The organism is Proteus sp. fly-1008 (genome assembly GCF_040140305.1).
Lineage (GTDB): Bacteria > Pseudomonadota > Gammaproteobacteria > Enterobacterales > Enterobacteriaceae > Proteus > Proteus vulgaris_B.
The window spans coordinates 6578-57893 of sequence record NZ_JBEEWH010000002.1 but is presented as its reverse complement, the minus strand read 5'-3'; the positions used below and the strand labels follow the sequence as shown (position 1 = coordinate 57893).

Below are 51316 nucleotides of genomic sequence, written 5' to 3'. Positions count from 1 at the left end.
TACAGATACACAAGTAGATACAGATACACAAGTAGATACAGATATACCAGAATATACAGACATACTTAATGATTTTGAGACGGAAGAAATAATAGAAATACCTAAAAAAGCACCTAAAAAAGACTTGGGTGATAAATATATTAATGTTGATTATTTTGATGTTGGAGATTATAAACCAATATTAGAAAGTAAAGCAGAAAATGTAAATGAGATAGATAAGGATGATAATTCAGATATTGATAATTATAAACTAATATCAGAAAGTAAAATAGATAATAAAAGTGAAATAGATGAAGATGATAGTTTGGATTTTCAATGGGATTATGAAGGTTTTAATATAAATCATGTTCATGAGGAAAAATTAGAATTGGATATTTTAATGGGGAAAATAGACAGTCTTAATTCAGAGTTAAAGTCAAATGAAAAATTCAATAAAATAATAAATAAATTAGACTCAATTATTCTCGATATAGATAAAAGTTCTACTGAAGGAGAAACTACTTTGAATTTAGATGAGAAGGTAAAATATTCAAAAGATAATTATCGATTGTTTTTTGATAAGGAGGGAAATACTAATGAAATAAGTGAAGAAAATAAAAATAACAAAAAACTATAAGTCTTTCCTTAAATAATATTTTTTATCACTAACCGGATAATTTTCTAACGTACCAAATATTTCAAATCCCTGCTTTTGATAAAAAGGCAGGGCTTGAAAGCTAAAGGTATCAACTTCAGCATATTTGGCACCTTTTTCTTTTGCCGTGTTTTCCATTGTTTGCAGTAATTCTGTACCTATGTTTTTTTTACGATAGGCTTTATCTACCCACAAATAACGAATACGTAGCCAATTTCCTAAAATATCACCAGTGATCCCACCTATTTTTTTACCATTCTCTTCCTTAAAAACAGCAAGTGGCGTGTATTGATCCATATGAATATAGTTGAGGTTATGTGTTAACAAACCTTCATAAATTTCATTGATCTCATTTGATGAGGGATTTGTGGTTATTTTTAGCGACATAATGGGCTCTATGTATTAAAAAAAATAATAATTACTTTATCACTATTTGGTTATTAAATATTTATACAAATGCTAGGATGGAAACAATAATTAAAAAAACTGAGTAACACAACATGTCGTTTTTAAAAACTCTACCAGGTATTCTATTTTGTGCATTAATAGGTGGTGTTCTTACCCTTTCTGGTTTGCCCATGGCGCTGATGTTTGGGCCGATCCTTGTTGTCATTATTGCTTATCGCTTTAAATGGGAGCTTGCGGTTCCTAAACATACATTAACGTTTATTCAACTGACTTTAGGTACATCGGTTGGCTTAATGTTTAACCAAGTTCATTTAGGCAGTGCTGATAATTTAATTATTCTTTTACTCACTCTTGTTGTTTGTTTAGCTATTCAGTTTTTTGTGAGTTATTTTTGGTTCCATCGCCATATTGGTTGGACGAAAGAAGAGTCAATGTTAGGTGCTGTGCCTGGTGCTATGGCCGCTATTTTGGCATTGACTGATCATACTAAAACACCACCCCAAAAAATTGTTATTTCTCATACTATTCGTTTAATGGTATTGATTATTCTGGCAGGTTTTATTGTGGGATCTGATAAAGCCAATATGCCTGAGTTTGCTATACCCGAAATGACACTGGTTTCATTGTTGTGGTTATTATTGATTGTAGCTTTAGGGTTAGGTACTGGGCTTTTATTACAGAAAATCCGATTCCCTGCACCCTTTATGTTGACTTCATTAGGTAGTGCAATATTTATTCAATCTTTTATCAGTGAACCTATTGCCTTTCCAATGTTACTTAATGAATTGAGTATGGTTTTAATTGGCATGAATATCGGGGCTCATTTTGTTGTTTTCCCATTTTCCTCACTAATTAAAAATGCTTTTTCTTCTGTTCAAGTAGTTATTATTAATGTGATTTTAACGGTAATAGTAGCATATGGAGCCGCTTATTTAACGGGTGTTCCTTGGGAAACATTAGTATTAGCATGGGCACCGGGAAGTATGGAAGCCATGACTTTTGCCGCTATCACAATGAACGTGGATGCCGCTTTTGTGATGTCGAATCATATTTTTAGAATGTTGATTATTCAAAGTATTCCTTCTATGGCTCTGTATTGGAATGAATATAGGCAGAAGAAAAATAATCAGCACAAAAAGGAATAAAGAGCAGGAAAAGAAAGTCAGTTTCTTTGATAACCTCTAATTAGTTGCTTTATATGGTTCTTGTTAATAAGCAAGCTATTCCAAGAGGTTATCTTTTTTTATTTATTTCAATGTTACTCAATAGGTATTAATAATTTAATAGACTTAATGACTTATTCGCGAGTAGCTGACATTTCTTATTATGTGACACTTCAATACCTTTTAAATCATTGTAACTGTCTTCATTTAATTGGCTCATCGGTAATGTTGAATAATTACTGACATCCCATTGTTGCGAGCGAGAAAAGACCATTAAGGCTCTTTCAATTTTAGACTTTGATATTTGCTCATAACCACAATCTTTATTTAAAAAAAGGTAGATTGCAGTTAAATCTGCCAAGTCTTCTGCTTGCGTGTAGGTTAACGCTTTTGCCCCCGAAGAAAAGAGCATAGAAAAAGAAAGCGTTAGCGTGCAGAACAAGGCGAACATTTTTTTCATTAGGTGTGTTGTTCCTTTGTGTGATGATTTAGCAAGTTTTGTTATTTGGCTTAATGTAGTTAAAAGTTTTGCAAAGACCCGCTATTTTGTTGGGTTTTAAATTGACCTTCCAGTAAGGGGAAACTTTAGCATCGGTAATAGTTTACAAGGCTTCTTTACTTATCTTATTTCGATAAAGACAGAATAACTTGTTTTTATTCAAAGGAATATATTATGCAACGTCGTGAATTTTTAAAATTAGGCGCCACATTAAGTGCTGTAACATTATTACCAAGTTGGAGTCGTTTTGCGTTTGCCCAAAGTAACACGCCTTCATTGGCGATTCCACCTCAAATTACCCCAGACGCTCAACAAAAGATTGTTCTTAATATTCAACAAGGTGTTTCTCAATTTATTCCCACGGCAAGCACAACCACATGGGGTTATAACGGCAGTTTATTAGGCCCTGCACTAAAGCTTAAACGTGGCCAACCAGTCACTATTAATATCAATAACCAATTGCCTGAAACTACAACGGTTCATTGGCATGGTCTTGAGATTAGTGGTGAAGAAGATGGTGGCCCACAAGCCATGATTGAACCAGGAAAATCTCGTACAGTGACTTTTACACCTAATCAAGCCGAGTCAACGTGTTGGTTCCATCCTCATACTCATGGTGTTACTGGACGACAAGTTGCTATGGGATTAGGTGGATTGGTCATTATTGAAGATGATGAAACAGCAAACCGTAAATTACCTAATCGTTGGGGTATTGATGACTTGCCCGTGATTTTACAAGACAAACGTTTAGACAGTAATGGGCAGATAGATTATCAACTTGATGTAATGAGTGCCGCAATTGGTTGGTTTGGCGACATGATGTTAACTAACGGCGCTATTCAGCCACAACATATTGTGCCAAAAGGCTGGATCAGATTACGTTTCTTAAATGGTTGTAATGCGCGTAGCTTAAATTTGGCAACCAGTGATGGCAGACCGATGTATGTGATCGCCAGTGATGGTGGATTGTTAGCGGAACCGGTCAAAGTGACGGAATTACCGATTTTAATGGGTGAGCGTTTTGAAGTTTTAGTGGATACGTCTGATGGGCGTGATTTTGATATTGTTACTTTACCTGTACGCCAAATGGGGATGGTTTTAGCGCCATTTGATAATGTACTCCCTGTGTTGCGTTTATTACCATCAGCAGAAAAAGGGCAAGGCTTATTACCTGATCAATTAGCGCTTATGCCAGCATTACCAGCACTCAGCAATATTTCAACGCGGACATTACATTTACGTATGGATATGCGTTTAGATATGCAAGGTATGATGTTATTAACAGAACGTTATGGTGATAAAGCATTAGCGGGTATTCATCATGGAATGAGCCATATGCGCCAAGGTAACGGTAATGGTATGATGGGCGGTGGGATGAATTGCGGTCATGGAAATGGTGATTTAGATATCTATAATGCTAATAGTATCAATGGTATTCCATTCTCAATGACAGAGCCTGCATTTGATGTGAAGCAAGGTGTTTATGAAAAATGGGTTGTATCAGGTCGTGGTGATATGATGCTACATCCATTCCATGTACATGGTACACAGTTCCGTATTTTATCTGAAAACGGTCGAGCACCAGAGAAACATCGCCAAGGTTGGAAGGATATAGTAAAAGTTGAAGGACAATTTAGCGAAATTCTTGTGAAATTTGACCATTTAGCAACAAAAGAGCACCCATTTATGGCGCATTGCCATTTATTAGAGCACGAAGATACAGGTATGATGGCGGGATTTACCGTTAGTAAATAATCTATCACTATAAAAATCATTAATATCAGTAAGATAAGTTGAAAAAAGGCACAGGATTAATATTTTGTGCCTTTATTTTCATTAAATCAGATCATCGCATGATGAGGGAAGTTCTGGTACAATCGTTTGCTTTCCCCGTTAACCCAATCGAAATTAATCATGAAACATATTGTTGATGTCATGATCTCTGAAGAAGAGATCAAACAGCGTATTGCTGAGCTAGGTCGTGAAATCACAGAACATTACCGCCCACGCCAAGATCAACATGATCTTGTCTTAATCGGCTTGTTAAAAGGTTCTTTTATTTTTATGGCAGATTTATGCCGTGAAATTAACGTGAACCATGAAGTCGATTTTATGACTGTATCAAGTTACGGTAATGGTATGACGTCAACACGTGACGTTAAAATCATTAAAGATCTCGATGAAGATATTCGTGGTAAAGATGTTCTGATTGTTGAAGATATCATTGACTCAGGTAATACCTTAAATCGTGTTAAAGAGATTTTAAGCTTACGTGAGCCAGCTTCTATTTCTATCTGTACTTTATTGGATAAGCCATCACGCCGTGAAGTGGATGTACCGGTTGAGTGGATAGGTTATTCTATTGAAGATAAATTTGTTATTGGTTACGGCATTGATTACGCACAGCGTTATCGCCATCTGCCTTATATTGGGCATGTAACGTTATTAGATGAGTAATTTATTTACTTAAATAGAAGTAAAAAAACCCGCTTTAGGCGGGTTTTTTATTGAATTGAATGTGCTTATTAACGAGGGTGACTCAATTTTGCCATCGCTTGGCGATAAGAAAGTTCAAGTTTCTCACGGCTATCTGAGGTGACATCGAGATCGTGTAATTCACCATTATTTAAACCGTAAACCCAACCGTGGATCATCACTTTTTGCCCACGTTTCCATGCGGCTTGCATAATCGTTGAGTGGCCTAGGTTATATACTTGTTCAATAACGTTTAGCTCACAAAGTAGGTTTAATCTATCATGAGGAGCAAGTTCGCCTAACATTGAACTGTGTTTGTACCAAATATCGCGGATATGCAATAACCAGTTATTAATAAGTCCTAATTCAGTTCCTTCAATAGCCGCTTCAATACCACCACAACCATAGTGGCCACATACAATAATATGTTCAACTTGCAATACATCAACAGCATACTGAATAACAGAAAGACAGTTTAAGTCGGTGTGGATCACTAAGTTTGCGACATTACGGTGAACAAATAGGTCGCCGGGTGCAGCATTGATCAATTTTTCTGCTGGAACGCGGCTGTCAGAGCAACCAATCCATAAAAAATGGGGTTTTTGGCCTTTACAGAGATCTTTAAAAAACTGAGGATTTTCTTCAGTAACAGATTCTGACCATTGCTTGTTATTGGCTAACAGCTCTTCAATTTTTCTCATCATGACGTGACTGCCTGTAAATTCGGTTTCTCACCATTTGCGCTGACAGTACGCCAACACGAAATAGCACTGTGTTATTGTTGGATGCGAGAGATCCACTAAGAAAGGGTATTTTTATACCATTACTTTTGAATTAATCAGAAGGCTTTTTTAAAGCCAAGTGACAGATAATTGTCTGTATTTTTTCGCTTTCAAATAAGATAGATCTTTTTATAGCATTTGTTTAATGAATTTATCAATACATTCTTTGATGTAAATCAAATGTGTAAAAAGATAACTGATTGTTAAGACTACTATTATACTATCCAAAAATAGGTTTATTAAAACATATTATAAATAAATCTTATGTTTATGTTTTTTTGCTTTTTGATATGGATAAATACAGGGATGATAAAAATCGATAGTCAGCATTGATTGAGATAATAAATGGCGAGATAATATCAATCAGTAAGATTGAGGAACAAGGGCAATAATTTTATTGCTATCAGCGAGGCTAAATGATTACATCAAGGGATGAATTGATTAATACATTAGGAATATAAGCAAGAAGTAACAGTATATAGCATCTTCATCTCTGATTTTTTCTTACATTAAGTTTTATTCTTATTATCTGTAATAGTTAAAATAAATTTATTTATTCGTTTGTGTCATAAACCCTAAAACGGTTTATTTACGGCCTTATTTTCTCTAGAATATCCTTATTCCATTTTGATCATATTGAACTAAGCTTATTTTCTAATTCGAAGCGTGTGAGCAATACGTAGCGTTAGTAAGGCTTAGTTGAATAGCTATTTTCTGATTTCAGCTCAGTCAATGCTGAATAATGCAGTTGATAAAAGGTAATTCCCACTTATGACGTATGCATTGGAGTTAACGGAGTTAACGAAAACTTATCACAATGGCGTAAAAGCGCTAAAAGGAATTAATCTCACCGTGGAAGCGGGAGATTTTTATGCTTTATTAGGTCCTAATGGCGCAGGAAAATCGACCACCATTGGTATTATCAGCTCTTTAGTTAATAAGAGTAGTGGCAAAGTTAAAGTCTTTGGCTATGACACAGATACCGATATGGTTAATGCAAAGCGCCAGCTAGGGTTAGTGCCACAAGAGTTCAATTTCAACCCATTTGAAACCGTATTACAAATCGTCCTCAATCAAGCCGGTTATTATGGTGTTCCTCGTAAGTTAGCATTAGAACGTGCTGAAACCTATTTAACTCAGTTAGATTTATGGGAAAAACGTGATGATAGAGCCCGTTTTTTATCTGGGGGAATGAAGCGCCGTTTAATGATTGCTCGTGCATTAATGCATCAGCCAAAATTACTGATCCTTGATGAACCAACAGCAGGTGTTGATATTGAATTACGTCGCTCAATGTGGATGTTTTTAAAACAATTAAACGCTGAAGGAACCACCATTATTTTAACGACACACTATTTAGAAGAAGCAGAAATGTTGTGTAGGAATATTGGTATTATTCAACGTGGTGAACTGGTCGAAAACACCAGTATGAAAGGCTTATTAAGTAAACTAGAGTCTGAAACCTTTATTTTAGATTTAGCACCAAAAAGTCCATTGCCTGAATTACAAAATTATCAATATCGTTTAATGGATACTTCAACATTAGAAGTCGATGTTAAAAGAGAACAAGGTTTAAATAGTGTTTTTGCTCAACTTAATACACAAGGTATTCAAGTGTTAAGTATGAGAAATAAAGCCAATCGCCTTGAAGAATTATTTGTTCATTTAGTTAATGAAGAGCATACAGTAGAAGGAGAGAGGGAATGATTCAGCTGTATTGGGTAGCCCTCAAAACAATTTGGATTAAAGAAGTTACCCGTTTTGGCCGTATTTGGATACAAACGTTAATTCCACCTGTAATAACTATGTCTCTCTATTTCGTTATTTTCGGTAACCTAATTGGTAAACGAATTGGCGATATGGGTGGTGTTGATTATATGCAGTTTATTGTTCCTGGCCTGATTATGATGGCAGTAATAACAAACTCTTATGCCAATGTTTCCTCTTCATTTTTTGGTGCCAAGTTTCAGCGTAGTATCGAAGAGTTATTAGTTTCACCAGTGCCAACGCATGTTGTTATTGCGGGCTTTGTGGGTGGTGGTGTGGCTCGTGGTGTTTGTGTCGGTATCTTAGTGACTCTAGTTTCGCTATTTTTTGTACCTTTAGAAATGCATTCTTGGACAATGGTCGTGGTGACATTGTTGATGACTTCCATTGTGTTTTCACTTGCCGGGTTGTTAAATGCAATCTTTGCGAAAACCTTTGATGATATCAGCATTATTCCAACGTTTGTTTTAACGCCATTAACCTATTTAGGTGGTGTATTTTATTCACTTTCACTCTTACCTGAATTTTGGCAAGGTGTGTCAAAATTAAACCCTATTGTGTATATGATTAGTGGTTTTCGTTATGGCTTTTTGGGTATTACCGATGTTTCTTTAACGGTTACCATCAGTGTGTTGTGTCTTTTCATTGCCGTGTTTTATGTTATAGCATGGTACTTGATTGAAAAAGGCAGAGGTTTAAGAAGCTAATCAATAAAACGAAAATAATAGTTATAATGTTTGAAATCGGTATCTTAATTAGAGATACCGATTTTTTTTAACTGTTTTTTCAGCATAAATGTTAATTTTTCTTTAAATTGACGCTTTGCTATTAACAAAATGATTTTTCTTGTTTAGTATACTAAACACTTTGGTAGGGGATAGAAAGGAAATGTAATGACAACGGCAAGCCAAACAGGCAAAGCACCTGAGGCAATCTCTCGTAATAAGCTTTTATGTATCGCTGGTATGGGCTGGACTTTTGATGCAATGGATGTAGGGCTACTTGCTTTTTTGCTCACTGCATTAAAAGAAGATTGGGGATTAACTGCATCACAATTAGGCTGGATTGGTAGCGTAAACTCAATTGGAATGGCTGTCGGTGCTTTTGTATTTGGCATTATTGCAGATAGAAAAGGACGTAAACCCGTTTTTATCTTTACTTTGTTGCTGTTTAGCTTAGGTTGTGGATTAACTGCATTAGCAAGCTCTTTGATGGTGGTGCTTGTTTTACGTTTCTTTATTGGAATGGGATTGGGTGGGGAATTACCTGTTGCTTCAACACTTGTCAGTGAAAGTGTTGAAACTCATGAGCGAGGTCGAATTGTTGTTTTATTAGAGAGTTTTTGGGCTGTCGGTTGGTTAATTGCGGCTTTGATTGCTTATTTTATTATTCCTGATTATGGCTGGCGTATGGCGATGTTATTAAGTGCATTACCGGCTGTATATGCTCTTTATTTACGATCAAAATTACCTGAACCAACCCCATCTCATATCTCACAGAAAAAAACACGCTTATCGATCCGTCAATCAATGGCATTAATTTGGTCACCTCAGTATCGACGTTCAACGCTAATGTTGTGGATCTTATGGTTCTGTGTCGTTTTCTCTTATTATGGTATTTTTTTATGGCTACCAAGTGTGGCTATGTTAAAAGGCTTTAGTTTAATAAAAAGCTTTCAATATGTGCTTATTATGACATTAGCACAATTACCCGGTTATTTTACCGCTGCGTGGTTAATTGAACGTTATGGGCGAAAATTTGTGTTAGTCACTTATTTAGCAGGAACTGCTATTAGTGCCTATTATTTTAGTGTGGCTGATACCACGACAACGCTACTTATTTTTGGCATGTTACTGTCATTCTTTAATTTAGGGGCTTGGGGGGCTTTATATGCTTATACGCCAGAGCAATATCCTGATGGAATACGAGCAACAGGTGCAGGAACAGCAACAGCAATAGGGCGTATTGGTGGAATATTAGGGCCTTTAATGGTGGGATATTTAGTCCAATATCAATTTGAAATAAGCTCCATATTTCTTATTTTCAGTTTTTCAATTGTTATTGGGATATTGGCAGTGATGTTATTGGGTAAAGAGACAAAGAATAAACCGCTTAACTCAATTTAATCACACTTTATGTGACTAAAAATACAGAAATCTCCTTACTTGTAATATGATAGCGATTAAGAATTTTATGAAGAAAGGGGATAAAAGATGTCTCATTATGATGAAGTGGTTAAACAGGTTGATGATGCTATTGCGACAACCAGTATTGAAACCATGAATGAACTTTTAGTGGAATTAGGTAAAGATAAAACGATTGAATTCCCACTACGTTATGAGCAACAAGAGCGTTTACGCACAGCTATTTTTCATCACGGCGAAAAACATCGCTAATCGAATTATGACTAAGAAATAAGTATTTAAAAAGCGTTTTAACCGTTTTAATAAATAGGTGTAAACGCTTTTTTCTTTTTATTACACCGTATCATACGGATCAAAAAGTCTTTTTACCTTCAAGTACCGCAATTCTATTTTCAATGGACGGATGTGTTGAGAAAAATGAGTCTCCTTTATTAAAAATAAAGGCTGCTTTGCGATAAGCACGTCCCGTTGAACCATCTTCAAAACTTTCAGTGTCATGTTGTGCCGAAATTTTCTTTAGCGCATTAATCATTGCTTGATTATCTTGCGTTAAATCGACAGCGGCGGCATCAGCCATATATTCACGAGTACGAGATAAATAAAAATAAAGGACTTGGGTAATAATCGGTAAAACAAGGTTTAATACAATCAAAATAAGGCGAGCCTTGCTTGCTGCATCATTACTTTTTCCACCCCGGTTGCCTGATGCAATATATAAACGGCTACCAAAGATATTCGTAACCGTCAAAATAACGTTGGCTAAGATGCCAACATATAATGTTAGTCGTGAGTCGCCATGAATAATATGCCCTGTTTCATGGGCTAATACTGCTTGCACTTCTTGGCGATTAAGGCGACTTAATAAGCCAGTGGTTACACCAATAAAGGCATTTTTTTCAGACCAACCAGCTGCAAAAGCATTTGCTTCAGGTGTATCAAGAATATAGAGCTTAGGAATATAGCCTAGCGTGGCACTTAAACTAAGTTCTTCCACAATATTGAGCAATTGGCGCTCTTGTGCATTTACTGTTTCATCTGGGCTAATTAATTTAGCATTCATTCCTGTCAGCATGATTTTGTGCCCTTTAAAATGAATAAAAAGAAGCAATAAAATCGAGATAGCTAAAATAATGAGTGAAGCAATGGGAATAGATTGGAAAGTCAGAAATGCCAACATATTATCAGTGAGATCTAGATAAGGATTTGCTCCAATAGCTGTATCCACCAGCAAACCGATCATTAGCATTAATAGTAAATAAGTTGCTATAACAAAACGAGTTCGAATAGCATTTTTTCGTAGAACATTTCTGAAATCCATTGGTGACTCCAAACAGCACCGCTAAGTGCTGTTTTATCAATCAAGAAGGCATAAGTATCTTTTTATCACTTTAAAAATTAATCGAAATTAATGCGGCGAGCTTCTTCTGTTTTAATAGTTCCTTCATCAAGACGCCAGTACTCTTTATCAATAACTAAGCTTGGGAAAATCTTGACAATAAACACAGCAGGAATAGAAGCAATAAAAGCGCGATATTGTTCTAAAGTACGGTTATAGCCGCGTTTTGCAAAAGAGAGTTTATTTTCCGTTGAAACAATCTCTTCTTGTAAATTTGCCATAATGGTATCGGATTTTAATTCAGGGTAATTTTCAACCGCAACATTAATGGCACCACTTGAAACAATTTTTGATAATTCGTCTTCAGCTGCTTTGGCTTCTTTGCCATTGGCACTTTGAGTTTGTGTTCTTAATTCAGTGATTTTAGTAAATACGTCAGATTCATGGCTGAGATATTTTTTTACTGTAGCTAATAAGCTATCAAAGACTTTACCACGACGATCTAATTGTACTGAAATTTCGGTTTCACTTGAGATAACAGCTTCACGCATAGAAATAATACGGTTGTAATAATAAAAAATAAGACCCAATAACGCGATAGTAATAATTAATCCAGTCATGGTGAAGTGCTCTCTTTTCTAATCGTAAACAGGAAATTGTGTTAAATCTTTAATGTTAATTTTGCCTATTATTGATAAAGATAGCTAGATGATTATTTCATCAAAAACAAAAAGAACATGAATAAAGTAAAATTAATGATATTGATTGAGATAAAAAAATACCCCGAATAAATTCGAGGTAAAAATTAAAGGTAATGCTAGGGCAAATAAAAATATCAAGTGAAACATAGGGGATGAATCTGAGTTAAATAATCGTGTTAACGAAACTATTTAACTCAGAGGTAAAACATTTAGAACCAAGGTGCTTGTGCCATTACGTTGCCATAAAACAGCATTCTTCCCGTGATTTCACCACTAAATAACATCAAAATAGTGATGATAGAGAGCGAAGCTTTGTTAAATGACGTGCTGTGAGACAAAGTAATAATGCAGATACCAATAATTAGACTAGCAATGACTTGCCACCATAATAATAAGCTTGCAACATCTGCACCGGGTACTTGTGTTCTCATAACCAAGCCTATGAGAACTAGGAATGCACCAACTAAGGTTCCTATTTTTAATGAGTTACTAATGGTTTTACCTTGTAAACGCAACCAAGGGATCATTGAGCCAAAACCAAGCAATAACGCTGTGCCAATAAAGCTAATTTGTGTTGCTGGTGTATGCCAAAGAGGATGAGCCTGCATTTGGTAGTAGATTTGTGCTGTGATCAAAATAACAGGTAAACCAATAACGCCACAAAACAACCCAAATAGACTATTACGGCGAATAGCATGAGGTTGTACCCAACTGGCTAGCGCCCATAATGAAATTAAGCCATTTAGCATCACAAAGGCAATTGCTTCGCGACTTAACCAAGAATGTGCAATACCTAATACTGAACGATAAGCACCGAGCGGATCACCTAAGTGTCCCATCGACATTGATGAACCCACAACTTCAATCAGCCAAATGAGTGCAATGGTTGTTCGTAATGCTTTGGTGTTTAGCATTGCAACGTTTTGAGTTTGGTTTTGCCATTGATACAGTGAAAGTGCTAATACCGCACCAATACCCCATTGACTCATAACCGTAAACAGGACTAACGGCAGTTGATAATCATGCATGATTAATCCTCCATACCAATAATGACAATATTAGGATTACTGATGGTGTGATCAGGTACACCATAGCGTTTTTCTAATAAAGCCCAATTTGTCGTGTGTTTTTTACGCAGATCTTCAATTTCACCAAACTCAATAGCCCCAGTAGGACAAGATTCAACACAACGGGGTTTTAAGCCTTCATCAAGTCTATCCGCACACATATTGCATTTACTGGTTTTTCCTTCTACTGGATCATAAACCGGAGCGTTATAAGGGCACGCCATGATGCACATTTGGCAACCGATACATTTTTCATGATCTTGCACGACAATACCGTCTTCACGTTTGGTATAAGTGTCAGCAGGGCAAACTTTTAGGCACTGTGGATCGTCACAATGGTTACAAGACATGGTAATAAAAGCTTGTGCATTGGGTTGATCTTCATTGAATTCGCGAACTCGACGCCACAACACACCTGGAGGCGTGACATTTTCAGATTTACAGGCCATCGAGCAAGTTCGGCAACCATAGCAATCTTTGGTATTTATTAGAAAACCATACTGTTTCTTCGCCATGATCAAGCCTCCCGTCTTACGTTAACTAAGGTGCTATTACAGCAATGGCCGTTACCTAAAGGTTCAACGTGGTCATTGGTAACATGGCTACTACTTCCGCCTTGTTGTTCCCACCATCCATTATCTAATGAAATAACGCCTTGCTTAATATGCGTGGTCACAACGGCAATCGCACGGTGCTCTCCTCGATCATTAAATGCAATAGCCCATTCACCATCTTTAATTCCTCTGGCTAAAGCATCATTAGGATGGATAAGAATATTAGGTTGATTACGCTGTACTTCTAAGATCCACTCATTCATACCATGGCTAGAGTGAACACTACGAGCGAGCTTGCGTTGCACCGCCATTAGTGGGTATTTTTTAGCAAGTTCAGGTGAGCCTTTTGTCGATTCTTTTACGGGATAATAGGTGACAATCGGAGAGAAGTTTTTATCCTGCCACTCTTCAATAAAGAAGTGTGCTTTTTTCGTTGAAGTACGGAAAATGCCATCTTTAAAAGGGATCCAGTCGCCTTCAACTGGGCGCACTGGGCCTTTTTCTAACATTTCACGTGTAATGCCGGAGCCTTTAAGGCAAGCATCAATATAGTGTTCAATAGGTTGGTTGAAAACGTCACCAAAGCCAAAACGTTCGGCAAGACGAGCAAAGATCCAATAATCAGGTTTTGCATCTCCTGGTGGCTCAACTGCTTTTTCCATTAATTGTACATATTGACTACGAACACCTGCCATTAAGCTGGTATCTTCAAAAATAGTTGTAACAGGGAGTACAAGATCGGCATAAAGTGCAGTGGATGACATCAAGTTATCAGCAACAACCACAAAAGGTACTTTTTTCAGTGCATTACGTACCATATTAGTGTTAGGAAGTTGTGTCATCACCCCCATGGTCATGATCCACCAAAAATTAATTGGGTGTGGTCTTTCATTGACAATCCAATCACCCACTTTCGCAACAGGAATGGGTTTTATTGGTTTTGCGTTAGGTGCTGGTGGAATAATTGGACTAAATTTTGCCATTTGGCGAGCACCACCGGCATCACAAATTCCAGCACCTTTTTTACCGATATTGCCGGTTAATAATGCAAGATAAAATTGGCTAGCTGCAACATAAGCACCAAATTCGGTACGTTGAGCGCCGGACATATTTTGCACAATCATAGCGGGTTTGGTGGTGGCATAATCACGAGCTAAACGAATAATAGTTTCTTTCGGGATATCCGTTTCTTGACTGGTTTTTTCGACAGTCCAAGGTTGTGCTTGTTGGTAAATTTGCTCAAAGACAGTCACATAATCAGCATTAGTAGGTAGTTCATTATGAGTTAACGCAGGAATAATATTCGGTGTCTCATGGTGAACAAGTTGCTGACTTAAAGTATCAAAAACTAGATAACTATCTTGATCATCATCAGATTGACGTAATAGTTTTTGCTGTGAGTCAACAAGGTAGACGGCACCTGTGTGTGCACGTAAAAAAGGTTTATCAGTGAGATTTTCTTCAATGATAATTTTGATCATACCTAACGCAAGTGCCGTATCAGTACCAGGAACGATAGGGATCCACTCATCTGCTTTAGCGGCTGTTTCATTAAAGCGAGGATCAATAACCACCATTCTGGCGCCATTTCGACGAGCTTGGTTGTAATTTTTGAAATAGGCCTGCATCGTGACTGCGGGGTTATTTCCCCAACAAAGAATATAGCGACTATCCTTTACTGTATCTCGAGTGTCGGCGTAGCGTAGACCCACCATTGGGATCATCGCCGCGGTTACCGCAGAGCAACAAAGAGAGCCTGCTTGTTTTGTTGAACCGCCTAAGTAATCGAAAAAGGCTTTACCCATATCATTTTTAATTGAGTCCATATTGCCGGCATGAGTAGAGATAAACAGTCCCTCATTACCAAACTTATCAATGGTCTCTCTAATATTCTTTTCAATGAGATCTAGCGCTTCATCCCAACTAATGGGTTTGAACTCCGCTTTTCCTTTTTCACCCACACGCAATAAAGGTGTGGTTAAACGATCTTTATGGTATACCCATTTGGTTCGACTCATACCTCGTAAACAGCATTTCACATTAAAGCCTTCAGTGGCTTCAACTTTGATAAGTTGCCCCTTATGTGTAAAAGCTGTTAGGTTACAGTGCAAACATTCCATCGCACAGGTTGAACGAAAGGTTTTATATTCGGATAATTTTATCCGTGGTTTCTGGTTAAATATGGGTTTATTTTCATTAACTAGACTGAACGCGTTAGGAGAAAGAGCTGCCACGCCAATGGCACCCATTCCTTTTAACAGCGTTCTTCTATTTAATTCCCACTTTTGATTTTTAGACATAGACATTCTCACGCACAAGAAAAGTTAACTATATATAAACTCAATTCATATATAGTTAACATTGAGGTAGATCATCTAAAAATAGACAAAGAAAATAATCGACAGAAAATAGCTAAAAAGCCACATTTAAAATAAGGTTTTAGTGAAATAAACTAGTAAAGATGACAAAAAAAGAATAATGGGATATCGTCATAAAATAAAATAAACAACGAATAGGTGTGAAAGAAATAAATGCAGAATTCTCAAGGAGTTAACTCGGTTGATATTGCTATTACCATTCTCGAATTTATTGCATCGAATGGCGGTATTGCCCGATCGTCAGATATTGCAAAAGCCTGTTCGCTTTCAAAAAGTCGCTTACATAAATATTTAGTGTCACTTTGTCGCTCTGAAATGTTGTACCAAGAAAGCGGCGGAAGTCAGTATTGCTTGGGGAGTAAAATTCTTCTTTTAGCGCAGGCAACACCTAAGCCACAATCCATGGTGGATGAAATTAATCAGCTATTATGTGAGTTTAGAGATGAACATAATATGTCTACAGGATTAGTTATTGCGCAAGGCAATCAGCTTTTTTTAACGCGATATAATCGCAGTTTTAAACATGTTGATATTGATTTTTTACCCGATACACCTGTGCCTTATAAAATTAGTGCTGCGGGCTCTATTTTTGCTGTTTTTAGTAATTTAGAGATAGATGCGGGTTTATCAGAAAAACAGAAAAATACTATTCGCCAACAAGGTTTTGCTATTCGTCATGAACCGGCTGAAGGTATTCCTGGTGCACAATCCATTTCATGCCCTGTTTTTAATAAAAAAGGAGAAATGGTGGCAGCAGTATTAACGATGGGCTTTATTGAGTCTGAAAGACAAACTGAATTGGGTAATACACTTAAAGCTAAGATGACGCGCTTTTCACGTTAATTGAGTGGAGTATTGAATTTAGGCATCTTGGCAGGAAAAGCCAAGTGCCTAATATGCAGAGAAGAATTAATCAAATAGCCCTTTTGCAAGGGTATCACCTTGGTGTGGGATGCCGGGTAATACAAAGTAGTATCCGCCACCAAAAGGTTTGATATAGCGCTCTAATGGTTCACCATCTAAGCGTTTTTGGGTATCAATAAAGCCTTTTTTAAGGTTATTTTGAAATGAGATAAAAATCAGTCCCATATCTAATTGACCTGAAGGCGTTAAACCTAATGAATAGCTGTAACTACGTCGGCGTAGTTTGGCGCTATAACGTTCTGGATTTCTTGGCTCTGCTCTTCGCATATGAGAGTCAAACAGCACTCGGTCACCATGAGGATCTTTTTCAAACTGTGGATCGTCCATTTCCTGCTTCATTCCAATTGGCGCACCCGTTGATCGATGACGGCCAAAATTATTCTCTTGATCTTCAAGCGGTGTTCTATCCCAAAATTCCAATGCAAACCGAATAAGACGCACTGCTTGATAGCTTCCGCCTAAACACCATTGTGGCTCTTTTTGTTCTTCTGTGATCCAGACTAGCGAGTCCATCAGGTTATTATCAGATGAAGGCGCGTTCCCTGAGCCATCTTTAAAACCAAAAAGGTTAATCGGCGTTTGATGATTATCAATATCGCGAGCAGGAAGAAAACCATCAATTTTCCACACCGCATAAATTTGACCAGAAAGATATTTTAAAATATCTCTTAACGCATAAATGACACTTTCTTGGCTATTAGCACAAAACTGGAGTAGAACATCGCCACCACACCATTTTGGATCTAATCGATCATTAGGAAAGGGCTTCATGGGCTCTAAGCGTTTGGGTTTTTTAGGCTGAAAACCAAAACGATTATCAAAAAAGCTATCACCTAACGCGACAGTAATGGTTAATTCATCTGGGTGTAATTGAGTGCCCAGAATACCAGACTCAGCAGGAGGAAGATGTGGATTTGCTCTCTGCTCTAGCTCACGAGGTTGCGTTAAAAAAGCAATTCGTTGTGTCAGAGTTGCGAATATTTTTTTTACTTCATCAACAGTAGTGACTGTTAGATTGAGAGCAATAAATGAGGCGTGTTTTTGTTCTGGAGTAATAACGCCTGCTTGGTGTTTACCTAAATAAGCAATCGTACGTTGATAACGGGGCACAGATGAAGCACCTTGTTTTTGTTGTGCATTAGCCCCTATACTGGCGAGTAATAAGCTTCCACCTAACCATTTTAACGTTGTACGTTTATCGAGGTTAACTGGACTTTTTAATAACGGTTTAAAGAGAGTTTTATTTTTCATCACTTGCTTCTTTATAGTGATAGTAAACATCAATATCGAGCGTGCTACGTAAATTCGCCACTTGCTCTGCTAATTGTGTTACTTGAGAGAAAAGCCAGCTTTTTTCTGTTTCAGGAAGCGCATTTAAAGGCTGGAATAAACCTTCATCACGCTGATATTTTAAAAGCAGAGCACCAATATCATTATATTGCTTGATCAGAGATTGATATTCAGTAGGGGGAATATGTTCGGATAAGCTCTCCACTATTAAGCGTGATCCGGATAAATTTGCATAACTATCACCTAGATCGCTATTTGAGTATTGGTTTTCAATCCCTGCTAATTTGTCCGTTAAAATAAACTCCAAGCTATCACCCGCCGATTGGACTAATTTGGGGATTGGGATATCTTCAATGGCTAAACGTTTTTTTAGATCACTAATGCCTCTTAATAGCGCTTTTGCGGACTCTGTAGCTTTTTGCGTATCTTTTAATTTAAAGAGTTGATATTCAATTAAATGAAATCCTGAAAAACGCGATGAGTTTTCTCTTTCAATAAAGAAATCGGCTCGATTATTTAATAAACGTTCGCTTGATCCAAAAAGCGCAATAATAGGGCGAATAACTTCATAGTGATAATGCGCTTGTTGATAGGCATTTTGAGCATTAATAAGCTGATTTTTTTCGCTATTTACTATTAATTTATTGAGTGCTTTTTCAACTTGAGTTAATTGCTCAACAGCCTTTTCTCGGTACATTAAAATATCAGTTTTAAATTTTTCAGGAGTAGGAATATCTCCTTTTGCAACGATGATATTTTCGCTATCTTGAATAATTCCTTGAATGATTTTTTCAGCGTAAATAGGTAGAGAAAACAGCAAAATAAAGAAAAAAACAGTAATATTTCTTCTTTTAAATTTTGTGTTATTTCGCATGCTGAGTACCTCGCTTAAATAACAGTGCAACAATCACCCAGTAGACAATAAACGTCACCACGCTTAAACCAATGGGTTGAGAGCGATAAGCGAAGAATGATACTAAGAAATTACCAAAGACACTCGAGTCATCCAGAATATGGCTAATATCCCAAAGCGGATATATCAAGAAATCAGGTAATTCAAAATCCATTTCAATGAGTAGATTTGCAATTTCTTCTACGGCTTTTAAGAGCAAAGAAACGGCAAGGAATAGCAGTAAAAATCCCGTTACAGTAAAGAAATAACGCCATGAAATAACTTTTGACGTCAGTAAAAATAGCCATAGAGTGAATGCTGCGACAAGTAAGCCAATAAAGACTTCAATAAAGAAAGGCAGTGCTGTTTGTGCATTGAGAGCCATAATATGGCTAGAGAGGAAGACAACAACTTCACTGCCTTCTCTGGCAATTGCAATGGCAATAATCAGTAAAATACCCCATGCACTTTGTTGCTGTGTTTTTTGTGTGAGTTCATTTTCTATGTTGGTTTTTAGTGACTTTCCTTGCCCATTCATCCAATAAACCATTTGAACAATAAGCACACAGGCGAGGATCTCCATTGCGATCATAAATAGAGATTGCCACATATCTTCCAGTGAACTAAATACACCATAAATGCTCAGAGCCAAGATAACAGCAAGAAATAGTCCAAATATAACGCCACTCCACAAGTATTTCATACCTTGTTTTGGCGCTGGAGAGCGCTTTATCCAAGCATAAATAATGCCAATTACCAGTAGTGCTTCAAAACTTTCTCGCCAGACAACAAACAGAACTTGTCCCATATTTACTCTGCCTTTTCAGTTGCAACAATTTCACCTTGAGGGTGAGAAAGGTGAAAATCATCAAAGAAGGTGTAACGACCGGGTTTTAGTGGTGCTATCACAACGACAGAATTTGCGCCAGGAGCTAATACTTTTTCTTTACGTAACTGTGTACTTTCAAATTCAACAGGGCTGGTGCCTGTATTACGGATTTTTATTCTAATGGGGGTTTTGGCAGGTACTTCGAGTACTTGAGGAATAAGCTCGCCGTCTTTCATTTCTAATTCAACAGTAAATTTCTCAGCAGCAAAAACAGAGCTTGTTATCATTAATAGCAGTAATAACGTGTATTTATAGAGATGTTTCATCATCAGCGTTTCACTTAAAAAAAGAGAAAAAGGATAAACTCAATTTTATTGAGCTTATCCGTTATCAAGCTAATTAATAACTACCTTTACGACCTGTGCCGCTATAGGTGAAATCCCATGAAACTTCAAAGGGTTCAAACCAAGGTGCAACACCGGTTTCTTTGTCAATATGGCGACCAAATGTAATATCTTTATTGTATGAAGGTGGGTAAATTTTATAAGTAACATTATATTGGCCATTACCATCGAGTTTCAGATTCTCGCCATAGTGAGGACCATCATTAGCCACCATTGCCATAAAAACGCCTTGCTGTTTTTTCGCTGGCGCATCTGATTTTGTCACGGTGTATTCAATAGTGAGGTAAGGGATCCAGTCACCTTCTGCAAAGCCATTAGGATTGTCTTCTGTAGCATGGATATCGGCTTCTAAATGGATATCGGCTTTATCAGCCGCGAGATGGCTCATTGCATGATGACCTTCTTCGGTATCCATAGTGATAGGTTGAAGGTAAACCCCCTGAATTTCCATACCATTTTTAATAATAGGATGACCTACAGGGTACTCTAGAGCAAAAGCCGAGGTTGAGAGAAACGATAATGCAGTAAGAGAGAGTGCATAGCGATATTTCATGTTTAACCCTTATTTCAAATGATAATCGTTATTATTCTTAATTAGGTTAACACAATTTGTATTAAAGAGAGGAGATAATCTATACGAAAAATATCGCTTAAGTTACGAAAAAAACAGTGAAAAATGTATTAACATTTTATTTTATAAAAGAAAAAAATTTGTTGGTTTAAATATAAAAGATAAATAGAATTGATAACTCAAAGTAATTATACTCATTATGATTATCAAATTAAGAGTGATATATGGAAACCTTATTTATCTTAATAAAAAGATAAAATAGAAGATTTCCATACCAAGAATATTAAATTTGGCTTTGAGCACTCCAAAATTGTTTGGATTGTGTCAGTGCGATAGCAGAAACTTGCTCTTCATTAGGGGGTAAAAAAAACGCTGGTGTCACTTTTAGCTCTTGAGCAATATGAAAGAGCATATCAACATCAATTTTACATAGCCCATTCTCATATCGTGAAAATTGTTGTTGGCTAATACCCACTCGTTCAGCGACAACCTTTGCTGATAAGCGAAGCTGCTGGCGTTGTTTACGAATTTTATGCCCAATAATTTGAGAAATGGGATAAATCTTTGACATTAGTGACCTCATTCTTCCTATCAACCACCAATAATATTCAATAATTCAAATATCAAGTTTCTGTGATGGATCTTCAAAATAAACAAGCACTCCGGCTTGAATGAGTAAAATCCATTCTATAGTGTTATCGGTTAATAGGCGGAATTATTTATACCCGTCAGGCTATAAGATGATAATAATTTTTATTAAACTATTTTGATATCATTCTTTTTTCTAGCAGGAAAATCGAGAAAAATTTGATAAACAGTGCTATATATTGTCAAAATGCCATTTTATCCATTATTTGTGCTCGCATTTATGATTGATAAAGAGTAAATAATGAAACTATAACAAAAAAGATAAAGCCCTCTTTGACTGTGTTTATACTCGAAAATACCTTTTATATATTTTTTATGATGGGTTATTTTTGAGTTTTTTTTTATTTGGCCCAATTTTTCTTCTTAAATAGCTTTAAAGCGACATACCTCTTTTTACTTTATCGAAATTAATAAAATTACATTCACTTCGAATAGTCCATGGCGTTAATATTGTTATCTATAATACTTAGGTAGATTATAAGTATTACAGGTAATTATCTATTTATCGTCAAGGTCGAGATTATGAATGTAAAAGATATCATTCGTCATGAACCATTTGGAACATTGCTAGGTTATGCGCCTGGTGGTGTCGCGATTTACTCTTCAGATTACAGTAGTATCGATAAAGAAGACTATGCTGCTAATGATTCATTCCGTAGTTATATTGGTAATGAATATATGGGGCACAAGTGGCAGTGTGTTGAATTTGCTCGTCGTTTCCTTTATCTGCATTACGGCGCTGTATTTACTGATGTGGGAATGGCTTATGAGATTTTTTCATTGCGTTTTTTACGTAAAACCATTGATGACGATATATTGCCTCTCCAAGCGTTTGCTAATGGCGGTAAGCAGGCACCAGCTGTTGGTGCTTTACTGATTTGGCAAGAAGGTGGTGAGTTTAAAGTGACCGGTCATGTTGCAGTGATCACTGAAGTGCTCGAAGATAAAATCCGTATTGCAGAACAAAATGTTATCCACACTAGATTACCAGCAGGCCAGCAATGGACACGAGAATTACCGCTTAGCGTCAGTGATGACGGCTACTTTATTCAAGATACTTTTGAGAACACAACGCTTTTAGGTTGGATGATCCAAACTGAACCTAATGCTTATAGTCTTCCTGAGCCTAAAATCACACCTGAACTATTAAATATTCATGCCGAAAAACTTGAAAATAAAGGTCAATTCGATGGGAAATGGCTAGATGAAAGCTCGCCATTAGAGAAAGCTTATATCTGTGCGCAACATGGTCATATTATCAATCAAGATAGTTACGAATATTTCACCATTTCAGAAAGTGCAGAGCAGGAGCTTATTCGCGCAAGTAATGAAATGCATTTGATGTATTTGCATGCAACTGAAAAAGTGTTGAAAGATGATAAGTTACTGCGTTTATTCGATATCCCTGAAGTGTTATGGCCTCGCATTCGTTTGTCATGGCAAAACAGACGTCATCAAATGATCACGGGACGATTAGATTTTTGTATGGATGAACGTGGTGTCAAAGTTTATGAATATAATGCAGATTCAGCCTCTTGCCATACAGAAGCTGGCTTAATCATCGAAAAATGGGCACAGAAAGGTGGAATTAAAGAGGGATTTAACCCCGGCGAACGATTACTTGATGCATTAGCCGATGCTTGGAAACATTGTGATGCAAAACCTTTTGTACATATTCTTCAAGATGATGATAGTGAAGAAGATTATCACGCTCTCTTTATGCAACAATCACTGACCCAAGCAGGTTATAACAGTAAAATTCTACGTGGATTAGATGAGCTTCATTGGAATAGTCGCGGCCAATTGATTGATGCAGACAAACGCGTTGTTGAGTGCGTCTGGAAAACATGGGCTTGGGAAACGGCATTAGATCAACTAAGAGAAGAGAGTGAGCAACAAGCACTGATCCCTATTCGTACAGGGCATCCTGAAGGCGAAGTCCGTTTGGTCGATGTACTTTTACGTCCTGAAATTACCGTTTTTGAGCCACTTTGGACACTTATCCCAAGTAATAAAGCCATTTTACCGATTTTATGGCAACTGTTCCCTGACAATCCTTATTTGCTAGATACGGATTTTAAAGTGACTCCTCATCTTGCACAAAGTGGTTATGCAGTTAAACCAATAGCGGGTCGTTGTGGTAGTAACATTGGCTTAGTTGATCATAAAGAAAATGTGTTAGATGAAACCCAAGGTCAATTTGATCACCAAGAAAATATTTATCAGGAATTATGGTGTTTACCGAAAGTCGCAAACCGTTATATTCAAGTTTGCACCTTTACAGTCGGTGGACATTACGGGGGTTGTTGTTTACGTTCTGATCCTACACTAGTTATTAAAAAAGAGAGTGATATAGAACCGTTGATCGTGGTTGAAGATAAACACTTTTTAACTAAATAAGATCATAGACGTTTAGAATTAAGAAATAATAGACCCGCCTAATTGGCGGGTTTATTTTAAAAATAACCAGAATGCTTAGTGAGAAATAGAATGATACAAAAATTTGAAACACTTAGTGAGTTATTAGCATCGCTTTCAACACTTGAATCTAATGAGTGGATTTATACGGAAATTGCAACTTGGAATCGTGATCCTAATCAGGCGATTTTTTATTATATTCCTTGGGATTATCTCCAAGCATTACCTGATGACGAGGTTTATCTTGATGACGAAGATCTGGAAATGCCAAAAGCGGTTGAAGATAAAAATTTACGAGGCTGGATGGTGATTTGTGATTTGGCATTATTTTATCAAGTTCAACAAGCCGAAAAAAAAACCTTACAGTGGGTTATTGAAGAAATTAACTATTATCGTGAATATGATGCTTTTCGGTGTTTGAGTTAGGTGTTTCTTTAGCAATAAAGATCAAATCATTAACTATAATTATTTGATAATTAATGATTTTACTCGTAATTTTTTTGTTTTAATAAAGAATGTTTTCAATGTTAGGCCAATCATCAGCATAATGATCTGTCATTAATAAAAAACATTCAGCCACGGCACGGTTTAAAGATTTATGTTCAACAGTATCATTTTCTATTGAAATGACAGACCACACTTTGTTTTCTTGATGATAAGAGCATGACATTTCACAATCTTCTAATAAGGAAAGTGTATCATCGGCATTTTTGAGTAAATCAAATAGTGCGCCATCGGGATCTAAAGAGCTCCAAACTTTTTCGGTTTCTGTATCAAATTCGATTTCATAACCATAACGGCGATAGATAGCTGTTAGGTTTATTTGAAAATCTGTGTAGTGACTATAACGATGAATAGGTGGCTGATAGGTATCTGGCTCTTGGGCTTTTCGATTATTTTTATAGTCTTGAATTTGTTTTTCTCGAGCTTGTGCTCGTTGATAGCCCTCGCCACCAAATTCTAAGATACGTGCTTTGCGATAAACGTCACTAAAATCTAGTACCGCAGCACCATAATAAAGCCCTTCATCTGTTTTCAAATCCATTAAGTCAACTAAGATATAACGTTTATTTTCAGTGAGTTGTTCTTTATTTAGGATGGATAAACCAGCATATTCTGCAATAGCGACTATCTGTTGTGTTGAAAATGTCATCTCTTTCATTGGGTTTTCCTTAAGAAATTACATGCTTTCCTTGATCTGTTTTTTCAGCCACTGAATGAAAAGCTGTACTTTGGCATTATTCTTTTCGTTTCGAGTGACAAGGTAATAACGCTGAGCACAAAAAAGCTCACTATTATTAAAAGGGATAATTAATTCCTTATTGGCCAGTTGCTTCTGTACTAAACGTTTTCTTCCCATCGCGACGCCAGAGTGATTAACGGCAGCAATCACAGCAAGATCAGAACGGTCAAAACAGATATTACTGCGATTAGGGAAAAGTGAAAGCTCCATATGTTCACTCCAAGCTCTCCATTCATCAAAATCAGAATTGTTACTCCATGCTTGTCTATCATGTAGCAAGGTGCAATTAGAGAGATGATGAATATTATTTATAAGCTCATGTTTTTTAGCGTATTCAGGGCTGCATACCGGAATAATCGATTCTGAAATTAAGTCTTCGCAATAAAGATTTTGTAGTTGTTTATCATCAAAATAGATTGCGAGATCAATACCATAGCCTCGAAAGTTAATGTCATCATTTCCTGTGAGCAGATTTAATTCAATGGAAGGGTAACGCTCAGTAAAATCAGCAATACGAGGAACTAACCAACATTGGGCAATGGAAGGACGTGAATAAACGGTAAGTACACCAGAGATTTCTTGGTTATGGATATCTAAAATTTCTTGGTTAATGTCTTCTAACGTTTTTTTAAGTGCCCAATAAATACGTTCACCTTCTTCTGTTAGTTCAATTCGGCGATGAAAGCGGTTAAATAACTTAATGCCTAATTCTTCTTCTAGTGTATTAATACGATGGCTAATCGCACTGGGAGTTAATGACAGCTCTTCTGCTGCTAAAGCAAATGAAAGGTGACGACCTGTTGCTTCAAAAGTGTGAAGTCTGGCTAATTGATAACTAGATAATCGTTTATTTCTTAAAATCACGCTAGAAGATTCAAACATTCTTTTATTCTCATTTTATTGTTGATAGTAACGTTAGTTAACAATCAAGGTAATGTTAAGATGAAATACCATGCTATCACTCATCAAAATGTGATTATTTGTGGATAAGATCACTTATTTGAGTTAATTGAATTCATCTTAGTGTAAATTTTCATCATTTGTAAGTATCGAATGATTAATATTCAATATGTTTAACAATAAATAAAAGATTTGGGATGGATATATGGATTCAACATTATGGGTACTAGGTACTCTTATAATTAGTATCTTGCTCATTGTTTTTACTATAATAAAACTTAAGTTTCACCCGTTTTTAGCCTTACTGTTGGCCAGCTTCTTTGTAGGTACTGCAATGAAGATGAACCCTTTAGAAATGGTGAATGCGATTGAAAATGGTATTGGCGGTACACTCGGATTTTTAGCAGCAATTATCGGTTTAGGTACTATTCTAGGTAAAATGATGGAAATATCAGGTGCCGCAGAACGCATCGGTATTACATTGCAAAAGTGTCGTTGGTTATCTCCAGACGTTATTATGGTATTAGTTGGCCTTATTTGTGGTATTACACTTTTTGTTGAAGTTGGTGTGGTATTACTTATTCCACTTGCTTTCTCTATTGCGAAAAAAACAAATACATCATTATTAAAATTAGCCATTCCTTTATGTACGGCATTAATGGCCGTTCATTGTATTGTTCCTCCTCATCCAGCCGCGCTGTTTGTCACTAATGAATTAGGCGCAGATATGGGAACCGTGATTGTTGCCGGACTTGCGGTTGGTTTAGCTGCTTCATTAGTCGGTGGCCCGTTATTTTTAAAAGTATTAGGTGAGCGTTTGCCGTTTAAAACCGTACCTGAAGAATTTTCAGATATGGAAGTGCGTGAAGAAAAAGATTTGCCGTCGCTCGGTGCCACTCTCTTTACGGTATTATTGCCAATTGTTCTGATGCTGATAAAGACAGCCGCAGAATTAAATATGACAAAAGATACTTCGCTTTATACTGCATTACAGTTTATTGGTAATCCAATTACTGCAATGTTTATTGCTGCTTTTGTCGCTTATTATGTTTTAGGTATTCGCCGTAATATGGGCATGAATATCTTATTAAAGAAAACAGAAGATAGTTTTAGCTCTATTGCCAATATCTTATTAATCATTGGTGCTGGTGGTGCTTTTAATGGCATTTTAAAAGGCAGTGGTTTAAGTGAATCTTTAGCGTTAATTCTTTCTAACTTGGACATGCATCCTATTTTATTGGCTTGGTTGGTTGCCATTATCCTTCATGCCGCTGTTGGTTCTGCAACGGTTGCAATGATGGGAGCTACTGCAATTGTTGCACCATTAATGCCTTTATACCCAGACATTAGCCCTGAAATTATTACCTTAGCAATTGGTTCAGGTGCTATTGGTTGTACCATCGTCACAGACTCACTGTTTTGGTTAGTGAAACAGTATTGTAATGCAACTTTAAGTGAAACTTTTCGTTTTTACAGTGTCGCGACCTTTATTGCCTCCTTTGTCGCATTAGGCGGTACATTTATGCTTTCTTTTGTCATATAAAAGAGAACGACTATGAGCCATATAGATATAAATAAACTAATAAGTAATTTTCCACTAGTTCGTGACTTAGTGGGCTTAAAAGAAGTGGTTTGGTTTAACCCAAAGGTGACCACCACTGACCAGGGACTTCCATATGTTGGTTTAACGCAAGATGACGTAATTGATGCACAAGCACGGTTACAACGTTTTGCACCTTATTTAGCTAAAGCATTTCCAGAAACGGCGGTTACTCAAGGAATTATCGAATCAGAAGTGGTTGATATTCCTAAGATGAAAATTGCTCTTGAAAAGCGTTATAACACAACCATTTGCGGTCAGTTGCGTTTGAAAAAGGATAGCCATTTACCAATTTCAGGCTCAATTAAAGCACGAGGTGGAATCTATGAAGTATTAACGCACGCTGAGAAATTGGCAATAAACGCGGGGTTACTGAATACAGATGATAATTATGAAAAATTATTCTCTGATGAATTCCGTAAATTCTTTAGCCAATACAGCATCGCGGTTGGTTCAACAGGCAACTTAGGTATGTCTATTGGGATCATGAGTGCGAAATTAGGCTTTAGTGTAAGCGTTCATATGTCTGCTGATGCACGTCAGTGGAAAAAAGACAAATTACGCTCCCATGGCGTTAATGTTGTTGAATATGAACAAGATTACAGTATTGCTGTAGAAGAAGGCCGTAAAGAAGCAGAAAAAGATCCTAACTGTTTCTTTATTGATGATGAAAACTCAAAAACCTTGTTCTTGGGTTATGCCGTTGCCGGATTACGTTTGAAACGTCAATTTGAAGAACAAGGTGTTCGTGTTGATAGTGAACATCCTCTGTTTGTTTATTTGCCTTGTGGTGTTGGTGGTGGTCCTGGTGGTGTTGCGTTTGGGCTAAAACTGGCATTTGGTGATGCAGTGCATTGTTTATTTGCTGAGCCAACACATTCACCTTGTATGTTATTGGGCGTTTATACCCAGTTACATGAAGGTATTTCCGTACAAGAAATTGGCATCGACAATGTGACTGCCGCTGATGGTCTGGCTGTTGGTCGCGCATCAGGCTTCGTGGGGCGTGCAATGGAGCGCTTAATTGATGGCTATTACACTATTGATGATCAAGAGCTTTATGATTTGCTAAGTCTGTTAAATAAAGAAGAAGGCATTAAGTTAGAACCTTCGGCATTAGCAGGAATGGCGGGAGCTGTACACGTCACTCAAGCTAAAGATTATCTGCAAGGTTTATCACTAGATAGTCAAAAAATGCAAAATGCAACGCATTTAGTCTGGGCTACAGGTGGTGGCATGGTTCCTGCGGATGAAATGCAAAAATATCTCGCTCAAGGAAAATAGAGCGTAGATCCGGGGCGATAAGGTTTATCTTTATCGTTCCATATAAAATAAAAGGGAGTAGTGCGAGTATCCAGTAATTATTATATAAAACAATAATATAGTAACAATGGATTAAACCAAGTGTTACATCAAACATTCACACCAGGATGTCACACCAGGGGAAAATGTCGTAGTATTATAATCATAAAAAAAGAGGCACCCATAGGGTGCCTCACTTACATCTATCGCTTTAAATATTAAATTTATTCTAAAATAAACATGCCATAAGGATGAATTTGGAGATAATAGCTGTCACCTACATTTGGTTGAAGCTGTGTGGCATTGACTTGTAATAGTAAAGTCTGATTTTGCCATTCGACGGTTACCTCATACTGAGGCCCCATATAAGCCACATGCACGATTTTACATTGCTGGCAGGCATCGCCTTGTTGAGATAAGGTGATAGCCTCGGGTCTAACTCCAACTCTAACATCTGTTTTAGTGGTATTAAATGTATCTGGCTTTGGTAGGCGATATTGAAAAATATCAACATAATCAGCGCCTAATGTGGCTGGGAATAAGTTTGCATCACCCATAAAGCTGGCCATAAATTCAGAAGCCGGTTGGCGATAAAGAGTTTGTGGTGAGCCTAATTGCATTATCTTACCTTTATTCATCACCAATACCATGTCAGAAACCGCAAAAGCTTCACTTTGGTCATGGGTTACATAAAGAGAAGTGATATTAAACTGTTGTTGTAATTCACGAATTTTCTCTCTCATACTACGACGCAAGTTCGCATCAAGGTTACTGAGTGGTTCATCAAAAAGCAGCACTTTCGGCTTTAAAATTAACGCGCGAGCTAATGCAACTCGTTGTTGTTGACCGCCTGAAATTTGGTCAACAAAACGATCTTCAAAGCCGGCTAAATCCACCAGCTCTAAGGCTTCAGTTACTCGTTGTTTGATTTCTGCTTTCGGACGCCCGAGCATTTTTAAGCCATAACCAATGTTTTCCCCTAATGACATATGAGGGAAAAGGGCATAAGACTGAAACACCATACAGATATCGCGTTGTTGAATTGAGCGTTCAGTGACATCTTCACCATCAATAAAAATCTTACCTTCTGTTGGTTTTTCTAATCCAGCAACTAAACGTAAAACAGTTGTTTTACCACAACCAGAAGGTCCTAATAATGAAACCATTTTACCTTGTGGAATAGACAAGCTGAGATCTTCAATAACTGTGTTAGAACCAAAGCGCTTAATGACATTTTTCAGTTCAACGAAATGTTGTTGTGTCATGGTTTATACTCCGTATTACTGTGCATTTTTGGCTTTAGAGCGTGAAACACGGGCTTCGCCAATCAAATAGTCAAATAAGAAAATAATTGCCAACATAACGACGATTAAAATCGAGCCGTAGGCAATTGCGACGCCGTATTCACCATCTTCAACACGGTTTAAAATATAAGCAGTTGCAACACGTGTATCTGGTGTAACAAGGAAGACGATGGCACTGACAGTGGTAATTGCACGTACAAAGCTATAAATTAGCGCAGACAAAATAGCTGGGCGCAATAGTGGCAATAGCACATAGAAAATCGTTCTCATTGAATTTGCTCTTAAGCTTAAAGAGGCTTCATCAAGTGATTTATCAATTTGCCCTAATCCCGCAATACCTGCACGTATCCCTACTGGCACATTACGCATTGTCATAGAGATAATCACAATCGCCGCAGTGCCCGTTAAATAGAACGGTGAGTCGTTAAACGCAAGAATATAAGAGACACCTGCAACCGTTCCCGGTACAGCGAAACAAAGCATGGTTGTGAACTCAATACTTTTCTTACCTTTAAAGTCTTGGCGCACAACGATATAGGCGATTAGCAATCCAAGAATGGCTGTAATAGGTGCTGCAATACCCGCATATAACAAGGTATCCAATAATGAAGGCCATGCTCCATCACTCATTCCTTGACCAAATAACTTGATAAAGTTATCAAGGGTTAAGGTGTAATCAACACCCCAGTTAACGGTAAAACTACCGTAGAAAATACTGCCATATAACAAGATATTAAAGACAACCCAAATGCCAAGAACAGTTGTTACAAATGCAATCAATGACGATGGTAAAGGTTGAACATCACCACGATAGGATTTCCCTGATACGGTGACGTAAGAGCGTTTACCAATCCACATATACTGCACGCAGAACACTAATAGTGAGAAAACTAAGAGTGACGCACCTAATGTACTGGCTGATTGATAATCTAGTTGAGAGCCGGTGATATAGAAATAAATCTGTGTGGCGATAACGTCAAAGTTACCCCCTAAAACTAATGGGTTACTAAAGTCAGCAAGAGATTGCACAATCACAATTAAAAATGCATTGGCTAATGCGGGCTTAAGTAACGGCATAAAGACGTTAAAGAAGGTTTGATAACGGTTAGCTCTTAAGGTGTAAGATGCTTCTTCTAGGGAAGGGTGTATGGTCTTGATTGCCCCATCTAAGATCATAAAAGACATTGGCGTAAAGGCGAGCACTTGAGCAAGCCAAATACCGGTAAAGCCATATAACCAGTTAGTGTTTTCAAGACCCGCATAAGTGGCAAGAAATTCTGTCACATAACCAGAGCGCCCCATCATAAGTGTGACTCCTAAACCGACAACAAAAGGAGGCGTTACGATAGGTAAGATAGAAAATACGCGACCAATAATGGCAGAGCGTACCGCAATACGAGATGTATAAATTGCTAGAATTAAACCAAAGAAAGTACAACCTATTCCCACAGCAATAGAGAGCATTATGGAGTTGAGCATCACTTGTACAATATGAGCTTGGCTTAAGATAGCAATAAATTCAAATGGAGCGAAATTGCCTGCGCTATCTTTAAACATTGGAATAAAAATAGCGATGCTAGGAAAGATAATAAAGGCGCCAATCAGAGCAACAACGGCTATCAAAGAGCCAATAACAAAGCTATCACCGCCAAGCCATTCCAAGCGTGTTAAGGCGGTTTTCATGATCATTCCCAGAGAAATAAAGAGGATGATCGCAGAATAACCTAAGCCACGTCCTTCGAGGGTTGCACTAACGATTGCAATAAATGCACAAAACAGCGCAAAACCTGCATCAAAATAGTGGCGAGAGCGATTTTCACGCTTAGGGGCAGTTAATGGGCGAAATAACAGTAAACTTGGTAATACAAACCAGAGCCAACTAAGATTGACGCTACTCCAACCGTAAGAGGTGAGTAATTCATCTGCTGTAGAATCTAAAAGACCGTAATCAAGGCTCCATGACGGCAGTAATGCAAAAGCCATCCAAGCAATTAGGATCCATAAAAATATGGGTTCCCGCCTCTTTTTTTCAGGTAAAGCGAGTGTGTGAGACATAAATCCCCCGAGAGTAAATATATTTATTATTATGTGAAAAAGAGAGCGAGAGGTTATCTCGCTCTATTAATGGGCTATTTACCCATTTTTACTTCGGTAACCCACTTATTAATCAGTTCTTTACGTACTTCACTATCGCCATATTTATCCATGTCGTAGTTGATGAGTTTTAAGTCTGATAATTTCAGTGCCATTGGTGAAGATTCAGCCGAGGTATTGGTTAGAATTTGGTAAGATTTACCTTCTTTCCAACTAATTTCTTGCGCTTCTTTTGAGAGTGTCCAATCTACAAATAATTTAGCATTATCCATATTACGGGCATTTTTGATGATACTGACACCACCGATTTCATAGCCTGTACCTTCACAAGGTGAAATCAATTCAAGTGGTGCGCCATTTTCAACTTCTAATGAGTAATCATGTAAGAAACCAATACCAATGGCTGCTTCACCACGGGCTGCATTTCGTGCTGGGGCAATACCTGATTTTGTGTATTGAGAGATATTGGTGTTGATTTTCTTTAGATAATCAAAGGCTTGTTCAGTACCCCATAACTGGTCGAAGGTTGCTAGTGCGGTATAAGCAGTTCCTGAACTTTGTGGATCGGCGATTTGAATTTCACCTTTATATTCAGGTTTGATTAAATCTTTCCAACAAGTTGGAATAGCAATCCCTTTTTCCTTTAAGCGATCTTTATTAACGCCGAAGCCTAAGATACCGACATAAACCGCAGAAGAGTAGTTACCTTTGCGTTTAGCGGGATCACGAAATTGTGGCATGATTTGATCGAGATTAGGTGAAACATAAGGCTCTAGCAGATCCATTTCACCCGCTTGTGAGTGAGGATCCATTGTACCGCCATACCAAACGTCAGCTTGTGGATTACGTTTTTCAGCTTCGATTTTGGCTAAAGTACTCCCCGAACCATTACGAACGAAGGTCGTTTTAACATCATATTTTTCGGCAAAGGCTTTTGTTTCAGCTTCACACATTGCATTTGTCGCACTACAGTAAACCACTAAGCGACCGGCAGCGTGGGTTGATAAGCTAACAGCAGAAAGTGCCAGACCAGTAGCAACAAGTGTAGAGAGGGTTTTCAATTTCATGTTCAGAACCTTTTAAATGTGTCGTCATCGGAAAATGAAAGAGGGCCTACTAAATGCTCTTGTTTGCTGACATCAGCAATCAACAACGGCATTAGCAGTAGTCCCATTAAGGCCGCAGCACTGGTTAATAATGCAAACATCCCAGTCCAACCATAATGCGCCATGACCTGACTTAATGGCCAACCTGCCATTGCTGCCCCTAAGTAGGCATACAATCCCAAGTAGCCAGTTACCGTGCCTGCCGCGTTTTTATGGCAATATTCTGTTGCAGCAAGCCCGATTAACATCTGTGGTCCGAACACGAAAAAACCGATACTAAAAAAACAGGCTGCGAGTAGAGCATAATGATGAATTGGAATTAACCAAAGGGCTGCCACTGCGGTAAAAAGTCCGAGTGAAAACAGTAATATCATTGGTGCTCGTTGGCCTCGGAATAAGAGATCCGAGCCCCAACCTGAACATAACGCCCCTAATAAACCACCCACTTCAAATAAAGAGAGGATGGCATTAGCACTCAATAAGTTGGCGCCATGTGTTTCTGATAACCAGATATTTCCCCAATCGTTTATCGCCATACGTATGAGATAAACCAAAATATAAGAAAATCCTAGCAACCAAATCATTCGGTTAAATAAAATGCTCTCTTTCAAAATAGTTAGCATCGGTTTAGGTGGAGAAGCTTGCTCTTGACGTAGTTCAAAAACATCACGTCGCCATACACCGACGGTAGGCAATCCTTCTTCTACCGGAGTGCCTTTTAACCGCACGCATAGCCATAACCCAATAATAATGCCGATAATACCAGGTACAAGCAGTGCCACTTGCCAACTATAATGCGTCGCTAGCCACGCTGTTAAAATGGGAAGACTCATCCCGCCAAGGTTGATTGAAATATTCCATAATCCCCACCAGAAGCCGCGCTCATTACGTGAATACCAGTGTGTTAACAACCTTGCACAAGGCGGCCAGCCAAAGCCTTGAAAGAAACCATTTAGTGCCCAGACCAAAAGCAGTGCAGGAAATGAAAGACAATAGGCAAAAATAATATTCATAATGCCAGTCATCACTAATCCCACACCCATAAACCAGCGGTATCCCCATCTATCATGGAAAATACCAGAAACAAATTTAGATAAACCGTAAGTGAGATAAAAAAGGCTGGCTATCCAACCGATATCTCCTTTATCTAAATTCAATTCAATCTGCATAACGGGCATCACAAAGTTGACGCTTTTACGTGTGAGATAGAAAGTGGCATAACCAATAATCATCGACAGCATTAAATTTTTGCGCCAAAAGTTATAGGTCTTATTTATTGATGCCGAATTTTTACCTGACATAACATCCTCTTTGATGTTGCAAATGTAAAAAAAATGTCGCGAAAAAGAATGAGATAAGGTTGTAGATGACTAAGACTTATTCTTAGTTTTCACTGTTTTCTTTTGAATTTGTGGGTAAGTTAACAATTATTTTCGTGCCGTGATGATTTATCACTTCCCATTCTCCACCTAAAGCGCGAATGCGTTCTTCAATGCCACGCAATCCAAAACCGCTACTTTGTTGTGTTGATAATGATGTGGGGAGCATACCAATACCATTATCGCTAATGATCAACCGTAGGCAGTTTTTGTTTTGGGTTAATGAAACTTCAATATAGGTTGCGTTGGCATGTTTACTAATATTATTTAATAACTCTTGTACCAAACGGTAGAGAGTAAAAATTATGGTTTCGTTTTCAGGCTCTTTATCTAATGAATAATTAAAATTACAGGTGATGCCATTGTCATTAAAGGCAAATTCGTTGATTAAATGGTGAAGGGCTTTTTCAAGCGACATTTCTTCTAAAACAGGTGGGCGCAATTGTCGTAGAAGTTGACGTGTAGATTGATGAATTTGCAATGCTAGGCGTTCTATTTGTTCGCCCGTTTGTCGCGTTTTATCGTTATTGGCCGTTTTCTTCATTAGCATCGATTGAATTTGGATTGCAGTAATATTTTGTCCAATTTCATCATGTAACTCGCGGGCAATCGCTTTTTTTACATCTTCTTCGGTATGAACCAGTTGCTCCATTAATTCACGTCTGGCTTGAAGTTCTTGCTCTAGACGTAATCGATAATGACGTAAATTATGGGCTAATTGCTGTTGACGGCTTATTGCTATCCCTAAACCAATGCCAATAATAGCTTGCGTGGTTAAGAACATTTCTAATTCACGTAAGTCATTAAATGCGCCGTTTACTTGGCGAGCAAAGGTAATAATTAAGCTTCCTAGTAATGCTGATAATACACCACCTTGCCAGCCATAACGGTAGGCCATAAAGACGTTAGGAATAAAAACGAGAATAACTAATAAACGCTCTATTTCTGGTGTTAAGAAAAACTGTGCGCTTAATCCAATAAGGCAAAATAAAAATCCCCACATTAATAATGATGTTCTTAACGGAGGATCAGGTGTTCCATCAGAGATTAACGTTCGACTTTGTAATTCACGAAGATATTCATAAAGTAAAAAAACAAAAGGTGCGAGTAATATGCCACCGGTGACTGAGGTTAGAAAAACTCCGCTGGTGGTATTAATAAAAAAGCCAAGAATAAAGGCTTGTAACAGACTATTAAAGCCAACAGCGCCAATTAACAAGGTTAAGCGTTGCCAGTAGAGTGGATACCGCCACCAAATACGTTGAACTTCTAAGGCGATAATTAGGCTTAATAATGGAGAAAGATAAATAATAGCATGGGTAATTAACTGCTCTTGTGTTAGCCAGTAATAAAGCCCCCATTCAGCAAATAACATCGGTAGCCAAAAGCGCCGCCAAAGCAAAATAATCAAGGCTAATCGCAGACCTTGAGGTAAGAAAAGGGCTGCTTGTTGCCCATTTTTACTTAAATAGAAACCAATCACCCAAAGTGATAGCCAAAGTAAAGAGTAGGTGAGTAATAAAAAGAGGGATTGAAGAAGAAAACGCAGTCCTCTTTTCATGTTACAGCGATCCTGTGATCAACTGATTTTTTAAGGCGAAATGGACTAAATCGATGGTTGTTTCACAGCCTAATTTGCCAAGTACATTAGCGCGATGAACGTGTACAGTTTTATGGCTAAGATTAAGTTGTACAGCAATTGTTTTGACATTAACGCCTTGAACTAAAAGGTTGAAAATTTCTCTTTCACGGGGCGTTAATGTATGCAGAGCATCTTCTTTCTCAGGGGTATGTCGTAATGCTTTCATGGCATCAGAGCAAAGATAACAGCCACCTTGATGTACGGCGCGTACTGCTTGAACTAATTCTTCGGGGCCACAACGTTTGGTTAAATAACCACGAGCACCTGAATCAAGTGCGCTTTGAACAAAGGCGGGGGTATCATAAATACTTAAAATAATTGTACGAAAATCAGGGCGTTTTTGTTTTAAACGGCTCTGCAGTTGTAAACCACTTTCACCCGGCATAGAGAGATCCATGACAGCAACATCAATATCATCATGCGCTAAATAAGGCCATGCTTCTTGCCCATTAGAATACTCACCCACAATGTGAATATCGGGTTCTAGCATTAACAGCTGTGCAAAGCCAGAACGCACAACAATGTGATCATCCACTAAAGCAACTTTTATCATAATTTTTTATTAGTCAGAGAGTAGTCAGATAATACTTACCTGATTTATAACAAGCTACAGGATGATAAGCGAGCAAAAAGGGAGAAGAAATACGGTTTTGAATCTTATATCTCGTTTTTATCAAGGTGAATCGTGACAAGCAAATAATAACAATAGGTTATTTATTGTTATTATTTCCCATAAGCAGGGAACCTCTGCCTATGGGAAGTGATTAATATTTTATTAATTAGGCAACTTGAACCGGCACGGCTTTGGCTATGCGTTTCATTTCATTGTTGTCTTCAAAATATGCAATATTGGGTTTATGGCTACGCGCATCACTATCAGGAATTTGTACATAAGAGCAAATAATTAAGCGATCACCAACGGCGGCTCGACGTGCAGCTGCACCATTGACTGAAATAATTCGTGAACCTCTTTCCGCACAAATTGCGTAAGTTGAAAAGCGTTCACCATTATCTACGTTATAAATATCAATTGCTTCATTTTCAAGAATACCAGCAGCATCCATGAAATCCTGATCAATCGCGCAAGAGCCTTCATAATGAAGATCGGCTTGTGTCACTTTTACGCGGTGAAGTTTGCCTTGTAACATAGTGCGTAGCATTGTTGTGTTTCCTATTCTTTTATAATCAATACACCAAATTAATTAAACAAGATCAACTTGCTGATTATCAATAAGGCGAGTATTACCTAACCACGCAGCCATTAAAATAACAGCACGACGGCTCTCTTCATTTAATGGAGTGAGTGTATCTGCATCGCAAATAAAGCATTCATCAGCGCGAAAACCTTGGCTTTCTAATGTGCTTTTTGCATTTTGCAGTAATTGGTTTACATCGTGATTGCCTGACTTTAATTGCTCGGCAATAACTTGTATAGCTTGATAAAGCTTAGGGGCTTGCTGTTTTTCATTCTCGGATAACAGGCGATTACGAGAGCTTAATGCAAGCCCTTCTTTATTACGTACGATAGCAACAGGAACGATGCTGATATCCATACATAAATCACTTACCATCTTCTTGATAATTTGCAGTTGTTGGAAATCTTTTTCACCAAACATTGCAATATCGGGTTGAACAAGATTAAACAGTTTACTGACGACAGTAGTTACACCACGAAAATGTCCTGGGCGGCTTGCACCTTCCAATACAGTAGAAAGTACAGGTACATCAACCGTTGTTTGATTTTCCATACCATGTGGATACATCTCTTTTGCTGATGGTGCAAAGATGATATCTACATTTTTATCACGCAATAATTCACAATCTTCTTGTAAAGTACGAGGGTAATTTGCTAAATCGGCTTCTCTATCAAATTGAAGTGGATTAACAAAAATAGACGCAATCACCACATCGGCATGAATACGAGCTTCTTCAATCAGTTTCAAATGACCTTCATGAAGATTGCCCATTGTTGGAACCAATGCAATGCGTTTACCTTCTTGCTTTAATCGCTTGATTTCTCTGCGTAAGATAAGCGTAGTTTCAATAATTAGCACGGCGTGACTCCTTTAAACGATATTTATAAATTGAGATGGTAAATCAGTTAAATGAATGTTGCTCTTGTGGAAACAGGCCTTGTTCTACTTGCTGAACATAAAGGCTAACTGCGCCTTTTAATGAGCCGGCTTCTTGTAAAAAATCTTTTGAGAACTTCGGTGCTTGAGGTGTTAAACCTAATAAATCGTGCATAACCAGAATTTGCCCATCAGTGACATTTCCAGCACCAATACCTATCACAGGTACTGTTAATGCATTGGTGATGGTTTTGGCGAGTGAAACCGGCACACACTCTAATACCGCAAGTTGAGCACCTGCATTCTCAAGAGCGATTGCATCTTGCTTTAATTGCTCTGCTTCATAATCTTTTCTGCCTTGGACTTTATAACCGCCAAATACGTTGACTGATTGTGGCGTTAATCCTAGGTGAATACACACGGGTACTGCGCGCTCTGTTAGCATTTCAACAGTAGGAATAAGCCAATTACCGCCTTCAATTTTCACCATATTTGCCCCTGCTTGCATCAAGGTACCAGCAGTAAGGCAAGCTTGTTCTGGGGTTGCATATGACATAAAGGGCATATCAGCAATTAAAAAAGCGTTCGGCGCACCTGCTCTGACACAGCGGGTGTGATAGGCGATTTGCTCAACAGTAACCGGTAATGTACTGCTATGGCCTTGTAGCGTCATTCCCAATGAATCACCAATAAGCATGGCTTGAATACCTTCTTGTGCGAAAAGGCGGGCAAAACTTGCATCATAAGCGGTGATCGTAGCGAATTTTTTCTTTTCTTGCTTATAGCGATTTAGCGTTGAAAGCGTCGTGGGTTTCATTATAACAAACTCCATCATTGTTGGTTTTTGTGTGCAGATAAAATAAAATACTTCACATAATTATTTGTTTATTAAGTAAATTTTCAAATCACAAATATAAAGCCGCTTTCGATTGTAGCATTTAAGGACTAAAAACGAAGAAAAAGTAGTTAAATGAGTAATAAAAAAGAATGATTAATAAGAAAAGATTATATATGTCAATCAGTTAGTGATAGGAATAAAGCTACAATCATTCAAATGGCGAGAAGGTCATAAAGGTGGGGTTGTAATACAGTGAATGTGTGGTAGTGAGATAGAGGCTGATACCGTGTTTATTTTTTACAGTATCAACCTTTAGCTTTAGTGGAGGACTTACGTGGTATCACCACTTTTCCATGCCATTTTCAGGCACTAACGCTAATCTATCTGCTAATAACTCACCATCAGGAAAGCGAAGATCTGGTGCTAATTCGGCTAATGGATAGAGCATAAATTCACGGACTTTTAGCCCGTAATGAGGCACTGTTAAACGCTCTGTTTGGATCACTTCATCACCAAATAACATGATATCGAGATCCAACGTTCTAGGGCCCCAGCGGTTACCTTCTTTTCTGACGCGACCTTGTGCTAGTTCAATCGCTTGAGTGTTATCAAGCAAGATTTCTGGCGTCAAGGTTGTATCAACGGCGACGGCAACATTAAGAAAATCGGGTTGATCTTGTGGCCCCATAGGGCGAGTACGATACCAGGAAGATTGAGCAATCAGTGTGGTTTGTGGGATCTCACTGATTGCTTTAATTGCTGAATTTACCTGATCCTCAGGTGAATTCAAATTGCTACCTAAAATGATATAAACACGTTTTGTCTGTTTACTCATTATTGTTCTCTTGTCTTGATGCTGTTTTTGCACTTGGATGGCGAGGACGCTTACGTGGGCGAGGGCGTCTACGAACAGGTGCTTGTCCTAATTCTGAGACCATTGAGCGTTGCTGCGTGTTGTTAGAGGCTTGGAAATCAGCCCACCAGCTTGCTAACGCTTGAAGCTCTGGATTGCGTTGTACATTGGCACGTAATTCCAGTAAGTCGAACGCTGCACGGAATTTAGGGTGCTCAAGTAATTTATTCGCACGACGGCCTTGGCGTTTAGGTAAACGTTGCTGTAATTGCCAGATATCACGCATCATGGTTGTAATGCGTTTTGGAATTGCAATTGTACGGCATTGTTCATCTAAAATATCATTCATCGCCATAGCGAAAGAATCATAGTAAGAAAGACCACTTTCTTGGACTAATTTCTCTGCATGTTCGATTAATGGATACCACAACATTGCCGCAAATAAGAATGCCGGATTAACACGCATATCTTTATTAATACGATAGTCTGTATTTTTGAGAACTTGATCCAGCATTCTCTCCATCGGCGTATCATGTTGTTCTGTCATTTTTGATGCTACTAGCGGGAACAGCGGCTCAAGCAACTGATGGCGACACATGAGTTTATATGTTTTATAGCCTTGCCCTGTTTGTAATAATTTCAGTGATTCTTCAAACAGACGAGCTGAAGGAATATTACGTAATAATGGCGCAAGTCTGCTAATTGGCTCTGCGGTTTCAGGTGCAATTTGCATATCAAGCTTACTGGCAAAGCGAATAGCTCTTAACATTCTAACGGGATCTTCGCGGTAACGTGTCTCAGGATCGCCAATCAAACGAATAATGCCAGCTTTAAGATCAGCTAAACCTCCAACGTAATCACGCACAGCAAAATCATCAACACCGTAATAGAGGCTGTTTAATGTAAAGTCACGACGGATGGCATCTTCTTCAATGGAGCCAAAAATATTGTCGCGCAGTAACATACCGCTTTGTGCTTGCTGTGATTGGTTGTTATCTGAAATTTCATGATCTTCATGAGAGCCACGGAAAGTGGCCACTTCAATCACTTCAGGGCCAAACATGATATGTGCAAGACGAAAACGACGACCAACTAAACGACTGTTGCGGAATAATCGACGTACATCTTCAGGGGTTGCATTTGTGGCAATATCAAAATCTTTTGGTTTTTTTCCCAGTAGTAAGTCACGGACACCACCACCGACTAAATAAGCCTGAAAACCAGAGTTATTTAGGCGATAAAGCACTTTTAATGCATTGTCACTGATGTCTTTACGTGAAATTGGGTGTTGATCTCTTGGGATCACAGTCATTGGCAAATCACTCCCGTTCGCCTTTTCTTTATTACTCTTTTTCTTACGGGGACGGTCTGCGGATATAGCAGGACGCCGACGCACAGGTTTCTGTGTTTCTTGTATTGGTCGGTCAGATGCTGTTGTGACTGGCCTTTCACTTGCTACCGGTTGTGTGTCTGATGACGTTGTTTGTCGCCCTAGCAGATTACGGCAGAAATGTGCTACTCGATTAAAAATATGACACCTCGAATAATAAATTCTAATAATTAAAAAAATTAAGCGGCTAATCATAGCCTACTGAACATTTTTTGAGAATGCTTTGTGTGGTTTATTCGTATCCTTGTTGCTGATGATTTTGTTTTAAAATCTCAGAAGGTGACCACTGCGCAATCGCAATCTCTAATAATGATGCTAACGAATAATCCTGCCAGCCAGCGATAATCGGCTGATTAAGAAATTGTAAAGCATCGATAATGACGGGTCTTGGATCAGAATCCGGCAATGCATGTGCGTGATTTTGTTTCGATAATTTATTACCGTCATGATTTATTGCTAAAGGCAAATGAGCATAACGCGGAATAGGTAAATTCAGTTGTTTATGTAAACTGATTTGTCGCAATGTGGGATCAAGTAGATCAGCACCTCTTACCACTTCGGTCACACCTTGATAATTATCATCAATCACCGTCACTAGATTATACGCAAATAAGTTATTTTTTCTGTGAATAATCATATCTTCTAGTACGATAGATGTACTTTTAGAATAATAGGTGCCTTGGATCATGTCTTCAAAATGATAAACAGGGTGCTGCTGGATCAGTCGCCATGCACTGTTTTTATCAAAAGGTGTCTCGCTATTCGCTAACGGAGCGTGGTGGCGACAGTGATTATCATACACACCACCCAAATCATGCAAACGATGACGGCTACACTGGCAGTGATAACAGATACCTTCTCGCCAAAGTGCGGACAGTATTTCATGATAAGCATCATGGCGTTGTGATTGATAAAGAATATCACCATCCCAAAACAATCCATAACGCTCTAATGTGCGAATAATTAAGGATGTCGTATCAGGGGGTTCTCTAGAAGGATCAATATCATCGATGCGAAGAAGCCAACGCCCGTGGTGTGCGCGAGCTTGAAGGTAACTACCAAGTGCAGTAACCAATGAGCCAAAATGAAGTTGACCCGTTGGTGATGGCGCAAAGCGCCCAATATAGTCTGTAATCTCGTGCATCGAAAGATTCAGATAAACGCCTCAACGTATCAGGTTGAGGCGTTGGCTCATCAATTAGCCAGCCATCTGCTTTTCACGGATTTCAGCTAATGTTTTACAGTCGATACATAAATCGGCGGTAGGGCGAGCTTCTAAACGGCGGATGCCGATTTCAACGCCACAAGATTCACAGAAGCCGAAGTCATCATCTTCAACTTTTTTCAGTGTTTTCTCGATTTTCTTAATGAGTTTACGTTCACGATCACGGTTACGCAGCTCAAGACTGAATTCTTCTTCTTGTGCAGCACGGTCAACGGGATCGGGGAAGTTTGCCGCCTCATCTTGCATATGAGTAACGGTGCGGTTGACTTCATCCCTGAGCTGATTGCGCCAAGATTCAAGTATTAGCTTAAAATGCGCTAATTGGGCTTCGTTCATGTACTCTTCGCCCGCTTTTTCCTGATATGGCTCAACGCCAGCAATAGCGAGAATGCTCATGGACGATGTTTTACGCTTTTGCCCTTCTTGCATAATGCTTCTCCTACATACGCATTTCTGAATAATCCCCACCTTCAAAACAGGAAGGGGAAAAAATAGGGCGCTATAAATAGCAGATGCCCGCGAGGATAGCAATTATTCCTTTAATAAGTTTTCTCATGGTGTGAAGGCACGCAAGTAAATGTCCCTTTTTAGTTAAAAAATGCTTAACTAAAGCCATGAAAAACAATTAACCATTTGAAATGAAAGGTAATTGCTGTCCAATTGTTAAATTGTATTCACTAATATTGATGCGATAACACAAAATTTCAACCCCTGCATCATGTGCTTCTTTTAGCAATGAAGCATAGTCAGGGTCAATCTCTTTAGCAACAGTCACTTCCGTAATGCCAGTATGGGGAACTGCGTAGAATAAGACAGCCCTTAAGCCCAATTTTGCGATAGCCGTCAACTCTCGAAGATGTTTCTGGCCACGTTGTGTTTTGGCATCAGGAAAATAACCCATTCCACTATCTAACAATGTGACTGACTTCACTTCAATATAGCAGTCAACTTTATGATTTGATTTAAGTAAAATGTCAATACGACTATTTTCATTCCCGTATTTGATTTCTCGTTTTATCTCTTCATATTCAGATAATTCTGGAATGTCACCTGCTTCAATGGCATCTGCAACAATACCATTCGCTCTTAAGGTATTAACACAAATCCAATCATCAGTTTGAGTCTGTGTCAGTTCCCAACTATGTGGGTATTTTCTTTTTGCATTTGAAGAGGTGGAATACCAAACCGTATCACCGGGAGTCGCACATCCTGTCATTGCGCCTGTGTTGGCACAATGAAGCGTGAATTCTTCCCCATCAGGGGTAACAACGTCTGCTAAAAAACGCTTATATCGTTTTAGTAAAGTGGCAGATTGTAGCGGTTGCTCAAATTTCATGACAACTCCGATGAAAATACGATCTTTAATAAAGCGCTAATGCTACAATGCCAAGCCGAGAAAGTTAATGAATCATGGAGCCTGTGTGCATTTATTGCCAATCTTTGAGGTAACGGAAAATATCGTTACTGCGTTAAAACAATCCCCACAAGTCTTACTTCATGCGCCAACAGGTGCAGGTAAATCAACAGCGCTTCCCCTCTATTTACTTCAGCAAAACCTTTTTGATGGCAAAATAATTTTATTAGAGCCAAGACGAATTGCCGCTAAAAGCATTGCTTATCGTTTAGCAAGCCAGCTTAATGAAGAAGTGGGTCATACGATAGGCTATCGTATGAAAGCAGAAAGCAAAGTGAGCCAGCACACTCGACTTGAAGTGGTAACAGAAGGTGTATTAAACCGCATGTTACAGCAAGATCCAGAACTGACAGGCATCAGTCTTGTGATATTAGATGAATTTCATGAACGCAGTTTACAGGCTGATTTAGCGCTGGCTCTATTACTCGATGTCCAAATGGGATTACGCGATGATTTGCGTGTTTTGATTATGTCTGCAACATTAGATAATCAAAAACTCACGACATTATTACCTGAGGCGCCCATGATCAGCGCTCAAGGGCGCAGTTATCCCGTAGAACGATGCTATTTTCCTATCAATACGCATCAACCTTTTGAACAAGAAATTGCCACCATGGCTTTGCGATTACTGGCACAAGAAACAGGCTCCATGTTGATATTCTTGCCGGGTAGCGCAGAGATTATGCGTGTTACTGAAATACTAAAAGATAAAGTAGACAATTCAGTATTGCTGTTCCCACTGTATGGCGCTCTTTCATTAGCTGAACAACAAAAGGCGATAGAACCAACAGAGCAAGGCTATCGAAAAGTGGTACTTGCGACCAATATCGCAGAAACCAGCTTAACAATTGAAGGTATCCGCCTTGTATTGGATAGTACAATTGAGAAACGCGCTCAGTTTGATTTAAAAAGCGGTATCACCAGCTTGCTACGCCAGAGAATTAGTCAATCATCACAAACACAAAGAGCTGGGCGTGCGGGTCGCCTTGAGGCTGGAATTTGCTGGCATTTAATGAGTCAAGAACAATCACAACGAATTGCCTCTCATCAAGTACCAGAAATTTTAAGTAGCGATTTATCCTCATTATGGCTTTCCGTATTGCAATGGGGATGTCGCGATATTAACCAGTTAAACTGGTTAGATACACCTTCGTCACAAGCATTGAATGCAGCTAAAGATTTATTGTATCGTTTAGGCGCTATTGATAAACAAGATGGGTTAACACCGCGTGGCTTGCGTATGGCGCAATGGGGAATAGAGCCTCGACTCGCGGCAATATTAGATTATGCTAGTGAACAAAGTGACAATCATCTTGTTACGGCTTCTCGATTATGTGCAATCCTAGAAGAACCACCACGAGGGCAAGAAATTAATTTAGAGTGGATTGCTCAACAAAAAAATACTTTCTGGACACGACGTGAAAAGCAACTTTCTCAACATCGAAAAGGGACTTTTTGTCCAGAATTATTAGGGTCATTATTAGTTGTCGGGTTTCCTGATAGAATTGCTAAAAATCGTGATAATCAAGGCCGTTTTCGTTTAGCCAATGGGCAGGGGGCAATGATGGACGACACTCAAGCAATAAGTGATGCACCTTGGATTTTAGCGCCGTTGTTACTTCAAAATACACATTATGCTGATGCGCGCATTTTATTAGCGCTACCTATTGATATTGATGAAATATCAACGACCTTTTCTGAACTTATTGAAGAAAATACCACGGTTGAATGGGATGAAAAACGCGGTACGTTAATTGCTTGGCAACAACGCCAATTAGGGCGACTAACCTTAAGTCAGCGTCAATTAGACAAACCCAATAAACAACAAATGCAACAAGCATTATTGAATTGGTTGAGAGATAACGGCTTAAATGCATTAGCCCTTAGTGAAGAGACTAATCAGTTTTTTATACGGCTTTCTTTAGCGAAAAAATGGTGTCCAGAAGCCTTATTACCTGATTTAGGTGGATCTGTATTACTTGAAACTTTAGAAGCATGGTTGTTGCCTGAATTGGGTGAAATTCAAACATTAAAAGCATTGCAACAAATTGATATTAATACAATTATTAAAAACCAATTAACATGGCATGAAAATCAGTTGCTACAAAATTTATTTCCAACGCACTATTTAGCACCAACAGGTACAAAAGTGGCTATCCAATATGATCTAGAGTTACCACCAGTGATCGCGATCCGCATTCAAGAAGTTTATGGTGAGAAACAAAGCCCTATTGTAGCAAATGGTCAATTACCTGTTGTAATGGAGTTATTATCACCCGCTCATCGGCCTATTCAAAAAACACAAGACTTAGCAACGTTTTGGGTTGGAAGTTATAAAGAGGTACAAAAAGAGATGAAAGGGCGTTACCCCAAGCATTTATGGCCAGACGACCCAGCCAATACCGCACCGACTCGGCGAGTAAAAAAATATAGCCAATAAATAAATGCAAGTTTTAACCTAGTGTTATTTATATTTGAGAGCTTTCTTGTGTGATCACACAGAAAAATAGCGACAATGTTAGGCTTCTTTATCCCGTGATAAAGGGGTTTTAATGAGAGATACAGTTCATGAGTAGAAAGAAAAGACCAGCAAAACAAGCCAAAAGAGGTCGTTTTTGGTTTTGGTTATTTGTTAAAATTGCGGTTGTAGTTGCGGTTTTAATGGGCATTTATGGTGTTTATTTACATTCTCAAATCAAAGAGCGCCTTGATGGCAATGTTTGGGAATTGCCTGCTGCTGTTTACGGACGCACCGTTAACTTAGAGCCGGGCATGAATTATAGCCAAAAAGAGATGGTGAGCTTACTTGAAGGCATGCAATATCGTAATGTCAACAAAATCACACGTCCCGGTGAATTTGTGGTAAGAGGCAACACGATTGAGATGTTGCGCCGACCTTTTGATTTCCCAGATGGCCGTGAAGAGCAAATTTTGGCTAAGTTGTCTTTTGAGCAAAATTCTCTCGTTAGCATCACAAATATGGGAAATCAGCGTCAGTTTGGTTTTTTCCGTCTTGATCCTAAATTAATTACCATGATGCAATCTGCCAATGGTGAACAACGTTTGTTCTTGGCGAGAGATAAATTCCCACAATTATTAGTGGATACATTAATTGCAACAGAAGATCGTCGCTTCTATGAGCATGACGGGATCAGCCTTTATTCTATTGGGCGTGCAGTATTGGCAAACTTTACCGCGGGTAAAGCGGTTCAAGGCGGGAGTACACTCACGCAACAGTTAGTCAAAAACTTATTCCTAACAAATGAAAGAACGTTAAAAAGAAAGCTGAATGAAGCCTATATGGCGATCATTATGGATGCAAGTTATAGCAAAGATCGCATTCTAGAGCTGTATCTTAATGAAGTCTTTTTAGGACAAAGTGGTGATGAGCAAATTCGTGGTTTTCCTTTAGCGAGCCTCTACTATTTTGGCCGTCCTGTTGATGAATTAAGTCTTGATCAGCAAGCACTTCTAGTAGGAATGGTAAAAGGTGCTTCGGCTTATAACCCATGGCGTAATCCTAAATCTGCACTTGAACGCCGTAATGTGGTGTTAAAGCTACTGCAAACTCAAGAGATCATCGATCAAGAGCTTTACAATGTACTTAGCGCACGTCCTTTAGGTGTGAAGCCACGCAGTGAAGCACTAACACCGCAACCTGCATTTATGCAATTGGTTCGCCAAGAGCTACAAACAACTTTAGGCGATAAAGTAAATGATTTATCAGGTACAAAAATTTTCACTACATTAGATCCTGTATCGCAAGATGCGGCTGAAAAAGCCGTTGAAGTGGGTGTCGCGGATATACGTAAAGTTCGTAAAATTGACGATCTTGAAGGGGCGATGGTTGTTGTGGATCGCTTAAGTGGTGAAGTTCGCGCCTTAGTGGGAGGCTCACAACCACAATATGCAGGTTTTAACCGTGCATTATCAGCCCGTCGTTCAATTGGCTCTTTAGCAAAACCGGCTACCTACTTAACGGCATTAAGTGAACCAGAACGTTTCCGCTTAAATACATGGCTTGCAGATGAACCTATTTCTGTGCCTATTCCAGGGGGCAAACCTTGGCAACCTCGTAACTACGATCGTGGTTATAAAGGCAAATTAATGCTGGTGGATGCGTTAGCAACATCGCGTAATATACCCACTGTGAATCTTGGTTTAGAAGTGGGGTTAGACCAAGTGATCAAAACATGGATTAACTTGGGAGCACCTGCGGAGAATCTGGAAAAAGTACCAGCGATGCTTCTAGGGGCGTTAAACTTAACACCCATGGAAGTTGCTCAAACATTTCAAACGATTGGTAGTTTAGGTAACAGAGCAAAAATATCGTCATTGCGTTCGGTTATTACTCAAGATGGTACTGTGCTTTATCAAAGTTATCCTCAAGCTGAAACGACTGTTTCGCCTCAAGCCGCTTATATGACGTTATTTGGTATGCAACAAGTGGTTAATTCAGGAACAGCATGGCGTGTATTAAAACCAAAATTTGGTAATTACAACCTTGCAGGTAAAACCGGTACGACTAACGATTTACGTGATAGCTGGTTTGCGGGAATTGATGGTAAAGAAGTCACCATTGCATGGATGGGGCGTGACAATAATGGTCCAACAAACTTAACGGGATCAACAGGTGCGTTATTGTTATATCGCAACTATTTAGAGAACCAAGCACCGCTGAAATTAAATCCACCAGTGCCAGAAGATATTGCAGAGATGTCTGTTGATGCCCAAGGTAACTTTGCTTGTTATGGTGGCGGTGTGCGTACATTACCTGTATGGACAGCAAACCCAGATGGATTATGCACACCTATTCAGCAAGATACCGATGAAAGCGGCGCACCAAAGTGGTTACAAGATCTGTTTTCTGAGTAGGTAATCACGCCGATTAGCTAAAATAAAAACGGCACATAAGTGCCGTTTTTTGTTGATTTCCGAACAGGGATAACTAGCCTTTCATCTGCATAAATGCATATTCCGCCGCATCAATCGTGCGTTGAATATCTTCTTTGGTATGCGCGATAGACATAAAGCCCGCTTCAAATGCAGAAGGCGCAAGGTAGACGCGTTTTTCTAGCATTAAATGGAAGAATTGCTTAAAGCGTTCAACATCGCAGTTCATGACATCTTGGTAGCAAGTGACTTCTTTTGCATCGGTAAAGAACAGACCAAACATACCACCAACATGGTTGATAACCATTGGAATTCCGGCTTGTTGTGCTTTTTCAAGTAAGCCATCAGCCAGCATTGTTGTTAGCTCATTTAATGTTTGATGAACACCCGGTTGTGAGACTTCGTGTAAACACGCTAGACCTGCCGCCATTGCAATTGGGTTACCAGATAGCGTACCTGCTTGATAAACAGGGCCGATTGGCGCGAGTTTAGACATCACTTCCATATGTCCGCCAAATGCACCGACTGGCATACCGCCACCGATGATTTTACCTAAGCATGTTAAGTCAGGATCAACATCGTAATAAGCTTGTGCGCCACCTAATGCAACACGAAAACCAGTCATTACTTCATCAATAATTAGTAGTGCACCAAATTCATCACATAACGCACGTAAACCCGGTAAGAAATCTGCTTTTGGCGGTACACAGTTCATGTTACCCGCAACAGGTTCAACGATAATACAAGCGACTTCTTCAGGATAATTTTCAAAGGCTTGGCGTACAGAATTTAAATCGTTGTAAGTACAGGTTAAGGTGTGTTTGACAAAATCAGCAGGCACACCCGGTGAATTGGGTTGTCCCATCGTTAGTGCGCCTGAGCCCGCTTTAACTAATAGGCAATCTGCATGGCCGTGGTAGCAACCTTCAAATTTAATGATTTTGTCACGACCCGTGTAACCACGAGCAAGGCGAATCGCGCTCATCGTCGCTTCTGTACCTGAGTTCACCATACGAACCATGTCCATGGAAGGTACCAGTTCAGTGACTAGGTTTGCCATTTCAACTTCAGCCGCCGTTGGTGCGCCAAAGCTTAGGCCTTTTTGTACCGCGTCAGTAACAGCATGACGAATGGAAGGGTGGTTGTGACCTAAAACCATCGGTCCCCATGAGCCGACATAGTCAAGGTAAGCTCGTCCATCAACATCATAAATATACGCACCATTAGCACGTTCAATAAAAAGAGGGGTTCCACCTACACCGTTAAATGCTCTAACAGGTGAGTTGACACCGCCGGGGATCACTTGTTGTGCGAGATTATAAAGCGTTTCAGACTTGCTCATGTCAGACTCCTAATGATGGGTGAGCGTAAGATTAAGGCGTATTCTAAAGCACTGCGCAGATGAAGCCAAATACACGGCAACAACATTTTGATTTATCACTGTTATTGTGGGTACGTGATTTATCGTAAAAAGTGATAGGTAGCAAAAAGTGTATTTTGTCCACAACAAACTTGAAGGTTATGAGCAGGTATTAGATAATCATCACATTATATCAGCAAGAAAGATAAATTTTTGCTGGCTGTTTTTTTGCTGGAATACCCAGTCTGGAGTGAACAATGAGTGATGATATGGCTCTGCCGTTACAATTTACTGACGCGGCTGCAAATAAAGTAAAAGATCTGATTGCAGATGAAGAAAATCCAAATCTGCGTTTACGTGTTTATATCACGGGTGGCGGTTGTAGCGGATTCCAGTATGGTTTTACCTTTGATGATGCCATGAATGACGGCGATATGACCATAGAAAAACAAGGTGTTGCTTTAGTGGTTGATCCAATGAGCTTGCAGTATTTAGTGGGCGGTTGTGTGGATTATACCGAGGGGTTAGAGGGTTCGCGTTTTATTGTGACGAATCCTAATGCTAAGAGTACGTGTGGTTGCGGCTCTTCCTTTAGTATTTGAATCCTTCTTTGGCGTCGTGGCTGTGCAGTAGTGCTGTGGCGTTATAGCAACACTCGTAATGCTTCACGCTGTTTTTATTCTTTGGCGTCGTGGCTGTGCAGTAGTGCTGTGGCGTTATAGCAACACTCGTAATGCTTTACGCTGTTTTTATTCTTTGGCGTCGTGGCTGTGCAGTAGTGCTGTGGCGTTATAGCAACACTCGTAATGCTTTACGC

Annotated in this window: 47 protein-coding genes and 1 pseudogene; 17 read left to right on the top strand and 31 right to left on the bottom strand. The window is 38.6% G+C overall.

Features of this window, described 5'->3' with window-relative positions:
- On the top strand, positions 1 to 616 hold a 616-nt coding region (locus ABN256_RS04880), incomplete at its 5' end, for a hypothetical protein (protein WP_349439234.1).
- Here the strand turns inward: ABN256_RS04880 and ABN256_RS04875 are convergent.
- The gene (locus ABN256_RS04875) at positions 611 to 1021 is read right to left on the bottom strand and encodes a GNAT family N-acetyltransferase (RefSeq protein WP_196553575.1); all 411 of its coding nucleotides are present in this window, start codon (positions 1019 to 1021) and stop codon (positions 611 to 613) included. The two genes, ABN256_RS04880 and ABN256_RS04875, sit on opposite strands and share 6 nt — an antisense overlap.
- A gap of 113 nt (positions 1022 to 1134) precedes the next feature.
- Here ABN256_RS04875 and ABN256_RS04870 point away from each other — a divergent pair, with 113 nt between their 5' ends.
- Entirely contained in the window at positions 1135 to 2187 is a 1053-nt protein-coding gene (locus tag ABN256_RS04870) for an AbrB family transcriptional regulator (protein WP_197269521.1), read from the top strand.
- A 127-nt stretch (positions 2188 to 2314) separates the two neighbouring features.
- Here ABN256_RS04870 and ABN256_RS04865 read toward each other — a convergent pair whose 3' ends face one another.
- The gene (locus ABN256_RS04865; protein WP_072070992.1) at positions 2315 to 2665 is read right to left on the bottom strand and encodes a YacC family pilotin-like protein; all 351 of its coding nucleotides are present in this window, start codon (positions 2663 to 2665) and stop codon (positions 2315 to 2317) included.
- 213 nt (positions 2666 to 2878) lie between these two features.
- On the opposite strand from ABN256_RS04865, the gene cueO reads away from it, so the two are divergent.
- Positions 2879 to 4459, top strand: coding sequence for a multicopper oxidase CueO (cueO, locus tag ABN256_RS04860; protein ID WP_349439233.1), 1581 nt, complete (start codon positions 2879 to 2881; stop codon positions 4457 to 4459).
- Positions 4460 to 4618: 159 nt separating this feature from the next.
- Positions 4619 to 5161, top strand: coding sequence for a hypoxanthine phosphoribosyltransferase (gene hpt / locus ABN256_RS04855; protein WP_072070990.1), 543 nt, complete (start codon positions 4619 to 4621; stop codon positions 5159 to 5161).
- 68 nt (positions 5162 to 5229) lie between these two features.
- Here the strand turns inward: hpt and can are convergent, their stop codons facing one another.
- Positions 5230 to 5883, bottom strand: coding sequence for a carbonate dehydratase (can, locus tag ABN256_RS04850; protein ID WP_072070989.1), 654 nt, complete (start codon positions 5881 to 5883; stop codon positions 5230 to 5232).
- An 849-nt stretch (positions 5884 to 6732) separates the two neighbouring features.
- Here can and ABN256_RS04845 point away from each other — a divergent pair.
- The 4 genes from ABN256_RS04845 (at position 6733) to ABN256_RS04830 (ending at position 10124) form a co-directional block, all read left to right on the top strand.
- Positions 6733 to 7668 (top strand): ABC transporter ATP-binding protein, encoded by a 936-nt coding sequence (locus ABN256_RS04845; RefSeq protein ID WP_196553578.1) that lies wholly within the window; start codon positions 6733 to 6735, stop codon positions 7666 to 7668.
- Positions 7665 to 8435, top strand: coding sequence for an ABC transporter permease (locus ABN256_RS04840; RefSeq protein ID WP_072070987.1), 771 nt, complete (start codon positions 7665 to 7667; stop codon positions 8433 to 8435). Before ABN256_RS04845 ends, ABN256_RS04840 begins: the two co-directional genes overlap by 4 nt.
- 186 nt (positions 8436 to 8621) lie before the next feature.
- Positions 8622 to 9854 (top strand): MFS transporter, encoded by a 1233-nt coding sequence (locus ABN256_RS04835; RefSeq protein ID WP_072070986.1) that lies wholly within the window; start codon positions 8622 to 8624, stop codon positions 9852 to 9854.
- Between the two features lie 87 nt (positions 9855 to 9941).
- Complete coding sequence (locus ABN256_RS04830; protein WP_109407946.1) at positions 9942 to 10124, top strand: DUF2526 family protein; 183 nt, start codon at positions 9942 to 9944, stop codon at positions 10122 to 10124.
- A 100-nt stretch (positions 10125 to 10224) separates the two neighbouring features.
- Here ABN256_RS04830 and htpX read toward each other — a convergent pair whose 3' ends face one another.
- The 5 genes from htpX to ABN256_RS04805 form a co-directional block, all read right to left on the bottom strand.
- A complete protein-coding gene (htpX, locus tag ABN256_RS04825) occupies positions 10225 to 11190 on the bottom strand; it encodes a zinc metalloprotease HtpX (protein WP_196553579.1) in 966 nt (321 codons plus the stop codon).
- A 77-nt stretch (positions 11191 to 11267) separates the two neighbouring features.
- Complete coding sequence (locus tag ABN256_RS04820) at positions 11268 to 11828, bottom strand: LemA family protein (protein WP_072070983.1); 561 nt, start codon at positions 11826 to 11828, stop codon at positions 11268 to 11270.
- Between the two features lie 290 nt (positions 11829 to 12118).
- Complete coding sequence (locus tag ABN256_RS04815; protein WP_196553580.1) at positions 12119 to 12937, bottom strand: dimethyl sulfoxide reductase anchor subunit family protein; 819 nt, start codon at positions 12935 to 12937, stop codon at positions 12119 to 12121.
- Positions 12938 to 12939: 2 nt separating this feature from the next.
- On the bottom strand, positions 12940 to 13491 hold the full coding sequence (locus tag ABN256_RS04810; protein WP_196553581.1) for a 4Fe-4S dicluster domain-containing protein: 552 nt from the start codon (positions 13489 to 13491) through the stop codon (positions 12940 to 12942).
- Positions 13492 to 13493: 2 nt separating this feature from the next.
- The gene (locus ABN256_RS04805; RefSeq protein ID WP_349439230.1) at positions 13494 to 15830 is read right to left on the bottom strand and encodes a molybdopterin-containing oxidoreductase family protein; all 2337 of its coding nucleotides are present in this window, start codon (positions 15828 to 15830) and stop codon (positions 13494 to 13496) included.
- Between the two features lie 231 nt (positions 15831 to 16061).
- On the opposite strand from ABN256_RS04805, the gene ABN256_RS04800 reads away from it, so the two are divergent.
- Positions 16062 to 16751, top strand: coding sequence for an IclR family transcriptional regulator (locus ABN256_RS04800; protein ID WP_196553583.1), 690 nt, complete (start codon positions 16062 to 16064; stop codon positions 16749 to 16751).
- A 66-nt stretch (positions 16752 to 16817) separates the two neighbouring features.
- On the opposite strand, the gene efeB is transcribed toward ABN256_RS04800, so the two are convergent.
- The 6 genes from efeB to ABN256_RS04770 form a co-directional block, all read right to left on the bottom strand.
- Complete coding sequence (gene efeB / locus ABN256_RS04795; RefSeq protein ID WP_196553584.1) at positions 16818 to 18083, bottom strand: iron uptake transporter deferrochelatase/peroxidase subunit; 1266 nt, start codon at positions 18081 to 18083, stop codon at positions 16818 to 16820.
- Entirely contained in the window at positions 18073 to 18996 is a 924-nt protein-coding gene (locus ABN256_RS04790) for an EfeM/EfeO family lipoprotein (protein ID WP_196553585.1), read from the bottom strand. Before ABN256_RS04790 ends, efeB begins: the two co-directional genes overlap by 11 nt.
- Positions 18986 to 19822 carry an FTR1 family protein gene (locus ABN256_RS04785; protein ID WP_196553586.1) on the bottom strand — a complete coding sequence of 279 codons (837 nt, stop codon included), beginning with the start codon at positions 19820 to 19822 and terminating at the stop codon, positions 18986 to 18988. The genes ABN256_RS04790 and ABN256_RS04785 overlap by 11 nt, the downstream gene beginning before the upstream one ends.
- A 2-nt stretch (positions 19823 to 19824) precedes the next feature.
- Entirely contained in the window at positions 19825 to 20172 is a 348-nt protein-coding gene (locus tag ABN256_RS04780) for a cupredoxin domain-containing protein (protein WP_072070975.1), read from the bottom strand.
- 70 nt (positions 20173 to 20242) lie between these two features.
- On the bottom strand, positions 20243 to 20800 hold the full coding sequence (locus ABN256_RS04775; RefSeq protein WP_072070974.1) for an iron transporter: 558 nt from the start codon (positions 20798 to 20800) through the stop codon (positions 20243 to 20245).
- Between the two features lie 301 nt (positions 20801 to 21101).
- Positions 21102 to 21389, bottom strand: coding sequence for a helix-turn-helix domain-containing protein (locus tag ABN256_RS04770; protein WP_036932801.1), 288 nt, complete (start codon positions 21387 to 21389; stop codon positions 21102 to 21104).
- Between the two features lie 599 nt (positions 21390 to 21988).
- Here ABN256_RS04770 and gss point away from each other — a divergent pair.
- Entirely contained in the window at positions 21989 to 23866 is a 1878-nt protein-coding gene (gene gss, locus ABN256_RS04765) for a bifunctional glutathionylspermidine amidase/synthase (protein ID WP_349439227.1), read from the top strand.
- 90 nt (positions 23867 to 23956) lie between these two features.
- The gene (locus tag ABN256_RS04760) at positions 23957 to 24310 is read left to right on the top strand and encodes a hypothetical protein (RefSeq protein ID WP_115350421.1); all 354 of its coding nucleotides are present in this window, start codon (positions 23957 to 23959) and stop codon (positions 24308 to 24310) included.
- Positions 24311 to 24389: 79 nt separating this feature from the next.
- Here ABN256_RS04760 and ABN256_RS04755 read toward each other — a convergent pair whose 3' ends face one another.
- Both ABN256_RS04755 and dsdC read right to left on the bottom strand, forming a co-directional pair.
- Complete coding sequence (locus tag ABN256_RS04755) at positions 24390 to 25046, bottom strand: hypothetical protein (RefSeq protein ID WP_197269511.1); 657 nt, start codon at positions 25044 to 25046, stop codon at positions 24390 to 24392.
- 18 nt (positions 25047 to 25064) lie between these two features.
- Positions 25065 to 26009, bottom strand: a complete 945-nt coding sequence (gene dsdC / locus ABN256_RS04750; RefSeq protein WP_340895270.1) for a DNA-binding transcriptional regulator DsdC — start codon at positions 26007 to 26009, stop codon at positions 25065 to 25067.
- A 223-nt stretch (positions 26010 to 26232) separates the two neighbouring features.
- Between dsdC and dsdX the strand changes: the two genes are divergently transcribed.
- Both dsdX and dsdA read left to right on the top strand, forming a co-directional pair.
- Positions 26233 to 27570 carry a D-serine transporter DsdX gene (gene dsdX, locus ABN256_RS04745; RefSeq protein ID WP_072070969.1) on the top strand — a complete coding sequence of 446 codons (1338 nt, stop codon included), beginning with the start codon at positions 26233 to 26235 and terminating at the stop codon, positions 27568 to 27570.
- A gap of 12 nt (positions 27571 to 27582) precedes the next feature.
- Positions 27583 to 28911, top strand: coding sequence for a D-serine ammonia-lyase (dsdA, locus tag ABN256_RS04740; protein WP_196553589.1), 1329 nt, complete (start codon positions 27583 to 27585; stop codon positions 28909 to 28911).
- Positions 28912 to 29153: 242 nt separating this feature from the next.
- Here dsdA and fbpC read toward each other — a convergent pair whose 3' ends face one another.
- From fbpC to sfsA, 14 genes are all read right to left on the bottom strand, one after another.
- Positions 29154 to 30194, bottom strand: a complete 1041-nt coding sequence (fbpC, locus tag ABN256_RS04735) for a ferric ABC transporter ATP-binding protein (protein ID WP_072070967.1) — start codon at positions 30192 to 30194, stop codon at positions 29154 to 29156.
- A 15-nt stretch (positions 30195 to 30209) separates the two neighbouring features.
- Positions 30210 to 32288 carry an ABC transporter permease gene (locus ABN256_RS04730; RefSeq protein WP_349439224.1) on the bottom strand — a complete coding sequence of 693 codons (2079 nt, stop codon included), beginning with the start codon at positions 32286 to 32288 and terminating at the stop codon, positions 30210 to 30212.
- A 74-nt stretch (positions 32289 to 32362) separates the two neighbouring features.
- Positions 32363 to 33394: an ABC transporter substrate-binding protein gene (locus tag ABN256_RS04725; RefSeq protein ID WP_023580795.1), complete on the bottom strand. Its 1032-nt coding sequence runs from the start codon at positions 33392 to 33394 to the stop codon at positions 32363 to 32365.
- A 2-nt stretch (positions 33395 to 33396) separates the two neighbouring features.
- A complete protein-coding gene (gene uhpC, locus ABN256_RS04720) occupies positions 33397 to 34749 on the bottom strand; it encodes an MFS transporter family glucose-6-phosphate receptor UhpC (RefSeq protein WP_082151857.1) in 1353 nt (450 codons plus the stop codon).
- Positions 34750 to 34816: 67 nt separating this feature from the next.
- Complete coding sequence (locus tag ABN256_RS04715; RefSeq protein ID WP_072070963.1) at positions 34817 to 36373, bottom strand: MASE1 domain-containing sensor histidine kinase; 1557 nt, start codon at positions 36371 to 36373, stop codon at positions 34817 to 34819.
- A gap of 1 nt (position 36374) precedes the next feature.
- Complete coding sequence (locus tag ABN256_RS04710) at positions 36375 to 37007, bottom strand: response regulator transcription factor (protein ID WP_072070962.1); 633 nt, start codon at positions 37005 to 37007, stop codon at positions 36375 to 36377.
- 226 nt (positions 37008 to 37233) lie between these two features.
- On the bottom strand, positions 37234 to 37614 hold the full coding sequence (gene panD / locus ABN256_RS04705; RefSeq protein WP_064719124.1) for an aspartate 1-decarboxylase: 381 nt from the start codon (positions 37612 to 37614) through the stop codon (positions 37234 to 37236).
- Between the two features lie 42 nt (positions 37615 to 37656).
- Positions 37657 to 38508: a pantoate--beta-alanine ligase gene (panC, locus tag ABN256_RS04700; RefSeq protein WP_196553591.1), complete on the bottom strand. Its 852-nt coding sequence runs from the start codon at positions 38506 to 38508 to the stop codon at positions 37657 to 37659.
- A gap of 43 nt (positions 38509 to 38551) precedes the next feature.
- Positions 38552 to 39343, bottom strand: coding sequence for a 3-methyl-2-oxobutanoate hydroxymethyltransferase (gene panB / locus ABN256_RS04695; protein WP_196553592.1), 792 nt, complete (start codon positions 39341 to 39343; stop codon positions 38552 to 38554).
- 361 nt (positions 39344 to 39704) lie between these two features.
- Positions 39705 to 40199 carry a 2-amino-4-hydroxy-6-hydroxymethyldihydropteridine diphosphokinase gene (folK, locus tag ABN256_RS04690; protein ID WP_164525980.1) on the bottom strand — a complete coding sequence of 165 codons (495 nt, stop codon included), beginning with the start codon at positions 40197 to 40199 and terminating at the stop codon, positions 39705 to 39707.
- Positions 40192 to 41529 (bottom strand): polynucleotide adenylyltransferase PcnB, encoded by a 1338-nt coding sequence (pcnB, locus tag ABN256_RS04685; RefSeq protein WP_502929688.1) that lies wholly within the window; start codon positions 41527 to 41529, stop codon positions 40192 to 40194. The genes folK and pcnB overlap by 8 nt, the downstream gene beginning before the upstream one ends.
- A gap of 310 nt (positions 41530 to 41839) precedes the next feature.
- Positions 41840 to 42751: a tRNA glutamyl-Q(34) synthetase GluQRS gene (gene gluQRS, locus ABN256_RS04680; protein ID WP_115350413.1), complete on the bottom strand. Its 912-nt coding sequence runs from the start codon at positions 42749 to 42751 to the stop codon at positions 41840 to 41842.
- A gap of 54 nt (positions 42752 to 42805) precedes the next feature.
- Entirely contained in the window at positions 42806 to 43261 is a 456-nt protein-coding gene (dksA, locus tag ABN256_RS04675) for an RNA polymerase-binding protein DksA (protein WP_023580786.1), read from the bottom strand.
- Between the two features lie 196 nt (positions 43262 to 43457).
- Complete coding sequence (sfsA, locus tag ABN256_RS04670; protein ID WP_196553594.1) at positions 43458 to 44168, bottom strand: DNA/RNA nuclease SfsA; 711 nt, start codon at positions 44166 to 44168, stop codon at positions 43458 to 43460.
- Positions 44169 to 44253: 85 nt separating this feature from the next.
- On the opposite strand from sfsA, the gene hrpB reads away from it, so the two are divergent.
- On the top strand, positions 44254 to 46686 hold the full coding sequence (gene hrpB / locus ABN256_RS04665) for an ATP-dependent helicase HrpB (RefSeq protein ID WP_349439219.1): 2433 nt from the start codon (positions 44254 to 44256) through the stop codon (positions 46684 to 46686).
- A gap of 116 nt (positions 46687 to 46802) precedes the next feature.
- Positions 46803 to 49121, top strand: a pseudogene (gene mrcB / locus ABN256_RS04660) (bifunctional glycosyl transferase/transpeptidase); the annotation flags it as partial.
- 73 nt (positions 49122 to 49194) lie between these two features.
- Here mrcB and hemL read toward each other — a convergent pair.
- A complete protein-coding gene (hemL, locus tag ABN256_RS04655) occupies positions 49195 to 50481 on the bottom strand; it encodes a glutamate-1-semialdehyde 2,1-aminomutase (RefSeq protein ID WP_072070954.1) in 1287 nt (428 codons plus the stop codon).
- A gap of 275 nt (positions 50482 to 50756) precedes the next feature.
- Here hemL and erpA point away from each other — a divergent pair, with 275 nt between their 5' ends.
- Positions 50757 to 51101, top strand: coding sequence for an iron-sulfur cluster insertion protein ErpA (gene erpA, locus ABN256_RS04650; RefSeq protein ID WP_064719135.1), 345 nt, complete (start codon positions 50757 to 50759; stop codon positions 51099 to 51101).
- Positions 51102 to 51159: 58 nt separating this feature from the next.
- The gene (locus ABN256_RS04645; protein ID WP_349439216.1) at positions 51160 to 51294 is read left to right on the top strand and encodes a hypothetical protein; all 135 of its coding nucleotides are present in this window, start codon (positions 51160 to 51162) and stop codon (positions 51292 to 51294) included.
- Positions 51295 to 51316 lie beyond the last annotated feature (22 nt).

Coding starts and splice junctions, on each gene's coding strand:
- ABN256_RS04875 (WP_196553575.1), bottom strand. CDS start 1,021: ATGTCGCTAAAAATAACCACAAATCCCTCATCAAATGAGATCAATGAA.
- ABN256_RS04870 (WP_197269521.1), top strand. CDS start 1,135: ATGTCGTTTTTAAAAACTCTACCAGGTATTCTATTTTGTGCATTAATA.
- ABN256_RS04865 (WP_072070992.1), bottom strand. CDS start 2,665: ATGAAAAAAATGTTCGCCTTGTTCTGCACGCTAACGCTTTCTTTTTCT.
- cueO (WP_349439233.1), top strand. CDS start 2,879: ATGCAACGTCGTGAATTTTTAAAATTAGGCGCCACATTAAGTGCTGTA.
- hpt (WP_072070990.1), top strand. CDS start 4,619: ATGAAACATATTGTTGATGTCATGATCTCTGAAGAAGAGATCAAACAG.
- can (WP_072070989.1), bottom strand. CDS start 5,883: ATGATGAGAAAAATTGAAGAGCTGTTAGCCAATAACAAGCAATGGTCA.
- ABN256_RS04845 (WP_196553578.1), top strand. CDS start 6,733: ATGACGTATGCATTGGAGTTAACGGAGTTAACGAAAACTTATCACAAT.
- ABN256_RS04840 (WP_072070987.1), top strand. CDS start 7,665: ATGATTCAGCTGTATTGGGTAGCCCTCAAAACAATTTGGATTAAAGAA.
- ABN256_RS04835 (WP_072070986.1), top strand. CDS start 8,622: ATGACAACGGCAAGCCAAACAGGCAAAGCACCTGAGGCAATCTCTCGT.
- ABN256_RS04830 (WP_109407946.1), top strand. CDS start 9,942: ATGTCTCATTATGATGAAGTGGTTAAACAGGTTGATGATGCTATTGCG.
- htpX (WP_196553579.1), bottom strand. CDS start 11,190: ATGGATTTCAGAAATGTTCTACGAAAAAATGCTATTCGAACTCGTTTT.
- ABN256_RS04820 (WP_072070983.1), bottom strand. CDS start 11,828: ATGACTGGATTAATTATTACTATCGCGTTATTGGGTCTTATTTTTTAT.
- ABN256_RS04815 (WP_196553580.1), bottom strand. CDS start 12,937: ATGCATGATTATCAACTGCCGTTAGTCCTGTTTACGGTTATGAGTCAA.
- ABN256_RS04810 (WP_196553581.1), bottom strand. CDS start 13,491: ATGGCGAAGAAACAGTATGGTTTTCTAATAAATACCAAAGATTGCTAT.
- ABN256_RS04805 (WP_349439230.1), bottom strand. CDS start 15,830: ATGTCTAAAAATCAAAAGTGGGAATTAAATAGAAGAACGCTGTTAAAA.
- ABN256_RS04800 (WP_196553583.1), top strand. CDS start 16,062: ATGCAGAATTCTCAAGGAGTTAACTCGGTTGATATTGCTATTACCATT.
- efeB (WP_196553584.1), bottom strand. CDS start 18,083: ATGAAAAATAAAACTCTCTTTAAACCGTTATTAAAAAGTCCAGTTAAC.
- ABN256_RS04790 (WP_196553585.1), bottom strand. CDS start 18,996: ATGCGAAATAACACAAAATTTAAAAGAAGAAATATTACTGTTTTTTTC.
- ABN256_RS04785 (WP_196553586.1), bottom strand. CDS start 19,822: ATGGGACAAGTTCTGTTTGTTGTCTGGCGAGAAAGTTTTGAAGCACTA.
- ABN256_RS04780 (WP_072070975.1), bottom strand. CDS start 20,172: ATGATGAAACATCTCTATAAATACACGTTATTACTGCTATTAATGATA.
- ABN256_RS04775 (WP_072070974.1), bottom strand. CDS start 20,800: ATGAAATATCGCTATGCACTCTCTCTTACTGCATTATCGTTTCTCTCA.
- ABN256_RS04770 (WP_036932801.1), bottom strand. CDS start 21,389: ATGTCAAAGATTTATCCCATTTCTCAAATTATTGGGCATAAAATTCGT.
- gss (WP_349439227.1), top strand. CDS start 21,989: ATGAATGTAAAAGATATCATTCGTCATGAACCATTTGGAACATTGCTA.
- ABN256_RS04760 (WP_115350421.1), top strand. CDS start 23,957: ATGATACAAAAATTTGAAACACTTAGTGAGTTATTAGCATCGCTTTCA.
- ABN256_RS04755 (WP_197269511.1), bottom strand. CDS start 25,046: ATGAAAGAGATGACATTTTCAACACAACAGATAGTCGCTATTGCAGAA.
- dsdC (WP_340895270.1), bottom strand. CDS start 26,009: ATGTTTGAATCTTCTAGCGTGATTTTAAGAAATAAACGATTATCTAGT.
- dsdX (WP_072070969.1), top strand. CDS start 26,233: ATGGATTCAACATTATGGGTACTAGGTACTCTTATAATTAGTATCTTG.
- dsdA (WP_196553589.1), top strand. CDS start 27,583: ATGAGCCATATAGATATAAATAAACTAATAAGTAATTTTCCACTAGTT.
- fbpC (WP_072070967.1), bottom strand. CDS start 30,194: ATGACACAACAACATTTCGTTGAACTGAAAAATGTCATTAAGCGCTTT.
- ABN256_RS04730 (WP_349439224.1), bottom strand. CDS start 32,288: ATGTCTCACACACTCGCTTTACCTGAAAAAAAGAGGCGGGAACCCATA.
- ABN256_RS04725 (WP_023580795.1), bottom strand. CDS start 33,394: ATGAAATTGAAAACCCTCTCTACACTTGTTGCTACTGGTCTGGCACTT.
- ABN256_RS04715 (WP_072070963.1), bottom strand. CDS start 36,373: ATGAAAAGAGGACTGCGTTTTCTTCTTCAATCCCTCTTTTTATTACTC.
- ABN256_RS04710 (WP_072070962.1), bottom strand. CDS start 37,007: ATGATAAAAGTTGCTTTAGTGGATGATCACATTGTTGTGCGTTCTGGC.
- panD (WP_064719124.1), bottom strand. CDS start 37,614: ATGCTACGCACTATGTTACAAGGCAAACTTCACCGCGTAAAAGTGACA.
- panB (WP_196553592.1), bottom strand. CDS start 39,343: ATGAAACCCACGACGCTTTCAACGCTAAATCGCTATAAGCAAGAAAAG.
- folK (WP_164525980.1), bottom strand. CDS start 40,199: ATGAGTAAACAGACAAAACGTGTTTATATCATTTTAGGTAGCAATTTG.
- pcnB (WP_502929688.1), bottom strand. CDS start 41,529: ATGACTGTGATCCCAAGAGATCAACACCCAATTTCACGTAAAGACATC.
- gluQRS (WP_115350413.1), bottom strand. CDS start 42,751: ATGCACGAGATTACAGACTATATTGGGCGCTTTGCGCCATCACCAACG.
- dksA (WP_023580786.1), bottom strand. CDS start 43,261: ATGCAAGAAGGGCAAAAGCGTAAAACATCGTCCATGAGCATTCTCGCT.
- sfsA (WP_196553594.1), bottom strand. CDS start 44,168: ATGAAATTTGAGCAACCGCTACAATCTGCCACTTTACTAAAACGATAT.
- hemL (WP_072070954.1), bottom strand. CDS start 50,481: ATGAGCAAGTCTGAAACGCTTTATAATCTCGCACAACAAGTGATCCCC.
- erpA (WP_064719135.1), top strand. CDS start 50,757: ATGAGTGATGATATGGCTCTGCCGTTACAATTTACTGACGCGGCTGCA.
- ABN256_RS04645 (WP_349439216.1), top strand. CDS start 51,160: ATGCTTCACGCTGTTTTTATTCTTTGGCGTCGTGGCTGTGCAGTAGTG.